Source organism: Acidovorax sp. GW821-FHT09A11 (genome assembly GCF_059418365.1).
In genome coordinates, this window is the sequence record NZ_JBWKPS010000011.1 from 56425 (window position 1) to 113735 (window position 57311).

49 protein-coding genes and 2 tRNA genes (2 of these 51 only partly in view) are annotated in these 57311 nt (G+C 67.3%); 38 read left to right on the plus strand and 13 right to left on the minus strand.

The window, feature by feature from the left end:
* Together AC07PV_RS21705 and AC07PV_RS21710 are read right to left on the minus strand one after the other, a co-directional pair.
* Positions 1-81: transfer RNA gene (locus AC07PV_RS21705), tRNA-Leu, on the minus strand; it reaches 4 nt to the left of the window's first position.
* A 187-nt stretch (positions 82-268) separates the two neighbouring features.
* A tRNA-Leu gene (locus tag AC07PV_RS21710) sits at positions 269-353 on the minus strand.
* Positions 354-372: 19 nt separating this feature from the next.
* Here AC07PV_RS21710 and rnr point away from each other — a divergent pair.
* Positions 373-2703: a ribonuclease R gene (gene rnr / locus AC07PV_RS21715; RefSeq protein WP_218297710.1), complete on the plus strand. Its 2331-nt coding sequence runs from the start codon at positions 373-375 to the stop codon at positions 2701-2703.
* Positions 2704-2802: 99 nt separating this feature from the next.
* On the opposite strand, the gene AC07PV_RS21720 is transcribed toward rnr, so the two are convergent.
* A complete protein-coding gene (locus AC07PV_RS21720; RefSeq protein WP_494631300.1) occupies positions 2803-3807 on the minus strand; it encodes an alpha/beta fold hydrolase in 1005 nt (334 codons plus the stop codon).
* A gap of 143 nt (positions 3808-3950) precedes the next feature.
* On the opposite strand from AC07PV_RS21720, the gene AC07PV_RS21725 reads away from it, so the two are divergent.
* A complete protein-coding gene (locus tag AC07PV_RS21725; protein ID WP_369642799.1) occupies positions 3951-4694 on the plus strand; it encodes a helix-turn-helix transcriptional regulator in 744 nt (247 codons plus the stop codon).
* Between the two features lie 69 nt (positions 4695-4763).
* On the opposite strand, the gene AC07PV_RS21730 is transcribed toward AC07PV_RS21725, so the two are convergent.
* Both AC07PV_RS21730 and AC07PV_RS21735 read right to left on the minus strand, forming a co-directional pair.
* Entirely contained in the window at positions 4764-6281 is a 1518-nt protein-coding gene (locus AC07PV_RS21730) for an NAD(P)H-hydrate dehydratase (protein WP_494631302.1), read from the minus strand.
* 50 nt (positions 6282-6331) lie between these two features.
* Positions 6332-7243: a MurR/RpiR family transcriptional regulator gene (locus tag AC07PV_RS21735; RefSeq protein WP_492245430.1), complete on the minus strand. Its 912-nt coding sequence runs from the start codon at positions 7241-7243 to the stop codon at positions 6332-6334.
* Between the two features lie 99 nt (positions 7244-7342).
* On the opposite strand from AC07PV_RS21735, the gene AC07PV_RS21740 reads away from it, so the two are divergent.
* From AC07PV_RS21740 to AC07PV_RS21755, 4 genes are all read left to right on the plus strand, one after another.
* Positions 7343-9310: a bifunctional 5-dehydro-2-deoxygluconokinase/5-dehydro-2-deoxyphosphogluconate aldolase gene (locus tag AC07PV_RS21740; protein ID WP_494631303.1), complete on the plus strand. Its 1968-nt coding sequence runs from the start codon at positions 7343-7345 to the stop codon at positions 9308-9310.
* On the plus strand, positions 9307-10113 hold the full coding sequence (gene iolB / locus AC07PV_RS21745) for a 5-deoxy-glucuronate isomerase (RefSeq protein ID WP_494631304.1): 807 nt from the start codon (positions 9307-9309) through the stop codon (positions 10111-10113). The genes AC07PV_RS21740 and iolB overlap by 4 nt, the downstream gene beginning before the upstream one ends.
* Before the next feature lie 127 nt (positions 10114-10240).
* Complete coding sequence (locus AC07PV_RS21750) at positions 10241-11215, plus strand: Bug family tripartite tricarboxylate transporter substrate binding protein (protein WP_494631306.1); 975 nt, start codon at positions 10241-10243, stop codon at positions 11213-11215.
* 44 nt (positions 11216-11259) lie between these two features.
* Positions 11260-12237 carry a tripartite tricarboxylate transporter substrate binding protein gene (locus tag AC07PV_RS21755; protein WP_218297702.1) on the plus strand — a complete coding sequence of 326 codons (978 nt, stop codon included), beginning with the start codon at positions 11260-11262 and terminating at the stop codon, positions 12235-12237.
* A 162-nt stretch (positions 12238-12399) separates the two neighbouring features.
* On the opposite strand, the gene AC07PV_RS21760 is transcribed toward AC07PV_RS21755, so the two are convergent.
* Entirely contained in the window at positions 12400-13344 is a 945-nt protein-coding gene (locus AC07PV_RS21760; RefSeq protein ID WP_494631308.1) for a LysR family transcriptional regulator, read from the minus strand.
* Positions 13345-13456: 112 nt separating this feature from the next.
* Between AC07PV_RS21760 and AC07PV_RS21765 the strand changes: the two genes are divergently transcribed.
* Complete coding sequence (locus AC07PV_RS21765; protein ID WP_218341586.1) at positions 13457-14980, plus strand: CoA-acylating methylmalonate-semialdehyde dehydrogenase; 1524 nt, start codon at positions 13457-13459, stop codon at positions 14978-14980.
* Positions 14981-15125: 145 nt separating this feature from the next.
* Here the strand turns inward: AC07PV_RS21765 and AC07PV_RS21770 are convergent, their stop codons facing one another.
* Together AC07PV_RS21770 and AC07PV_RS21775 are read right to left on the minus strand one after the other, a co-directional pair.
* On the minus strand, positions 15126-16358 hold the full coding sequence (locus tag AC07PV_RS21770; RefSeq protein ID WP_494631309.1) for an FAD-dependent oxidoreductase: 1233 nt from the start codon (positions 16356-16358) through the stop codon (positions 15126-15128).
* Between the two features lie 49 nt (positions 16359-16407).
* Entirely contained in the window at positions 16408-17766 is a 1359-nt protein-coding gene (locus AC07PV_RS21775; protein WP_492253499.1) for an amidase, read from the minus strand.
* 214 nt (positions 17767-17980) lie between these two features.
* Between AC07PV_RS21775 and rpsB the strand changes: the two genes are divergently transcribed.
* From rpsB to AC07PV_RS21855, 16 genes are all read left to right on the plus strand, one after another.
* Positions 17981-18733 carry a 30S ribosomal protein S2 gene (gene rpsB, locus AC07PV_RS21780; RefSeq protein WP_218297697.1) on the plus strand — a complete coding sequence of 251 codons (753 nt, stop codon included), beginning with the start codon at positions 17981-17983 and terminating at the stop codon, positions 18731-18733.
* Positions 18734-18837: 104 nt separating this feature from the next.
* Entirely contained in the window at positions 18838-19764 is a 927-nt protein-coding gene (gene tsf / locus AC07PV_RS21785) for a translation elongation factor Ts (protein WP_218297696.1), read from the plus strand.
* Positions 19765-19814: 50 nt separating this feature from the next.
* Positions 19815-20537 carry a UMP kinase gene (pyrH, locus tag AC07PV_RS21790; protein WP_056413356.1) on the plus strand — a complete coding sequence of 241 codons (723 nt, stop codon included), beginning with the start codon at positions 19815-19817 and terminating at the stop codon, positions 20535-20537.
* Between the two features lie 58 nt (positions 20538-20595).
* Positions 20596-21156 (plus strand): ribosome recycling factor, encoded by a 561-nt coding sequence (frr, locus tag AC07PV_RS21795; RefSeq protein WP_218297695.1) that lies wholly within the window; start codon positions 20596-20598, stop codon positions 21154-21156.
* A 23-nt stretch (positions 21157-21179) separates the two neighbouring features.
* The gene (uppS, locus tag AC07PV_RS21800) at positions 21180-21911 is read left to right on the plus strand and encodes a polyprenyl diphosphate synthase (RefSeq protein WP_218297694.1); all 732 of its coding nucleotides are present in this window, start codon (positions 21180-21182) and stop codon (positions 21909-21911) included.
* An 8-nt stretch (positions 21912-21919) separates the two neighbouring features.
* Complete coding sequence (locus AC07PV_RS21805; RefSeq protein WP_218297693.1) at positions 21920-22777, plus strand: phosphatidate cytidylyltransferase; 858 nt, start codon at positions 21920-21922, stop codon at positions 22775-22777.
* Positions 22777-23955, plus strand: coding sequence for a 1-deoxy-D-xylulose-5-phosphate reductoisomerase (gene ispC / locus AC07PV_RS21810; protein ID WP_218341642.1), 1179 nt, complete (start codon positions 22777-22779; stop codon positions 23953-23955). Before AC07PV_RS21805 ends, ispC begins: the two co-directional genes overlap by 1 nt.
* 26 nt (positions 23956-23981) lie before the next feature.
* On the plus strand, positions 23982-25346 hold the full coding sequence (rseP, locus tag AC07PV_RS21815; RefSeq protein ID WP_218297692.1) for an RIP metalloprotease RseP: 1365 nt from the start codon (positions 23982-23984) through the stop codon (positions 25344-25346).
* A 45-nt stretch (positions 25347-25391) separates the two neighbouring features.
* Positions 25392-27689, plus strand: a complete 2298-nt coding sequence (gene bamA, locus AC07PV_RS21820; protein WP_218297691.1) for an outer membrane protein assembly factor BamA — start codon at positions 25392-25394, stop codon at positions 27687-27689.
* Positions 27689-28207 (plus strand): OmpH/Skp family outer membrane protein, encoded by a 519-nt coding sequence (locus AC07PV_RS21825; protein ID WP_218297690.1) that lies wholly within the window; start codon positions 27689-27691, stop codon positions 28205-28207. The genes bamA and AC07PV_RS21825 overlap by 1 nt, the downstream gene beginning before the upstream one ends.
* A gap of 24 nt (positions 28208-28231) precedes the next feature.
* Positions 28232-29215, plus strand: coding sequence for a UDP-3-O-(3-hydroxymyristoyl)glucosamine N-acyltransferase (gene lpxD / locus AC07PV_RS21830; protein WP_494631312.1), 984 nt, complete (start codon positions 28232-28234; stop codon positions 29213-29215).
* A gap of 16 nt (positions 29216-29231) precedes the next feature.
* A complete protein-coding gene (gene fabZ, locus AC07PV_RS21835; RefSeq protein ID WP_010457855.1) occupies positions 29232-29672 on the plus strand; it encodes a 3-hydroxyacyl-ACP dehydratase FabZ in 441 nt (146 codons plus the stop codon).
* 20 nt (positions 29673-29692) lie between these two features.
* Positions 29693-30481, plus strand: a complete 789-nt coding sequence (lpxA, locus tag AC07PV_RS21840; RefSeq protein WP_218341591.1) for an acyl-ACP--UDP-N-acetylglucosamine O-acyltransferase — start codon at positions 29693-29695, stop codon at positions 30479-30481.
* Positions 30482-30490: 9 nt separating this feature from the next.
* On the plus strand, positions 30491-31654 hold the full coding sequence (gene lpxB, locus AC07PV_RS21845; RefSeq protein ID WP_218297687.1) for a lipid-A-disaccharide synthase: 1164 nt from the start codon (positions 30491-30493) through the stop codon (positions 31652-31654).
* Positions 31620-32246, plus strand: a complete 627-nt coding sequence (rnhB, locus tag AC07PV_RS21850; protein ID WP_218297686.1) for a ribonuclease HII — start codon at positions 31620-31622, stop codon at positions 32244-32246. The genes lpxB and rnhB overlap by 35 nt, the downstream gene beginning before the upstream one ends.
* Before the next feature lie 17 nt (positions 32247-32263).
* Complete coding sequence (locus AC07PV_RS21855; RefSeq protein WP_494631313.1) at positions 32264-33037, plus strand: TrmH family RNA methyltransferase; 774 nt, start codon at positions 32264-32266, stop codon at positions 33035-33037.
* 59 nt (positions 33038-33096) lie between these two features.
* Here the strand turns inward: AC07PV_RS21855 and AC07PV_RS21860 are convergent, their stop codons facing one another.
* A complete protein-coding gene (locus tag AC07PV_RS21860) occupies positions 33097-33912 on the minus strand; it encodes a hypothetical protein (protein ID WP_494631315.1) in 816 nt (271 codons plus the stop codon).
* Positions 33913-34198: 286 nt separating this feature from the next.
* Between AC07PV_RS21860 and carA the strand changes: the two genes are divergently transcribed.
* The 5 genes from carA (at position 34199) to AC07PV_RS21885 (ending at position 40185) form a co-directional block, all read left to right on the plus strand.
* Positions 34199-35371, plus strand: a complete 1173-nt coding sequence (gene carA / locus AC07PV_RS21865; RefSeq protein WP_218297683.1) for a glutamine-hydrolyzing carbamoyl-phosphate synthase small subunit — start codon at positions 34199-34201, stop codon at positions 35369-35371.
* 20 nt (positions 35372-35391) lie between these two features.
* The gene (locus tag AC07PV_RS21870; RefSeq protein ID WP_218297682.1) at positions 35392-35814 is read left to right on the plus strand and encodes a hypothetical protein; all 423 of its coding nucleotides are present in this window, start codon (positions 35392-35394) and stop codon (positions 35812-35814) included.
* 10 nt (positions 35815-35824) lie between these two features.
* Positions 35825-39070: a carbamoyl-phosphate synthase large subunit gene (gene carB, locus AC07PV_RS21875; protein WP_218297681.1), complete on the plus strand. Its 3246-nt coding sequence runs from the start codon at positions 35825-35827 to the stop codon at positions 39068-39070.
* A gap of 180 nt (positions 39071-39250) precedes the next feature.
* Positions 39251-39727: a transcription elongation factor GreA gene (greA, locus tag AC07PV_RS21880; protein WP_218297680.1), complete on the plus strand. Its 477-nt coding sequence runs from the start codon at positions 39251-39253 to the stop codon at positions 39725-39727.
* An 11-nt stretch (positions 39728-39738) separates the two neighbouring features.
* Complete coding sequence (locus tag AC07PV_RS21885; RefSeq protein WP_494597410.1) at positions 39739-40185, plus strand: DUF4149 domain-containing protein; 447 nt, start codon at positions 39739-39741, stop codon at positions 40183-40185.
* 46 nt (positions 40186-40231) lie between these two features.
* Here AC07PV_RS21885 and AC07PV_RS21890 read toward each other — a convergent pair whose 3' ends face one another.
* A complete protein-coding gene (locus AC07PV_RS21890; RefSeq protein ID WP_494631316.1) occupies positions 40232-41020 on the minus strand; it encodes a glycosyltransferase in 789 nt (262 codons plus the stop codon).
* Complete coding sequence (locus AC07PV_RS21895; RefSeq protein ID WP_218297678.1) at positions 41020-41493, minus strand: YhbY family RNA-binding protein; 474 nt, start codon at positions 41491-41493, stop codon at positions 41020-41022. Before AC07PV_RS21895 ends, AC07PV_RS21890 begins: the two co-directional genes overlap by 1 nt.
* A gap of 107 nt (positions 41494-41600) precedes the next feature.
* On the opposite strand from AC07PV_RS21895, the gene AC07PV_RS21900 reads away from it, so the two are divergent.
* From AC07PV_RS21900 to AC07PV_RS21925, 6 genes are all read left to right on the plus strand, one after another.
* Positions 41601-42263 carry an RlmE family RNA methyltransferase gene (locus AC07PV_RS21900; RefSeq protein WP_218297677.1) on the plus strand — a complete coding sequence of 221 codons (663 nt, stop codon included), beginning with the start codon at positions 41601-41603 and terminating at the stop codon, positions 42261-42263.
* Between the two features lie 175 nt (positions 42264-42438).
* Positions 42439-44358 carry an ATP-dependent zinc metalloprotease FtsH gene (gene ftsH / locus AC07PV_RS21905; RefSeq protein WP_218297676.1) on the plus strand — a complete coding sequence of 640 codons (1920 nt, stop codon included), beginning with the start codon at positions 42439-42441 and terminating at the stop codon, positions 44356-44358.
* A 116-nt stretch (positions 44359-44474) separates the two neighbouring features.
* Complete coding sequence (folP, locus tag AC07PV_RS21910) at positions 44475-45305, plus strand: dihydropteroate synthase (protein WP_494631317.1); 831 nt, start codon at positions 44475-44477, stop codon at positions 45303-45305.
* Between the two features lie 93 nt (positions 45306-45398).
* The gene (gene glmM / locus AC07PV_RS21915; RefSeq protein WP_218297674.1) at positions 45399-46733 is read left to right on the plus strand and encodes a phosphoglucosamine mutase; all 1335 of its coding nucleotides are present in this window, start codon (positions 45399-45401) and stop codon (positions 46731-46733) included.
* A gap of 88 nt (positions 46734-46821) precedes the next feature.
* The gene (locus AC07PV_RS21920; RefSeq protein WP_218297673.1) at positions 46822-47385 is read left to right on the plus strand and encodes a GNAT family N-acetyltransferase; all 564 of its coding nucleotides are present in this window, start codon (positions 46822-46824) and stop codon (positions 47383-47385) included.
* A gap of 26 nt (positions 47386-47411) precedes the next feature.
* Positions 47412-48449 (plus strand): amino acid ABC transporter substrate-binding protein, encoded by a 1038-nt coding sequence (locus AC07PV_RS21925; protein ID WP_218297672.1) that lies wholly within the window; start codon positions 47412-47414, stop codon positions 48447-48449.
* A gap of 237 nt (positions 48450-48686) precedes the next feature.
* Here the strand turns inward: AC07PV_RS21925 and AC07PV_RS21930 are convergent, their stop codons facing one another.
* Positions 48687-50912, minus strand: a complete 2226-nt coding sequence (locus AC07PV_RS21930) for an EAL domain-containing protein (protein ID WP_492245441.1) — start codon at positions 50910-50912, stop codon at positions 48687-48689.
* A gap of 122 nt (positions 50913-51034) precedes the next feature.
* Positions 51035-53986 carry a bifunctional diguanylate cyclase/phosphodiesterase gene (locus tag AC07PV_RS21935; protein WP_492807736.1) on the minus strand — a complete coding sequence of 984 codons (2952 nt, stop codon included), beginning with the start codon at positions 53984-53986 and terminating at the stop codon, positions 51035-51037.
* 202 nt (positions 53987-54188) lie between these two features.
* Between AC07PV_RS21935 and AC07PV_RS21940 the strand changes: the two genes are divergently transcribed.
* The 4 genes in view from AC07PV_RS21940 to ppk1 are tightly spaced (at most 39 nt apart) and all read left to right on the plus strand, a layout consistent with a single transcriptional unit that may run on beyond the window.
* Positions 54189-55025 carry a GNAT family N-acetyltransferase gene (locus tag AC07PV_RS21940; protein WP_492807734.1) on the plus strand — a complete coding sequence of 279 codons (837 nt, stop codon included), beginning with the start codon at positions 54189-54191 and terminating at the stop codon, positions 55023-55025.
* Positions 55025-55894 carry a UDP-2,3-diacylglucosamine diphosphatase gene (locus AC07PV_RS21945; protein WP_218297668.1) on the plus strand — a complete coding sequence of 290 codons (870 nt, stop codon included), beginning with the start codon at positions 55025-55027 and terminating at the stop codon, positions 55892-55894. The genes AC07PV_RS21940 and AC07PV_RS21945 overlap by 1 nt, the downstream gene beginning before the upstream one ends.
* The gene (locus tag AC07PV_RS21950; RefSeq protein ID WP_494597405.1) at positions 55891-56979 is read left to right on the plus strand and encodes a glycosyltransferase family 4 protein; all 1089 of its coding nucleotides are present in this window, start codon (positions 55891-55893) and stop codon (positions 56977-56979) included. The genes AC07PV_RS21945 and AC07PV_RS21950 overlap by 4 nt, the downstream gene beginning before the upstream one ends.
* 39 nt (positions 56980-57018) lie before the next feature.
* Positions 57019-57311 carry the start of a polyphosphate kinase 1 gene (gene ppk1, locus AC07PV_RS21955; RefSeq protein WP_494631320.1) on the plus strand. Its footprint extends 1894 nt past the window's final position, so 293 of the gene's 2187 nt are visible here — the first part of the coding sequence; it begins with the start codon at positions 57019-57021; its stop codon lies off the right edge, out of view.

A 57311-nucleotide genomic window follows, 5' to 3' on the forward strand; every position in this document is an offset into this window, starting at 1 on the left:
GCCCAGGAGAGGACTCGAACCTCCACGATGTTACTCGCTAGTACCTGAAACTAGTGCGTCTACCAATTCCGCCACCTGGGCTTTCAGATCAGCCTCGAATTATAGAACAAGTAATTGCGGCTTCTGGCGAGTGGATGAAGATTTTTTTAAATTCATTCCGCCAGCGTCCCGGGAAGCGGCGTCGGGGCATGGAGGCGGGAAATAAAAAAGCCGCTGTATTCACAGCGGCTTCGATATTTTGAAAACCTTCACAGGTTCTCGTTAAACTTGGTGCCCAGGAGAGGACTCGAACCTCCACGATGTTACTCGCTAGTACCTGAAACTAGTGCGTCTACCAATTCCGCCACCTGGGCATTTCAGGAAAGACTAAGATTGTATATCAAAAAAACCACCCCCGGCGCGCAGTCCGCGCATCTGTCGGACGAAATTGAAGGCAGCGTGCAGGGGCACCGTGACGGACACGGTTTTGTCATCCGCGACGATGGCGAAGGCGACATCTATATCCCCCCCAACGAAATGCGCGCTGTCCTGCACAAGGACCGTGTGCGCGTGCGCATCGTGCGCCAGGACCGGCGCGGCCGCCCCGAGGGCCGCGTGGTCGAGATCATCGAGCGACCGCCCCAGCCCATCATCGGCCGCCTGCTGCAGGAAAGCGGCGTGTGGCTGGTGGCGCCCGAGGACAAGCGCTACGGGCAGGATGTACTGATCCCCAAGGGTGCCACCGGCGCCGCCAAGCCCGGCCAGGTGGTCGTGGTCGAATTGACCGAGCCGCCGGCCCTGTTCGGCCAGCCCGTGGGCCGCATCACCGAAGTGCTCGGCGAGGTGGATGACCCCGGCATGGAGATCGAGATCGCGGTGCGCAAGTACGGCGTGCCGCACGAGTTCTCGGCCGAGTGCCTGGCCCAGGCCAAGGAACTGCCCGACAAGGTGCGCGCGCAGGACAAGAAGCGCCGCGTGGACCTGACCGACGTGCCCCTGGTCACCATCGACGGCGAGGACGCGCGCGATTTCGATGACGCCGTGTACTGCGAGCCCGCCAAGGTCGGTCGCGCCAAGGGCTGGCGCCTGCTGGTGGCCATCGCCGACGTGAGCCACTACGTGGAGACCGGCAGCGCCATCGACATCGATGCCTATGACCGCGCCACCAGCGTCTACTTTCCGCGCCGCGTGATCCCCATGCTGCCCGAGAAGCTCTCCAACGGCCTGTGCTCGCTCAACCCCGAGGTCGAGCGCCTGTGCATGGTCTGCGACATGCTGGTCACCGCCAAGGGCGAGGTGCATGCCTACCAGTTCTACCCGGCCGTGATGTTCAGCCATGCGCGGTTCACGTACACCGAGGTCGCGGCCATTCTGGCCAACACGCGCGGGCCCGAGGCCAGCAAGCGCAAGGACCGCGTGAAGGACCTGCTCAACCTGCATGACGTGTACCGCGCCCTGCTGGTGGCGCGCCAGCAGCGTGGCGCGGTGGACTTCGAGACCACCGAGACGCAGATCATCTGCGACGAGAACGGCCGCATCGAGAAGATCGTGCCGCGCACCCGCAACGATGCGCACAAGCTCATCGAAGAGGCCATGCTGGCCGCCAACGTGTGCAGCGCCGACTTCATCGCGCAGGGCGGCCAGCCCGGCCTGTTCCGCGTGCACGAAGGCCCCACGCCCGAGAAGCAGGAAATCCTGCGCAACTACCTCAAGGCCATGGCCGTGGGCATGACCATCGGCGACGATCCCAAGCCCGCCGAGTTCCAGGCCATCGCCGAGGCCACCAAGGACCGGCCGGACGCGCAGCAGATCCACACCATGCTGCTGCGCTCCATGCAGCAGGCCATCTACACGCCCGTCAACAGCGGCCACTTCGGCCTGGCGTTCGAGGCCTACACGCACTTCACCAGCCCCATCCGGCGCTATCCCGACCTGCTGGTGCACCGGGTCATCAAGGCCATCCTGGGCAAGACCAAATACGCGCTGCCGTCGCTGCCGACGCCGGGCGAGGCCCACGCCAAGCTGGCCAAGCGCCTGGCCGCCCGCGTGGCGGCGCCCGGCACCAAGCCGCGCAAGGACGTGAAGCCGCCGAGCCGCGATACGCAGGCCTGGGAGGCCGCGGGCCTGCACTGCAGCGCCAACGAGCGCCGTGCCGACGAGGCCAGCCGCGACGTGGAAGCCTGGCTCAAGTGCAAGTACATGCGCGAGCACCTGGGCGAGGAGTACAGCGGCGTGGTCAGCGCGGCGACGAGCTTCGGCATCTTCGTCACGCTCGACGCGATGTACGTCGAAGGCCTAGTGCACATCACCGAGCTGGGTGGCGAGTACTTCAAGTTCGACGAGGCGCGCCAGGAGCTGCGCGGCGAGCGCACCGGCATCCGCTACGCCATCGGCGCGCGGGTGCGGGTGCAGGTCAGCCGCGTGGACCTCGATGGCCGCAAGATCGACTTCCGCCTGGTGCGCGAGGGGGAGGAACTGCTCGGCCGCGCGCTCAAGGACAAGGGCGTTGCCTCCGACGGCCCCGGCGGCGCGCGCAAGGCGGGGGGCCGCCCGGCAGCCCGCAAGCGTGGCCCCGCGCCCGAGGCGTCCAGCACCGAACTCGCATCGCTCACGCGTGAGCGCGCGGCCCGCTCGCCCATCCAGGAGCTCAAGGCCTCGGTGAAAAAGGCCGCGGCCGGCAGCAAGTCCGGCAAGGGCAAGGGGCGCAAGCCGCGCCGTGGCTGACCCCCGCGGCTTCCACCCGGGGTGAACCGTCTCCCGGGTGGGAGTTTGCTATATATTTGATAGCTTCCAGCGCTTTCCAGAAGAGCGCCAGGGGTCGATTCAATGGGATTTCTCTGGCATGGAGCGGGAGGGCCGCGCCCCGGGGTGTCGCAGGAATTCCGCATACCGCAGCGCCGTGTCCCGGGGCGCTTCCATCATCGGCAGGTGGCCCACCCCGCGCAGTGCCTCCACCTGTGCTCCCGGCAGGGCCGCCTTCAGGGGCCGCATGCCGGAGGGGTGGAAGACGCGGTCACTTTCGCCCCACAGGACCAGAGTGGGGTGCTGCTCGAGGGCTGCGAGCTTTTCCTGCAGCAGATAGCGGTCCTTGAGCTGTGCATCCCAGAGCCGCGCATTCGATGCCGCGTTGCGCAGCGCGTCCTGCTGCGTGGCGTGCAGGATGGGATACGGCAGGAAAGGGCGTTTCTCGAACACCAGCGCCATCATGGCGTCGAACGCCGCGGGGTCGTGCGCCACGAGCGGGCGCTGCCCGCTGTCGATGAGGTGGTCCATGGCGCTGGGTTGAGGTGAACGGATGCCGTGTGGTGCTCCGATGAAGGCCACGCTCGCCACGCGCTCGGGGTGTGCTGCGGCGAACAGCGCCGCGATCGTGCCCCCCATGGAGTTGCCTGCCAGATGGGCCTTTTCAATGCCCAGTGCATCGAGCAGGCTGCGCAGGCGTTCGGTGTGGGCGGCGTAGTCATAGGCCTGGTCCTCGCGGCGCGTGCTTTCTCCGAACCCCGGCAGGTCTGGCGCGATCACCCGGTGGGTGGCTGTGAGCGGGCGGGCGAACTCCACCCAGTGGTCCTTCTCGGCAAAGATGCCGTGCAAGAGGACGACCGGAACGCGGGGGGAACTGGTGGCGCCCTGCGCCAGGGGCCCTGGCGTGGCGCCGCTGTCCAGGTAGTGGATCTGGTGCATCGCGGCATCGACGGTCTTTTCCTCCAGGCCCGACAGGCTGCGATTGAGCGCGAGCAAGGGCTCCGTGAACAACGAGGGGGCACCGTGGTACAGCGCCGTGGCGGCGAGCGCGAAAGCTGCCACGGCAGCAAGGACAATGCGTTTCAAGGAGGGGTCTCCAGAGGTTGTCGTGGGTGGGCCGGCGCACGCCTGTCCTGCCCGCGCGGGGGCATTGGAATGGGGGGCATGGACGGGGATGGCGAAGGCTATCGGGAACCGTGCGAGAAAACTTGTATGTTTGGGCTATGCGCATGCCAGCACGGAACACACTGACCTTGGGCGCCGACCGCGCGCTGTATCTGGGCGACCTTCCCTCCACGGGCTGGCACTGCCATGCGTCGCCGGTGCTGCTCATCGGCCTGTCGGGGCGCTTTGCCTTGCACTGGCAGCCGGGGCGGGTGGAGACGTGCCACAGCGCGCTGGTGGCCGCCGGGGTGGAACATGTGTTCGACCCCTGCGGAGAGCACGTGGCGCTGATGTATCTGGAGCCCGACTCTCCCGAGGCGCGGGGTCTGCGGGGCCCGTTCCAGCAGCACGATGGCGTGGTCCTCGACGCGGCCAGGGCCGTGGGCTCGCGCAGCGCCATGGACGCTTACCTGCGCCACTTCGATCTGCAGGCCCTGCTGCGGTGCGGGGGCGGGCATGCGGCGGCGCCCCTGGATCCGCGCGTGGCGCGCAGCCTGCTGGCCCTGCGAAGCCCCCGGGACGGGCGGTGGGCGCGCGAGGGGCTGGCGTCGTCCGTGCAGCTGTCGGCCTCGCGCTTCAACCACCTGTTCCGGGCGGAGATGGGCGTCAGCCTGCGCCGCTACCAGGTGTGGTCGCAGGTGCGGCTGGCCATGGCGAACCTCGCGGTCAGCCCCCGGCTGACGGATGCTGCGCTGCAGGGCGCGTTCTCCGATTCGGCGCATTTCAGCCGCATGTTCCGGCAGACCTTTGGCATGACCCCCTCCAGCGTGCTCAAGCCCCTGAAGGAGGTCACGCTGGTGGGCCGGTGAAGGCCTCCTTGGCGGCGGTGGGCGGCGTGCGGCCTCGGCCGTGGCGCGGACAACGCGCTGGCCGTGCCGTCAGCCGCCCGCGCGCCGCGCGAGCCCGCTGGCGGTGAGAGCCAGCCCGGCCGGCCAGGCATCTGCCGCCAGCCCGTGGCCATACACCGCCTCGCAGGCGGCGCGCAGGGCACTGGCCCCGGCGGCCATGTGCGCCGCGACCATGCCGGCAAGCACATCCCCCGTGCCCGCGGTGGCCAGCCGTGCGTTGCCCGTGGGGTTGATGGCGGGCACGCGGCCGGGGGCCGCCACCACCGTGCCCGAGCCCTTGAGCACGGCCACGCAGTTGAACTGCGAGGCCAGTTGCTGGGCCGCGTCCAGGCGGTCCGCCTGGACCTCGGCGGTGGACAGGCCCAGCAGCCGGGCGGCCTCCAGAGGGTGGGGCGTCAGCACCGTGGGCAAGCCGTGCTGGCCGCGCGCCACCACCAGCGCGTGCAGGGCGGCCTGGCTGGCGATGGTGTTGAGGGCATCGGCGTCCAGCACCAGCCGCGCCGAGCGCGTGATGACGCCCGGCAGCACATGGGCGACGGCCTGGCCGCCGCCGCAGCCGCAGACCACGGTGAGCTGTTCCAGCGCCAGGGCGTCGAAGCGGCGGAACATCAGCTCGGGTTGCTGCAGGTCCAGCTCCAGATGGCCGTCGTCGAGCAGGGCCACCAGCACGCGCCCCGCGCCGCCATGCAAGGCCGCGGACGCGGCCAGCAGGGCGGCGCCCGCCATGCCCATGCCACGCCCCGCCAGCCCCTCTCCCCCCACCACGGCCACATCGCCATAGCTGCCCTTGTGGCTGGCATGGGCGCGTGGTGCCGCCAGCGCGGGGCCACAAAGCCAGGCGCTGGGGGGCTCGTGCCCGGCCTCCGCGCCCAGCGCGTCAAACCACACCCTGCCCGTGGCGTCACGCCCCGCGCCGGTGAAGAGGCCGGGCTTGAGGGTGAGCAGGCTCAGCGTGTGCCGCGCGGCGCGCGGCGGGTGGGCCGCGTCGGGCGCGAAGCCCGCCGCGAACTGTCCCGTATCGGCGTCCAGACCGCTGGGCAGGTCCACCGCCAGCACGGGCGCGGGGCTGCGCTGCAGGGCCTCCAGGCAGCGGCGCAGCCGCTCGTCCGGTTCGCGGGCCGGGGGGCTGGCGGGGTTGGCTCCCACGCCGATGCCCAGCAGCGCGTCGATGCACAGGTCGGAGGCCGTGAGGTCTTCGGGGGCGCTGTCGGCCCACAGCACGCCCGCGTCCCGCGCGCGTTCCCACGAACGGCGGGCATCGGCGGGGGCGCGGTCCGGGTTGCCCAGCCAGGTGACCACCACGCGCCGTCCGTCGCGCTGCAGGTGCAGGGCGGCCTCCAGGCCGTCGCCGCCGTTGTTGCCGGGGCCACAGGCTATCCACACGGTGCGCGCATGGGGCGCGAGCGCCCGGGCCAGGCGGGCCACGGCCAGGCCCGCCCGCTGCATCAGCGCGTGCGGGGGCAGGGCGGCGGCGGCCTGCTGCTCCATGCGCCGCGTGGCTGCCGTGTTGAACAGAGGGTGCGGCTGCTGGGGCGTGATGGGGTGCATGGGCGGGGGCTGGCAGGTGGTGGTCGGGGTGGGTGCCGGGGGCGGCGGGCTCAGGGCTTCGCCGTGGAGCGGTGGTCGTAGGCCAGCTCCATCCGGTAGGCCAGGCCCAGGAACAGCGATTGCGCGAGGCTCAGCGTGCTGGTGAGCGAGCGGAAACCAAAGGTGGCACCGTCCTGCGCGATCAGGGTGGCGCTGGCCAGGGCCGCGAGCGGGCTCAGCTGGCTGTCGGTGATGGCAAGCAGGCGCGCGCCGCGCGCCACCGCCGCCTGCGCGAGCTCCAGGGTCTCCTGCGCGTAGGGCTCAAACGAGACGGCGACCAGCACATCGCCGGGCGCCAGCGCGCGCAGCTCGCCCTGGTGCATGAAACCCAGCCCGTGCAGCCAGTGCACCGGCTTGGCCGTGTGCTGCAGCGCGTAGGCCAGGTAGGCGCCCACCGGAAACGCGCGGCGCGATGCGGCCAGCCAGAGCGCGGGGGCCTGCAGCATCAGCTCCACCGCCGCATCGAACTGTGCGTCCGGCAGGTTGCGCTGCAGCGCCTGCAGGCTGTCGATGTTGCCGTCGATCACCTCGTGCGCGAGCTGGGCGGCCGACCGCGCGCTGCCGCCGGGCACGATCAGTTCGCGGATGCGCTCCTGGTAGTTGCGGTTGGGGGCCAGCTGCCGCACGGCTCCGGCGCGGAACAGGGCCTGCATTTCCGTGTAGCCCGAAAACCCGAAATGCTTGGCAAACCGCACCAGTGCCGACGGCTGCACGCCGCATTGCGCGGCCGTGGCCTGCACGCCATCGAGCGCCAGCTGGTCGCGTTGCTTCTCGACATAGCGCGCGATGGTCTTGAGCTGGCGGCTCAAGGGCTCGAAGCCCGCATGCACGGCCGCCAGGAACGCGTCCGCGTCGGGGTAGGGGGCGGAGGCGTTGCCGGGGGGCGTGGCAATGGGATCGGCCAGGGTGTTTCTATTTTTCATTAAATTAGAAAATATTTTCTATTTTGGGCTATCATAGGCGCAACGAACCATTATCCGGCGCGCGCTTTCCCGCCGCCGCGCCCTTGCGGAGACCCGTGCATGCTCTCTTTTCCTTCCAACCGGCCCTTTGACGTGGCCTGCCTGGGCCGGCTGGCCGTGGACCTCTATGCCCAGCAGATCGGCTGCAGCCTGGAGGCCGCGACCAGTTTCGCCAAATACCTGGGAGGCTCGTCGGCCAACATCGCCTTTGGCACTGCCCGGCTGGGGCTGCGCTCGGCCATGGTGTCGCGCGTGGGCAATGAGCAGAACGGCCGCTTCCTGCTCGACACCCTGCGGCGCGAGGGCTGCGACGTGAGCCAGGTGCAGGTGGACGACCAGCGCCTGACGGGCATGGTGCTGCTGGGCATCAAGGACCAGGACACCTTCCCCCTGCTTTTCGCCCGCGAGAACTGCGCCGACATGGCGCTGGACGCCGACGCGATCAGCGAGGAGTTCCTGGCGCGCTGCCGCAGCCTGGTGATCACAGGAACGCACCTGAGCACGCCCACCGTGCTGGCCGCGAGCCGCCGCGCGCTGGACATCGCGCAGCGCCATGGCCTGGTGCGGGTGCTGGACATCGACTACCGCCCCGTGCTGTGGGGGCTGGCCGCCAAGGGCGATGGCGAAACGCGCTACGTGGGCAGCGACGCGGTGAGCCGCCACCTGCAGGCGCAGCTCGGATCGTTCGAGCTCATCATCGGCACCGAAGAGGAGTGGCTGATCGCCGGCGGCGTGCCCGGGGACCTGATGGCCAGCCTGCGCGCAGTGCGCGGGCACACACAGGCCGTGCTGGTGGTCAAGCGGGGCCCGCTGGGCTGCAGCATCATCGAGGGGGCGGTGCCCGCCGCCCTGGACGATGCGCCCACGGTGCTGGGCGAGCGCATCGAGGTGCTCAACGTGCTGGGCGCGGGCGATGCCTTCGCGTCGGGCCTGCTGTCGGGCCTGCTGCGGGGCAAGACCCTGGTCGAGTCGGCGGCGATCGCCAATGCCTGCGGGGCCATCGTGGTGTCTCGCCACGGCTGCGCGCCCGCCATGCCCACACCGGCCGAGCTGGCCCACTGGTTCTCGGGGCACCGCCACCCCCGGCCCGACCAGGACCCGCAACTGGCCCATCTGCACCGGGTGACGGCGGCGCGGCCGCAGTGGCCCGAGCTGTTCGTGCTGGCCTACGACCACCGCGCCCAGTTTGAAGACCTGGCGCGGCAGGCCGGTGCGCAGGGCGCACGCCTGCCCGTGCTCAAGCAGCTGCTCAACGCCGTGGTGGCCGAGGTCGAGCGGGACCCCGGGTGCGGGGGGCGCATGGGCGTGCTGATCGACGGACGCATCGGCGAGGCCGCGCTGCACGGCGCCACGGGCCGGGGCTGGTGGCTGGGGCGACCGATCGAGCGGCCCGGCTCGCGCCCGCTGCGTTTCGACGGCACGCATTCGCTGGCCTCGCAGCTGGTGCACTGGCCGCGCGAGCAGGTCGTGAAATGCCTGGTGTTCTACCACCCGGACGACGCGGCCGCGCTGCGCGCCGAGCAGGACGAGTGGCTGCAGCAGGTGTGGGAGGCCACGCGCGCCAGCGGGCATGAACTGCTGCTGGAGGTGATTCCGCCCAAGGACATGCTGGCCCCGGGCGATACCGGCGAGGCCGTGCTGCGCGCCATCCGCCACTTCTACGGGATCGGCCTCAAGCCCGAGTGGTGGAAGGTCGGCGCCATGGCCGCGCGCCACTGGGAGGCGCTGGACGCCCTGGTGCGCGAGCGCGACCCGTACTGCCGTGGCGCGGTGATCCTGGGGCTGTCGCAGCCGGTGGAGCAACTCATCGCAGGCTTTGCCGAGGCGCGCGCGCCCATCGTCAAGGGCTTCATGATCGGGCGCACCGTCTGGGCCGGGCCCAGCCTGGCCTGGCTCAAGGGCGAGATCGACGACGCCGGGCTGCAGGCCCAGGTGACCGCCAATTTCCGCCGCCTCATCGCGGGCTGGCGCGACAGCCGGCCGGCGCAGGCCGCCACCGCCCCCGACGCCGCGGGAGTGCCCGCATGACACTGCTTGTCAAGGCCAACCCGTCGGGCCGGGTGGTGGTGGATGTGACGCCGGCCACGGCCGGATGGACCCACGTGGGGTTCAAGGCCCTGCGCCTGGGCGCGGGGGACGAGGAGTCGCTGGCCACCGGCGCGCGCGAGCTGTGCATCACGGTGCTCAGCGGGCAGGTGGACGTGCACGTGGGCGCACAGGCCTACCGGGCCCTGGGCAGCCGTGCCTCGGTGTTCGAGGAGGCCTCGCCCACGGCCGTGTATGTGCCGCCAGACCGGGCGGTGCGCATCGTGGCGCGGGGCGCCGCCGAGGTGGCGTTGAGCAGCGCGCCGGCGCGCGGCCTGTATCCCGAGCGGGTGATCGAACCCGCGCAGATGCAGCGCAGCGTGCGCGGGCAGGGCAGCAACACGCGCCACGTCTGCGACATCCTGCCCGAGTCGCAGCCCGCCGAAGGCCTGCTGGTCGTGGAGGTGATCACCCCGGCCGGGCATTCATCGAGCTATCCGCCGCACAAGCACGACAGCGCCGACGCGGGCCAGCCACACGCCGAAACCGTGCTCGAGGAAACCTACTACCACCAGCTCCATCCCGCGCAGGGATTCGCCTTTCAGCGCGTGTACACCGACGACCGCTCGCTGGACGAATCCATGGCCGTGGAACACCGCGACACGGTGATGGTGCCGCGCGGCTACCACCCCTGCGTGGCCCCGCACGGCTACGACCTGTACTACCTCAACACCATGGCGGGGCCCGAGCGCCGCTGGGCGTTCAGGAACGATCCAGCGCATGCCTGGATGGCCGCGTCGCGCTGATGCTATTTATTTGATAGCTGCTGGCGCAATCGCATCAAGCGCAAGAGCGCAAAAACACCAAAGATTTCCGAAAAGGTTCGCAGAAAACCTTGCCCCTGAACCGCCAACCTCTGGAGACAAACACACCATGAAACGCAACACCCTTCGCATCCTTGCCGGTGCACTGCTCGCCTGCACGCTCGGCGCCCAGGCGCAGACCGCCGCCTACCCGTCCCAGCCCGTCAAATGGGTGGTTCCCTATGCGCCCGGCGGCACCACCGACGTGATCGCGCGCAGCCTGGCCGTGCGCATGGGGCAGGACCTTGGCCAGCCCGTGGTGGTGGACAACAAGCCGGGCGCGGCCAGCATCATCGGCGCCACCTTCATCGCGCGCTCCGCGGCCGACGGCTACACCGTGGGCACGGCCGATTCGGGCACGCTGGCCTTCAACCCGGCCATGTATTCCGCGCTGAGCTACAACGCCGAGAAGGACTTCAGCTTCATCGGCGGCCTGGGCCGCATGCCCCTGGTGCTGGCCGTGCACCCCGACTTCCCGGCCCGGAACATGCAGGAGTTCCTGGCCCAGGTGCGCAAGAGCCCGGGGACCGTCTCGTCGGCCTCGTCGGGCCCGGGCTCTCCGCTGCACGTGGCGCTGGAACTGTTCAAGCAGCGCACCGGCACGGACATCCTGCATGTCCCCTACAAGGGCTCGGCCCCGGCGCTGCAGGACCTCATGGCGGGCCAGGTGCAGTCGATGTTCGTCGACCTTCCGCCCAGCCTGTCGATGATCAAGGCGGGCAAGGTGCGCGTGCTGGCCGTGGCCACGCCGCAGCGGCTGTCCATCCTGCCCGATGTGCCCACCATGGCCGAGGCCGGCGTACCCAGCTTCGAGGCCTATGCGTGGCAGGGGTTCGTGGGCCCGGCCCGGATGCCTGCGGCGGTGGTGGAGCGCCTGAACAAGGACCTGGCGGCCGCCCTGCGCCATCCCGAGACGCGCGCCAAGCTCGAAGAGATCGGCATCCAGCCGCTGTCCATGACGCCCCAGCAGTTCACCGACTTCGTGCGCAGCGAACAGAAGCTGTGGGCGGGCGTGATCCGCGCCGCCAACATCCGCCTTGATTGACCGGGCCGATACGACCCCAGATTCCCGACACGAGACACCACGCCATGACCGTTTCCCTGAACCGCCGCCATGCCTGCGCGGCCCTGGCCAGCCTGGCCGCAGGTGCCATGCTGCCCGCCGCCGCCCAGACCGCGGCCTATCCCGGCAAGCCCATTGAACTCATCGTGCCCTTCGCCGCGGGCGGCGGCACCGATGTGCTGGCCCGGGCGCTGGCCGAGGCGGCGCGCAAGCACCTGCCGCAGGACCTGATCGTTCTCAACAAGGCGGGCGCCAGCGGCGCCGTGGGCTGGACCGAGCTGGCCAATGCCCGGCCCGACGGCTACAAGCTGGCCATCATCACGGTGGAGATCACGATGATCCCCCACATGGGCATCACCAGGATCACGGCCGACAGCCTGACCCCCATCGCGCGGCTGAACGCCGACCCGGCCACGCTGGCCGTGCGCGCGGACTCCCCCCTGCGCACCATCGAGGACCTGCTGGCGGCCGCCCGCAAGAACCCGGGCGGCGTGCGCGTGGGCAATGCGGGGCCGGGCTCGCTGGGGCATCTGGCGGCCGCGGCGCTGGAGGACAAGGTGGGCGTGTCGTTCAACCATGCGCCGTACCGCGGTGCCAACCCCGCCGTGCTGGACCTGCTGGGCGGGCACATCGAGGTGGTGGCCGTCACGCCGGTGGAGGTGGCCACCTATGTGGCGGCGGGCAAGATCCGCCCGCTGGCCGTGATGTCCGAGCAGCGCATCGCCGCCGGGTGGGAGGCGGTGCCGACGCTCAAGGAACGCAAGATCGACCTGGTGATCGGGGGCTGGCGCGGTCTGGCCGCGCCCAAGGGCACTCCGCCCGAAGTGGTGGCGGTATTGCGCGCCGCCATCGCCAAGACCCTGCAGGAGCCCGCGCTGCGCGACACCATGGCCCGCCAGAACATGGGGGAGGGCTACCTGGACCAGGCGGACTTCAACGCCCTGATCGCACGGGACAACGCCACGTTCAAGCAACTGGTGGACAGGCTGGGCATCAAGGCCTGAGAAGCCGCCGAACCTGCTGGCCCGCCCTGCGGCGCCCCACGGGGCCGCTGCGGGCGGTTTTCTTTTTTTGGGTGTGCGTCCGCCGGGTCCACGGTGTCCGCCTCGCGGTGGGCATGGCCGCACGGCTTCGCCCGTCCCGGGGGCCGCGGCCCGCGCACGGCCTCATGCCCCGAAGCCGGGGGCAAAGGCCTCGCGCAGCCATTCCACGAACACCGACACCGAACGCGGCACATGGGCCGAGTAGGGACGTATCGCGTGGATCGTCTCGCTGAAGGTGCCCACGGAGCGCCAGTCGGGCAGCACCTGGACGAGCTTGCACGACTGCAGCGCGGCCTGCGCGCTGAAGTCGGGAACCAGCGCGATGCCCAGGCCCGCCAGGGCCGCGTCGCGCAGGGCCTCGCTGTTGCTGGCGGCCAGCGGCCCGGCCACGGGCACGGTCAGTCGGGGGGCGGTGCCCGGCACCACGGGCTCGAAGGTCCAGGCCGGAGCTTCCTGGGTGCGGGGGTAGTGCAGGCAGTCGTGCCCGCGCAGGTCGCCGGGCGTGCGGGGCAGACCGGCGCGGCGCAGGTAGGCGCGGCTGGCCACCAGCACGGACCGCGTGGTGCACAGCAGCCAGGCCACATGGGTGTCGGGGGCCACGGCGGTGTGGCGGATGGCCAGGTCCAGCCCTTCGAGCGTCAGCGAGCGCAGGTTGTCCGACAGGTCCAGCTCCAGCCGCACTTCGGGATAGGCGCGCACGAACGCGGGCAGCCGGGGCACCAGTTGCTGGCGTGCCAGCGCGACGGGGGCGGTCACGCGCAGGCGGCCCTGGGGCACGCCGGCGCGGTCGCGCACGCTCGCAAAGCTCTCGGCGATGCTGTCGAACGCGCCCCGCGTGTCGTCCACCAGCTGCCGCCCCGCCTCGGTCAGGCCCACGCTGCGCGTGGTACGCCGCACCAGCGGCACGCCTGCCGCGCGTTCCAGCTCCGCGATGTGCTGGCTCATGGCCGCCTTGCTCACGCCCAGGCGCGCGGCGGCGCCTGTGTAGCTGCCCTGTTCGCCCAGCACGACGAGCCAGTGCAGGTGCGACCACAGGGCTTCGGGTTTGGGATGGATTGTCGATTTCATGGCTCTATTGTTCATCAATGTGAACAATCAATTCACCGCCACGGTCTTGGCGCGGCGGGTTGTCGCTCCTAGACTGCAGGCCACTTTCCACCGTTCTTTGAAAGAGGTTTGCATGACCACCGCCACCCAGCCGGCCCCCATTGGCCACTATATCCACGGCCAGCGCACCATGGGCACCAGCACACGCAGCCAGGACGTGACCAATCCCGCCACGGGCGCCGTGACGGGCCGCGTGGCGCTGGCCCACCGCGCCGATGTGGATGCGGCCGTGGCCGCCGCGCAGGCCGCCTTTCCCGCCTGGGCGGACACGCCGCCCATCCGCCGCGCCCGCGTGCTGTTCAAGTTCCTGGAGCTGGTCAACCAGCACAAGGATGCGCTGGCCCGCGCCATCACGGCCGAGCATGGCAAGGTGTTCACCGATGCGCAGGGCGAGGTGGCGCGCGGCATCGACATCATCGAGTTCGCCTGCGGCGTTCCGCAACTGCTCAAGGGCGATTTCACCGACCAGGTGAGCACCGGCATCGACAACTGGACGCTGCGCCAGCCCCTGGGCGTGGTGGCGGGGATCACGCCTTTCAACTTTCCGGTCATGGTGCCCATGTGGATGTTTCCGGTGGCCATCGCGACCGGCAACACCTTCGTGCTCAAGCCCAGCCCCACCGATCCCACGGCCTCGCTGCTCATGGCCGACCTGTTCCGGCAGGCGGGCCTGCCCGACGGCGTCTTCAACGTGGTGCAGGGCGACAAGGAGGCGGTGGATGCGCTCATCGAGCACCCCGATGTCCGGGCGATCAGCTTTGTCGGCTCCACCCCCATCGCCAACTACATCTACGAGACCGGCGCCCGCCACGGCAAGCGTGTGCAGGCCCTGGGCGGCGCCAAGAACCACATGATCGTCATGCCCGATGCCGACATGGACCAGGCCGTGGACGCCCTCATTGGCGCGGGCTACGGATCGGCCGGTGAGCGCTGCATGGCCATCAGCGTGGCCGTGCTGGTGGGAGATGCCGCCGACAAGGTGGTGCCCAAGCTCGTCGAGCGCGCGAAGGCGCTCAAGGTGCTCGACGGCACGAACCTGGCGGCGGAAATGGGCCCCATCGTCACCCGCGCGGCCCACGAGCGCATCTCGGGCTACATCGACCTGGGCGTGAAGGAGGGCGCGCAATTGCTGGTGGATGGCCGCGGCTTTGACGCGGCGCAGGCCGGCGAGGGCTGCGAAGGCGGCTTCTGGATGGGAGGCACCCTGTTCGACCATGTCACGCCGCAGATGCGCATCTACCGGGAGGAGATCTTCGGCCCGGTGCTGGCGGTGGTGCGCGCCAAGGATTTTGGCGAGGCCGTGAAGCTGGTCAACGACCATGAGTTCGGCAACGGCGTGGCCTGCTTCACGCGCGACGGCAACGTGGCCCGCGAGTTCGGCCGCCGCATCCAGGCTGGCATGGTCGGCATCAACGTGCCGATTCCCGTGCCCATGGCCTGGCATGGCTTTGGCGGCTGGAAGCGCAGCCTGTTTGGCGACATGCACGCCTACGGCGAGGAAGGCGTGCGCTTCTACACCAAGCAAAAGAGCATCATGCAGCGCTGGCCTGAAAGCACGCCCAAGGGGGCCGAGTTCGTGATGCCGACGGCCAAGTAGGACCCGGCGCGCGGTCGCTGGAATGGGGCTTTGGCCCCATTTTTTCGTGGCCGCCGCGCGTTGCCGCGGGCCCTTTCTATCCCCGCGCCCAGCGTCCCTGGCGGGTTTGCCGGGCCTCCCGTTCCGGGGGGGACTCCAGCACGCTCTAGAAACGCTGGATGCCGAACTCCTCGAGGCCGATCTCGGGGCTGCGCTGGCCGATCAGGTCCGCCACGGCCCGGGCGCTCCCGCAGGCCAGGGCCCAGCCGCCGGCGCCGTGGCCCGTGTTGAGCCACAGCCCCGGCACCCCGCTGGGGCCCACCACGGGGGCCGCGTCGGGGAGCATGGTGCGCGCGCCGCGCCAAACCTGCAGCCCCGAGGAGAGCTGCGCCCCTCCGGGGAACCAGTCGTTGAGCGTGCGGTACAGGCGCTGCAGGGTGGGCGCATGGTGGTCCGCGTCGGCGCCCGCCAGCTCCGCGCCACCGGCAATGCGCACACGCTGCCCCAGGCGGGTGATGGAGATCTGCTGGGCCATGTCCACCACGCTGGCGCGTGGCGCGTGCGTGGACTCGCGCAAGGGCGTGCTGACCGAATAGCCGTACACGGCGGTCATCGGCAGGCGCAGCCCCAGCGGCGGCAGCAGCGCGGCCGAGGCCATGCCCGCGCACAGCACCACGGCATCGAAGCGGCGCAGCTCGGGCTCGCCGGGCACCGCAATGCCCAGGGGGCTGGTGCCGATGCGTTCGACACGGGTGTTGAACGCGAACTGCACGCCCGAACCCTGCGTGCCCTGGCGCAGCAGTTGCGCGAACAGGCGGCAGTTGCCGGCGCTGGCGTCGGGCAGGTGGATGGCGCAGGCCAGCGGGGCGTCGGGGGACAGCCCGGGCTCGATGTGGCGCGCCGTCGCGGCATCGATCTCGCGTGCCGCCACGCCGCAGTCGCGCAGCACCTGCAGGGCCGGCTGCAGCGCGGCCTGCTCCTGCTCGCTGCGCAGCAGCACCAGGCGTCCGTCACTGGATTCGAAATCCAGCTCGTGCTGGCTGGCGATGGCCTTCAGGCGCTCCTGGCTGTACCGCGCCAGTTGCTCCAGAGCCGGGGCCGGCGCGCTGTTGGCGCGTGCCGCGCGGCGCCAGCGCCACAGCCAGGCCAGATGGTCCTGGCCCAGGCCGGACGCCAGCCGCAGCGTGGCGTGGGCGCCCATGAGCCGCAGCGCCTGGCCGAAGCCGGGCAGGGCCCAGGGGCTGAGCACGTGGGAGCCCAGCAGGCCGGCCGTGGCAAAACTGGCTTCTTCGGCGGCAGCGCTGCGCTGCTCGAACACGGTGACCTCGTGGCCGTCGCTGGCCAGCTCATAGGCAGTGGTGACGCCGACAATGCCGGCGCCCACGATGGCAATCTTCATGAATTTGGGTATTTTTAGCCTCTAGAGCTTGATTATCAAGCGCTTGCAGCTATTGTTTTTGTAGTATTTTTTCGATTTGCAGGCCCGTGTTGAGCACGGTGTCATCCCGCAGGGCCCCGTGCCAGACCATCAGGCCCACCGGGAGTTCCCCCGGTACATGGCAGGGCAGGGACAGCGCGCAGCCGTCCAGTAGATTGACGGCGCTGGTATTGCGCAGCAGCAGGGTGTTGACGCGGAAGAACTCGGCGTCGCGCGCCGCATCCTGCGCGGCGTCCTGGCCGCCGGCCGGGGCCACATCCGCCAGGGCGGGGGCCACGATGGGCACGGTGGGGGACAGCAGGACGTCGTAGCCTTCCATGCACGCGTGCATGCGGGCCATCCAGTGCTGGCGGGCCTGCAGCAGGTCGATGTATTCCCATGCCATCAGCGCCGCACCCTTGTCGATGCGCGCACGCACACGGGGGTCGTAGCGCGTGCCCGCGCGCTGCAGCAGTTCGCGGTGCCAGGCGTAGGCTTCGGGCGCGGAGAAGCCATGCACCGGCTGCTCCTGCATGGGGGGCATGTCGATGGTGTCGATGGTGGCGCCCGCCGCGCGCAGCGCGGACAGGGTGCGCTCGAACGCCCGGGCCACCGTGGCGTCCATGCCGTCCAGGAAGACCGTCGAGGGGACGGCCAGGCGGTATTGCGACAGCGGTGCCAGGCTGCGCGTGACGCTCCGGGCGGCCAGCACCTCGTGCGCCACGATGGCATCGCGCACGCTGCGGGTCATGGCGCAGGCCGTGTCGAGCGTGGTGGACAGCGGGACGGCCCCGGCCGTGGGGACCAGCCGCGCGGTGTTCTTGAAGCCCACGATGCCGTTGAGCGCCGCCGGAATGCGGATCGACCCTCCCGTGTCCGACCCCAGTCCGATGAACGCAGCCCCCGTGGCCACCGACACGGCGGCGCCCGACGACGAGCCGCCGGGAACCCGTGGCGCGCCGGGCAATGCGCCCGACCGGGCATCGAAGGCCGCGGGCGTGCCGAAGTGCGGATTCACCCCCACGCCTGAAAACGCGAACTCCACCATGTTCGTGCGGCCGATGACAACGCCACCCGCGGCACGCAGGCGCGCCACCGCGGGGCTGTCGGCCGCTGCGGCGGGCGCATCCGCCAGCACCGTGGAGCCGGCGGGCGTGGGCTGGCCGGCGATGTCGAACAGGTCCTTGACTGATACCGCCAGGCCGGCCAGGGGCAGGCGGTCCAGGCTGGCTTGCACCGCATTGGTGCGTGCTTCCCCGAACAGCGTGCGCACGAAACTGTGGGTGTTCGCAGGGGATTGGGCGGCTTCGATGCAACGTTCCAGCTCTGCGGGCACGGCGGTGGTGCCGTCCCGCAGGCGGTCGCGGGTGGCGATCAGGTCAGGGAGCATGGGTGTGCTAGAATCTTTGGGTTTTGCTGGGAGCAGTAACGCGGGCAAGGGGCAGTGCAATCCGGTGTGATCGGGCATTGTCGCAATGTGCGTGTGGCGGCTTACGCAGAACCAATCGCAAACCAGCCCTGTCAAGGTGTTGCGTCTTTCGTGAGAAACCACGGCGGCGCAAGTATTGGGGCTGGATTTTAGACCCAACCTTTGGAGTATTTTTATGTCCGTTACCATGCGCGAAATGCTGGAAGCCGGTGTCCACTTCGGTCACCAGACCCGCTTCTGGAACCCCAAGATGGCCCCCTACATCTTCGGCCATCGCAACAAGATCCACATCATCAACCTGGAAAAGTCGCTGCCACTGTTCCAGGAAGCCCAAAAGTTCGCCAAGCAACTGGCTGCCAACCGCGGCACGATCCTGATGGTCGGCACGAAGCGCCAGGCCCGTGAGATCCTGTCCACCGAAGCCCTGCGCGCTGGCGTGCCCTTCGTGGACCAGCGCTGGCTGGGCGGCATGCTGACCAACTTCAAGACGGTCAAGACCTCGATCAAGCGCCTCAAGGACATGAAGGCCCAGCAAGAAGCTGGCCTCGACAGCCTGAGCAAGAAGGAGCAGCTGACGTTCTCCCGCGAGATCGAGAAGCTCGAAAAGGACATCGGCGGCATCCAGGACATGGCTGCGCTGCCCGACGCCATCTTCATCATCGACGTGGGCTTCCACAAGATCGCCGTGGCCGAAGCCAAGAAGCTCGGCATCCCGCTGATCGGTGTGGTCGATACGAACCACTCGCCTGAAGGCATCGACTACGTGATCCCTGGCAACGACGACTCGGCCAAGGCCGTGACGCTGTACGCCCGTGGCATCGCCGACGCGATCATCGAAGGCCGTGCGAACGCCGTGAACGAAGTGGTCAAGGCCGTGACGGCCGAGAGCTCCGATGAGTTCGTGGAAGTGCAAGAAGCCGCCGCCTGATACCCGGCTGCGCGATCCGTCGCGAATGAAAGCGGGGCCCCTGGTGAGCCCCCTTTTTTTTAGGCTGAATCTAATCGATTGAACTGAACACTGAAGGAATAAAGATGGCTGCAATTACCGCAAGCATGGTGGCTGAACTGCGTGGCAAGACCGACGCGCCCATGATGGAATGCAAGAAGGCCCTGACGGAAGCCGACGGCGACATGGCCAAGGCCGAAGAGCTGCTGCGCGTCAAGCTGGGCACCAAGGCGGGCAAGGCTGCATCGCGCATCACGGCCGAAGGCGTGGTGGCGAGCTACATCGACGGCACCACCGGTGCCCTGGTCGAAGTCAACAGCGAAACCGACTTCGTCTCCAAGAACGACAGCTTCATCGCCATGGCCAATGCCGCCGCGAAGCTGGTGGCCGAGCACAACCCCGCCACCGTCGAAGCCCTGGGCGCGCTGCCCTACAGCCAGGACAGCTTCGGCCCCACGCTGGAAGACGTGCGCAAGGGCCTGATCGGCAAGATCGGCGAAAACATGTCGTTCCGCCGCTTCAAGCGCTTCAGCGGCTCCAGCCTGGCAGCCTACCTGCATGGCTCGCGCATTGGCGTGGTCGTCGAGTTCGACGGCGATGCCGCTGCCGCCAAGGACGTGGCCATGCACGTGGCCGCCATGAAGCCCGTGGCCCTGACCAGCGCCGACGTGCCTGCCGACCTGATCGCCAAGGAACGCTCTGTCGCCGAAGGCAAGGCCGACGAAGCCAACAAGGAACTCGTGGCCGCCGGCAAGCCCGCGCAAAGCGCGGAAATCACCGCCAAGCGCATCGACGGCGCCGTGCAGAAGTACCTCAAGGAAGTCTCGCTGGCTGACCAGGTCTTCGTGAAGGCCGCCGACGGCAAGCAGACCGTGGCCCAGATGCTCAAGGCCGCCAACACCAATGTGAAGGGCTTCACGCTCTACGTCGTGGGTGAAGGCATCGAGAAGAAGGTCGACGACTTCGCCGCCGAAGTGGCCGCCCAGGTGGCTGCTGCCAAGGCTGCTGCCTGATCGTTTCCGCAACCCCCCAAGCCCCGCATCTATCACCGGAGAAATTTCCCATGTCCCACGCCGCACCAGCCCACAAGCGCATCCTGCTCAAGCTGTCTGGTGAGGCGCTGATGGGGGATGACGCCTTCGGCATCAACCGCGCCACCATCGTCCGCATGGTGGAGGAGATCGCCGAAGTGACGCGCCTGGGTGTCCAGGTGGCCGTGGTGATCGGTGGGGGCAACATTTTCCGTGGCGTGGCCGGCGGCTCGGTCGGCATGGACCGTGCCACCGCCGACTACATGGGCATGCTGGCCACCGTCATGAACGCGCTGGCCCTGGCGGACGCCATGGACAAGCAGGGCCTGGTGGCCCGTGTGATGTCCGCCATCGCCATCGAGCAGGTCGTCGAGCCCTACGTGCGTCCCAAGGCCCTGCAGTACCTCGAAGAGGGCAAGGTCGTGGTGTTCGCGGCCGGTACGGGCAATCCGTTCTTCACCACCGACACGGCGGCTGCCCTGCGCGGTGCCGAGATCGGCGCCGAGCTGGTGCTCAAGGCCACCAAGGTGGACGGCGTATATACTGCCGACCCCCAGAAGGACCCCACGGCCACGCGCTACACGAAGCTCAGCTTCGACGAGGCCATGTCCCGCAACCTGGGCATCATGGATGCGACCGCCTTCGCGCTGTGCCGCGACCAGAAGCTGCCGGTGCGGGTGTTCTCGATCATCAAGCATGGCGCCTTGAAGCGCGTGGTGATGGGCGAAGACGAAGGTACGCTGGTTTACGCTTGACGACGACGATGATGGCTTGCGGCCTGCACCGGATGCAGGCCGGCCCCGAGGAGAAAACATGACGATTGCCGACATCAAGAAGAATGCAGAGACCAAGATGGACCAGTCCATCGCGGCGTTCAAGAACAACCTGCAGAAGATCCGCACCGGCCGTGCCAACCCCGCCTTGCTCGACACCGTGCAGGTCGAGTATTACGGCTCCTTCGTGCCCCTGAGCCAGGTGGCCAATGTGGCGCTGATCGATTCGCGCACCATCAGCGTCCAGCCCTGGGAAAAGGGCATGGGCGCCAAGATCGAGAAGGCCATCCGCGAAAGCGATCTGGGCCTGAACCCCGCGTCCATGGGCGATCTCATCCGCGTGCCCATGCCGCCCATGAGCGAAGAGCGCCGCAAGGAAATGACCAAGCTGGCCCGCAATGAAGGCGAAAGCGCCAAGATCGCCGTGCGCAACCTGCGCCGCGATGCCAACGAGTCCGTCAAGAAGCTGGTCAAGGACAAGCTGGCGTCCGAAGACGACCAGAAGCGCGCCGAAACCGACGTGCAGAAATTCACCGACAGGCACATCGCCGAGATCGATGCGCTGGTGGCGGCCAAAGAGCAGGAAATCATGGCGGTTTAAGCCTTGAGGGCTTGAACGTTCACATGTCTGTATCTCCGGTGGTGCCGCACCACATCGCCATCGTCATGGATGGCAACGGCCGCTGGGCCACGCGCCGCTTTCTGCCGCGCCTGGCCGGCCACAAGCAGGGGGTTGATTCACTGCGCCGCTGCGCGCGCGCCTGCGTGCAGCGTGGCGTGGGGGTGTTGACCGTCTTCGCGTTCTCGTCCGAAAACTGGAACCGCCCGGCGGATGAGGTCTCTGGCCTCATGGAACTCCTGGCGATGGCGCTGGCACGCGAAGTGCCGCAGCTCAAGAAGGATGGCGTGCGCCTGTATTTCGTGGGTGAGCGTGCCGGCCTGTCGCCCAAGGTGCGCGATGGCCTGGCGCAGGCAGAAGCCGCCACGGCGCAAAACACCCGCCTCGTCCTCAACGTCTGTTTCAACTATGGCGGCCGCTGGGACATCGCCCAGGCCGCCGCATCGCTGGCAGCGCGCGGCGAGCCCATCACCGAGGCCAGCCTGCACGGTGCTATGGGCCTGGCCCATGTGCCCGATCCGGACCTGGTGATCCGCACCGGGGGGGAAATGCGGATCAGCAACTTTCTGCTGTGGCAGGCCGCATACTCCGAGTTCTTCTTCAGCGACCGGCTGTGGCCGGATTTCGACGAGTCGGCGCTGGACGAGGCGATTGCTGCCTTTGGCGGCCGCGAGCGCCGTTTTGGCAAAACCTCCGAACAGATCCTGTCCGCGCATCCCCATCCGATGCCGGGCTGAAAGGCCCCATGCTCAAACAGCGCGTCATTACAGCCCTTGTCCTGCTGGCCATTCTGCTGCCGGCGCTTTTTTATTCATCGTCCACCGTCCCGTTCACCCTGGTGGTGCTGGTGCTCATGGCGGCCGGCGCCTGGGAATGGGGCCGTTTGAGCGGTTTCGGACAGGCGGGCTCCGTGGCGGTGGGGGGCGCGTGCGTCGCCCTGTGCGCTGGGTCGTGGGCCCTGGGCTGGATTGACCGCCCGCTGGCGGGGCTCTGGGTGGCGGGGGGTGGCCTTTGGGTGCTGTCCGCGGCCTGGCTGCTCAGGGCCGGCGTGCCCGGCTGGCCTCGCATTCCGGCGGCGGTGCGCCTGGTGGCCGGGGTGCTGGCCCTCTGGCTTGCGTGGCTGGCGGTCGTGCAGGCGCGCAACGTGGGCGTCAACTTCCTGCTGTCGGTGCTGCTGCTGGTGTGGGTCGCCGACATCTTCGCGTACTTCGCGGGCCGTGCTTTTGGCCTGCGCTTCACCAAGGGCAAGCTGGCCCCTTCCATCAGTCCCGGCAAAAGCTGGGAGGGCGTGTGGGGCGGCCTTGCCGGCGTGCTGGCCATGGCATTCATCTGGGTGGCCGCCGATGCCCACTGGCAGGCGGCCGTTCCCAGCTTCTACAGCCGCATGGCGCAGCAAGGCTGGTGGCTGCTCGTGATCGCGGCCCTGTTCATGGTGGCCATGAGCGTGTCGGGTGACCTGGTGGAGTCCCTCATCAAGCGCAGCGCGGGCGTGAAGGACAGCAGCGGCCTGTTGCCCGGGCACGGTGGCGTGCTCGACCGGGTGGACGCCTTGCTGCCCACCCTGCCGCTGGCCATGATGCTCACGAGCCTGACAACGCAATGATGAAACAACGACTGACTGTCCTGGGTTCCACGGGCTCCATCGGTACCAGCACTCTCGACGTGGTGGCCCGCCATCCCGAGCGCTTCGAGGTGTTCGCGCTCAGTGCTGCGACCCAGGTGGACCTGATGCTGGCGCAGTGCGCGCAGTTCCGCCCCCGCTACGCCGTGATGGCGAGTGCCCCCCATGCGGCCCTGCTGGCTGAAAGGCTGCAGGCAAATGCCCTTCCAACGCATGTCCTTCAAGCGCAAGATGCTCTTGAAATAATAGCATCCCACCCTGACGTGGATGCCGTGATGGCGGCCATCGTGGGCGCTGCCGGCCTGGCGCCGTGCCTGGCTGCAGCGCGCGCGGGCAAGCGGCTGCTCCTGGCCAACAAGGAGGCCCTGGTGGTGGGCGGCGGGTTGTTCATGCAGACCGTGCGCGAGGGCGGCGCGACGCTGCTGCCCATCGACAGCGAGCATTCCGCGATTTTCCAGTGCCTGCCCGAAGATCCGGCGACCTGGGCCGAACGCGTCGACAGCATCCTGCTGACCGCGTCTGGCGGTCCCTTCCGCCAGCGGGATCCGTCCACGCTCTCGCAGATCACGCCCGACCAGGCCTGCGCGCACCCCAATTTCTCGATGGGCCGCAAGATCTCGGTGGATTCGGCCACCATGATGAACAAGGCGCTGGAAGTGATCGAGGCGCGCTGGCTGTTCGACCTGCACCCCGACCAGATCAAGGTGGTGATCCATCCGCAGCAGATCATCCACTCGATGGTGCAGTTCAAGGATGCATCGATCCTCGCCCAGCTCGGCACCCCCGACATGCGCGTGCCGATCGCCTGCGGCCTGGCCTGGCCGGAGCGCATCGCCAGCGGTGCCAGCCGGCTCGACTTCTCTGCCTTGACGGCGCTGGCGTTTGAAGATGCCGACGCGGCCCGTTTTCCCGGGCTGCACCTGTCCTGGCAGGCGCTCAAGGCGGCCGAAGGCACGACCGCAGTATTGAACGCCGCCAACGAGGTCGCGGTCGGGGCCTTCCTGTCGGGGCGGCTGCGTTTCGACCGTATCCATGCCGTGAATCTTGCAACTTTGGACGCGGTTTCTCCCTCCAAGCCAGATTCCCTCGAAGCCCTGCTGGACCTGGATGCCCAGGCACGCAATGCTGCCGAGCACGCCGCGGGCCGCCTGGCGGCCTGAGTTCTCACAGCACCACGGACCCGTACATGCTCCTTACCATCGTTGCCTTCATCGTGGCCCTGGGCCTTCTGATCGCCGTGCACGAATATGGCCACTACCGGGTGGCCGTGGCGTGCGGGGTCAAGGTGCTGCGCTTCTCGGTGGGCTTTGGCAAACCATTGCTGCGCTGGCAGCCCAAGGGGTCGCCCACGGAGTTCGTGCTGGGGGCTTTTCCGCTGGGGGGCTATGTGCGCATGCTGGACGAGCGGGAAGCGCCTGTGGCCGCCGAGGAGCGGCATCTGGCTTTCAATACCCAGCCGCTGCGCTCCCGCGCGGCCATCGTGGCCGCGGGGCCGCTGGCAAACCTGCTGCTGGCGGTGCTGCTGTATTCCATTGTGAACTGGAACGGGGTGGACGAGCCCAAGGCGGTGCTCGCCAGTCCGGTGGCCGGGTCCGTCGCGCAGAGTGCCGGCCTGCGGGGCGGCGAGCTGGTCGCGCAGGCAGCGCTGGGGTCGGACGAGATGGAGCCCGTGCGCTCGTTTGAAGATCTGCGCTGGCTGCTCACGCGCGGTGCGCTGGAGGGTGTGAACGTGCGCCTCGACGTGCAGCCGCAGTCGGGCGCTGTGCACCGGGAAATCCTGCTGGACATGTCGAAGATCGACAGCCGGGAGGCGGACGCCCAGCTGTTTCGCAAGATCGGCATCCTGGGGCCGTGGACACGGCCGGTGCTGGGCGAGGTCATGCCTGACGGGGCCGCAGCCCGCGCTGGATTGCGCCAGGGGGACGTGGTGCTCAGGATCGGTGCCAGCGACGTGGTGGACGGCCAGCAGCTGCGCGAGCTGATCCGCCAGTCGGTGCGGGGAAGCGAGCCATTGGCACAGTCCTGGCGCATTGATCGCTCAGGCCAGGTGCTGAGCGTGGACGTGTTGCCCGAGGCCAAGCCGGAACTGGGCGCCTCCGTCGGCCGCATCGGGGCGTATGTCGGGGCCCCCCCTGAATTCGTGACGGTGGAATATGGCGTGTTCGAGGGGGCCTGGGCCGGCGTGGTCAAGACCTGGGATGTCTCCATCCTCACGCTTCGGATGATGGGACGCATGGTGATCGGCGAGGCATCGCTCAAGAACCTCAGCGGCCCCCTGACGATCGCCGACTACGCAGGGCGCTCCGCCAGCCTGGGACTCTCGCAGTACCTTGTCTTCCTTGCGCTGATCAGCGTGAGCCTGGGCGTGCTCAACCTGCTGCCGCTGCCTGTCTTGGACGGAGGGCACCTGATGTATTATCTTTGGGAGGGTGTCACGGGCAGGGGGGTGTCGGATGCATGGATGGAGCGCCTGCAGCGTGGAGGCGTTGCGGTCCTGCTTCTCATGATGTCCATTGCCCTGTTCAACGATATCACCCGGCTCTTTGGCTAACACTTTTGCCGCGCTTGCCCTGCAACTGCGGCTCCAGCTTCATTCATGAAAAAACACATCAATCGCCTGGGCGTGCGTACCGCATCGGCCGTTGCAGCCATGATTTTTGCCGCCAATGCGGCATGGGCTCTGGAGCCTTTCAAGGTGCAGGACATCCGCGTCGAGGGCCTGCAGCGCGTGGAGCCCGGCACCGTGTTTGCCTCCATGCCGCTGCGGGTTGGTGACGACTACAACGACGAGAAGGGCGCCGCGGCCATCCGCGCTCTTTTCGGACTGGGCCTGTTCAAGGACGTGCGCCTGGAGGCGGCCGGCAACGTGCTGGTGGTGGTGGTGGAAGAGCGGCCCACCGTCGCCGACGTTGACTTCGCCGGCACGCGCGAGTTCGACAAGGACGCGCTCAAGAAGGCCATGCGCGATGTCGGACTCACCGAGGGCCGGCCTTACGACAAGGCGTTGACGGACCGCGCCGAGCAGGAGCTCAAGCGCCAGTACATCAACAAGAGCCTGTACGGCGCCGAGGTCGTCACCACCGTGACGCCGATCGAGCGCAACCGCGTCAACCTGACCTTCACCGTGGTCGAGGGCGAGCCTGCCCGCATCAAGGAAGTGCGCCTCGTCGGCAACAAGGCCTTCAGTGAATCCACGCTCAAAGGCCTGTTCGACCAGGACACCGGGGGCTGGCTCAGCTGGTACACCAAGTCGGACCGCTACTCGCGCGCCAAGCTCAATGCCGATCTGGAGACGCTGCGTTCGTACTACCTGCAGCGCGGGTATCTGGAGTTCCGGGTCGACTCCACGCAGGTCGCCATCTCGCCCGACAAGCAGGACATCTCCATCACCGTCAACGTGACGGAAGGCGAGCGCTACGTGGTCTCGGGCGTCAAGCTGGAGGGCAACTACCTGGACCGCGAAGACGAGTTCAAGTCCCTGGTCACCATCCGCGCGGGCGAGCCCTACAACGCGGACCAGGTCACGGAAACGACCAAGGCGTTTTCAGAGTATTTCTCGCGTTTTGGCTTCGCCTTCGCGCGCGTGGAAGCCGTGCCCGAAATCGATCGCGAAAACAACCGGGTCGCCTTCGTGCTGCAGGCCGAACCTTCGCGCCGCGCCTATGTGCGCCGCATCAACGTGAGCGGCAACAACCGCACGCGCGATGAAGTGATCCGCCGTGAATTCCGCCAGTACGAAGCCTCGTGGTACGACGGCGAGAAGATCCGCCTGTCGCGCGACCGCGTGGACCGCCTGGGCTTCTTCACCGAAGTCAATGTGGAAACCCAGGAAGTGCCGGGTTCCCCCGACCAGGTCGACCTCGTGATCAACGTGGCGGAAAAGCCCACGGGCTCGCTGCAGATGGGGGTGGGTTTCTCCAGCGCCGAAAAGGTGTCGCTGTCGTTCGGCATCAAGCAGGAAAACATCTTTGGTTCCGGCAACTACCTGGGCATCGATGTCAACACCAGCAAGTACCGTCGCACGCTGGTGTTCAGCACCACCAATCCATACTTCACGCCGGAAGGCATCTCGCGCACGCTGGATGTGTACTACCGCACGGACAAGCCCTACGAAGACCAGGGCGGCAACTACGAGTTGGTGACCACCGGAACGTCGGTGCGATTCGGTGTTCCGTTCAGTGAAACTGATACCGTGTTCTTTGGTGGGGGGCTGGAGCAGACCAAGATCAAGGCGGGTACGAACATTCCCGCCACCTACTTGGCCTATGCCGACCAGTTTGGCTACAGCAGCACCTCCATTCCTTTGACGATCGGTTGGTCGCGGGACGACCGCGACAGCGCTCTGGCGCCGAATTCCGGCCGCTATCAGCGCCTCAATTCAGAATGGTCGGTGGCAGGGGATGCCCGTTATGTACGGGCCAACTACCAGTATCAGCAGTACGTGCCGCTGAACAAGCGCTTCACCATCGCCTTCAACGGCGAGGTGGGCATCGGCAAGGGTATGAACGGCAGGCCGTTCCCCGTGTTCAAGAACTTCTATTCGGGGGGGCTGGGATCCGTGCGCGGCTTCGACCAGGGTACGCTGGGGCCGCGTGACGTGACGGGCGCGTCGTTGGGGGGACCCAAGAAGGTCACCTTGAACGCGGAGCTGATCGCACCCTTCCCGGGCGCGGGCAACGACCGGACACTGCGTGTATTCACTTTCTTTGATGTGGGTAATGTGTACGGAGAGAACGAAAAAGTTACTTTCAGTGACATGCGTTCCTCCGTCGGCCTGGGCCTGAGCTGGATTTCCCCGCTGGGTCCGTTGCGCCTGGCCTTTGCGCAACCGGTGCGCAAGTTCGCCGGCGATAGAATCCAGAAACTGCAATTCCAGATTGGAACGTCTTTCTAATGAAATCCTTTTCTCGCCATATCTCTCTGGCCCTGCTGCTTGGCACGCTTGCCATCGCAGCGCCTGCACAAGCGCAAGAGTTCAAAGCCGGGTTTGTCAACACCGACCGCATCTTCCGCGAGGCCAGCACCGCCAAGGCTGCACAGGCCAAGCTGGAGCAGGAATTCTCCCGCCGTGAGAAAGAACTGGTGGACATGGGCAACACCCTGAAGACCGCCACGGAGAAGTTCGAACGCGAAGCTCCCACGATGGCTGAAAGCCAGCGCACCACCCGCCAGCGCCAGCTGGTGGACCAGGACCGTGAATTCCAGCGCAAGCGCCGCGAATTCCAGGAAGACCTGAGCGCCCGCAAGAACGAGGAACTGTCCCAGGTGCTCGAACGTGCGAACAAGGTGGTCAAGCAGGTGGCAGAGGCGGAGAAGTACGACGTGATCCTGCAGGAGGCCGTCTACATCAACCCCAAGCACGACATCACCGACAAGGTGATCAAGGCGCTGAATGCCGCTGCCGGCAAGTAAGCCCCAGCGCTGGACAGGTGGCGCGTGAGCTTGCTTCTCGGGCACATAGTTGATGCGCTCGGTGGCTCGCTGGAAGGAGGTGCGGCACGGGATGCCGTCATTTCCCGCATCGCGCCCCTGGAGGTTGCAGGGCCGGGAGACCTCAGTTTCCTGAGCAACCCCCGCTACCAACAGCAACTGGCCGCCTCCCGGGCGGCCTGTGTCATTGTGGCGCCTGCCATGCGCGATGCCGCCCTGGCCCGTGGCGCCTGCATCGTGGCGGACAACCCCTACGTGTACTTCGCGCGGACCACGCAGCTTTGGCGCCGGCTCAATGCCCCCGCAGTGCAGGGCGGTGTGCACGCGAGCGCGGTGGTGGACCCGTCGGCGCAGGTCGATGCCACCGCCACCATCGGTCCCCTGTGCGTGGTGGAACGCGGTGCGCGCGTTGGCGCAGGAACCGTGCTCAAGTCCCGTGTCACGGTGGGCGAGGGCTGCCGCATCGGCGCGCGCTGCATCGTGCACCCCGGCGTGGTGATCGGCGCCGACGGCTTTGGTTTTGCGCCCGAGAACGGGCAGTGGGTCAAGATCGAGCAACTGGGGGCCGTGCACATTGGCGACGATGTCGAGATCGGCGCCAACACCTGCATCGACCGTGGTGCGCTGCTGGACACCGTCATCGAAGACGGCGTCAAGCTCGACAACCTGATCCAGATCGGGCACAACGTGCGCATCGGCAAGCACTCGGCCCTGGCGGGGTGCGTGGGCGTGGCCGGCAGCGCGACCATTGGCGCGCACTGCACCGTGGGCGGCGGCGCCATCGTGCTGGGCCATCTGGAGATGGCGGACAACGTGCACATCTCTGCCGCCACGGTGGTCACGCGCTCTTTGAGCCAGCCTGGGCAATACACGGGCATGTTTCCCATCGACGACAATGCGCGTTGGGAAAAAAACGCTGCAACACTCAAACAACTGCACAGCTTGCGAGAGCGCATCAAGGCGCTGGAGCAAGCTCTGAAAGCAGCATGAACGGAAGAACAACTCGATGATGGATATCCACGCAATTCTCAAGCAACTGCCCCACCGCTACCCGTTCCTGCTGGTGGACAAAGTGATCGAGCTTGAGAGCAACACCCGCATCAAGGCGATCAAGAACGTGACGTTCAACGAGCCTTATTTCATGGGGCACTTTCCAGGGCGCCCGGTGATGCCGGGTGTGTTGATCCTCGAGGCCCTGGCGCAGGCAGCCGGCCTGCTGGCGTTCGACGCGATGGGCAAGGTGCCTGATGAAAACAACATCTACTACTTCGTCGGCATCGATGGCGCGCGCTTCAAGCGGCCGGTGGAGCCGGGCGATCAGCTGATTCTCTCCATCACGATCGACCGCGTGCGCGGCGGCATCTGGAAGTTCAAGGGCGTGGCCAGCGTGGGCGAGGAAGTGGCCTGCGAGGCCGAACTCATGTGCACCATGCGCAGCGTGGGTTGATCCGCTCAGACTTGCAGATCGTGAGCAATATTCATCCCACGGCCATAGTCGCGCAAGGCGCCAGTCTGGATCCCACGGTCACGGTGGGGCCCTACGCGGTGATTGGTCCCGACGTGGTGATCGGGGCGGGAACCACGGTGGGGCCGCACTGCGTGATCGAAGGGCGCACCACGATCGGGGCCGACAACCGCATTTTCCAGTTCGCATCGCTGGGTGCCGTGCCGCAGGACAAGAAGTACGCGGGCGAGCCGACCGAACTCGTCATCGGCGACCGCAACGTGATCCGCGAGTTCTGCACCTTCAACCTCGGTGTGCCGGGAGCCGGCGGTATCACGCGCGTGGGCAGCGACAACTGGATCATGGCGTACACCCACATCGCGCACGACTGCCGCGTTGACAACCACACCACGCTCTCCAACAACACCACGCTGGCAGGCCATGTGCACCTTGCCGACTGGGTCACCATCGGCGGGCTCACCGGCATTCACCAGTTCGTCTCGATCGGTGCCCATGCCATGGTCGGCTTTGCCAGCGCCGTGTCGCAGGATGTGCCCCCCTTCATGCTGGCCGACGGCAATCCGCTGGCGCTGCGCGGCCTCAACATCGTCGGGCTGCGCCGCCGGGGCTTCTCGGCAGAGCGTGTGGCGGGCATCAAGCAGATGCACCGCCTGCTCTATCGCCAGGGGCTGACACTGGAGGCCGCACGCGCAGGCGTGGCCGAGTTGCCAGCCGCCCATCCGGAGGCTGCGCCCGACATCGCCATGATGCTGGGTTTCCTGGATACCTCCACGCGCGGCATCGCGCGCTGAGGGGCAATGATGAAGGCTTCCCCCCGCGTCGCCATGGTGGCGGGCGAGACCTCCGGCGACCTGCTTGCCGGCCTGCTGATCGACGGCATGCAGGCCCATTGGCCGGGCCTGCAGTCCTGCGGCATTGGTGGCCCGCAGATGCAGCGCCGGGGTTTTGCCGCCTGGTGGCCCAGCGAGAAGCTCGCCGTGCATGGGTACAGCATGGAGGTGCTGCGCCGCCTGCGCGAACTGCTGGGCATTCGCAAGCAACTGCGTGAGCGGCTGCTCAAGGAGCGTCCGGACGTGTTCATCGGCGTGGATGCGCCTGACTTCAACCTGAAGCTGGAGGCCGACCTGCGTGCCGCGGGTGTCAAGACCGTGCACTTCGTGTGCCCGTCGATCTGGGCCTGGCGCGCGGACCGTGTCGAGAAGATACGCCGCAGCGCCGACCACGTGCTGTGCATCTTTCCGTTCGAGCCCGAGCTGTTGGCGCGGCACGGCATTGCGGCGACCTATGTGGGCCACCCGCTTGCCGGCGTGATTCCCATGGTGCCGGACCGCGCCGCCGCCCGCGCCCAGCTCGGCCTGCAGGATGCCGACGAGGTGCTGGCCATTCTGCCGGGCAGCCGCTCCTCGGAGATCGCCTACATCACGCAGCCTTTCTTTGAGGCTGCAGCGCTTGTCCTGAAAGCGCGTCCAGCTATTAAATTGATAGTTCCTGCCGTCCCGGCGCTGCGGGAGCGCATCGTGCAGGCGGCACGGGCCGCGGGTCTGGGTGGGGCGGTGCAGATCGTGTCCGGCCAGTCCCATGCCGTGCTGGCCGCCTGCGACGCCACGCTGATCGCCAGCGGCACCGCGACGCTGGAGGCGGCGCTGTTCAAGCGTCCCATGGTCATCGGCTACCACATGCACCCGTTGAGCTGGTGGCTCATGCGCCGCAAGCAGCTGCAGCCCTGGGTGGGGCTGCCCAATATCCTTTGCGGAGAATTCGTGGTCCCCGAGCTGATCCAGGATGCCGCGACACCCCAGGCGCTCTGCGCGGCAACGCTGCAATGGCTGGATGCGCGCCAGCACAATCCTGAGAAAATCACGGCCCTGGAGCAGCGCTTTACGGCGCTGCACGAAAGCCTGCAACGCAATACCCCCCAACTGGCTGCCGATGCGATCCAGAAAATCCTTCACCCAGCTGCCTGAACAGGCCTGCCTGCCATGGCACCCGCCGGGTCTTGTGTCCGGCGTGGACGAGGCGGGCCGCGGCCCGCTGGCGGGGCCCGTGGTGGCGGCCGCGGTCATTCTGGATGACCTCAATCCGATCGCCGGCCTTGCCGATTCCAAGAAGCTCACGCCTGCCCGGCGCGAGAAACTCTACGACGAAATCCGTGCCAAGGCGCTGTGCTGCAGCATTGCCGAGGCCAGCGTGGAAGAGATCGACCAGCTCAACATCCTGCAGGCCACGCTGCTGGCCATGCGGCGGGCCGTGATGGGGCTGCGCCTGAAGCCCGTCATGGTGCTGGTCGATGGCAACCGCCTGCCCACGCTGGGCATCCAGGCCGAGGCCATCGTCAAGGGCGATGCGCTGGTGCCGGCCATCTCGGCCGCCTCCATCCTGGCCAAGGTGCACCGCGACCGCTGGTGCGTGCAGGTGCATGAAGAGTTTCCGCAGTACGGGTTTGCCGGCCACAAGGGCTATGGCACCGCGGTGCACATGGCCGCCTTGCGCGAGCACGGGGCCTGCGTCCATCACCGGCGTTCCTTTGCGCCCGTGGCGCAGAGCCTGCTTGCCTGACGGAACCTGCTCGCCCCATGACCTCTCCGTCCATCACCGCGATCCATTCGCGGGACAACACCTTCGTGAAGGAACTGCGCCGGCTCGCGCAGGACACCACCGCCTACCGCAAGCAGGGCAGGGTGTGGCTGGAGGGTGACCACCTCTGCCGCGCCGCCCTGGAACGGGGTCAGCGGGCATCGATCGCGGTATTTTCCGAGTCTTTTTGGCCTCAGGCGCAAGTGGAATGGGTGCAGGCAGCTATGAAAACCATAGTGCTCGCCGATGCCCTGTTTGCCGACATCAGCGGTCTGGAGTCGCCTGCCCGCATGGGCTTCATCATCGATCTGCCCGCTGCCGCCGCATTGCGCATGGACGCCGCCACCGTCGTGCTGGACCGGGTGCAGGACGCCGGCAATGTGGGTTCCATCCTGCGCAGCGCGTCGGCATTCGGATTCCGTCAGGTGGTCGCCGTCAAGGGCAGCGCCGCCCTGTGGTCCCCCAAGGTGCTGCGCGCCGGCATGGGCGCGCATTTCGCGCTGGACCTGATCGAAGGCGTGGAGCACGGCGAACTCCAGTCCCTGAAGGTGCCCATGCTGGTGACCAGTTCGCACGCCGGGGACTGGCTGCACCGGGCCGCGCTGCCCTGGCCCTGCGCATGGGTCATGGGCCATGAAGGGCAGGGCGTCTCCGCCGTGCTGGAGGAGCGGGCTGCGATGCGCATCCGCATCGCGCAGCCCGGCGGCGAGGAGTCGCTGAACGTCGCGGCGGCGGCGGCGATCTGCCTGCATGCGAGCGGCGCCGGGCGCTGAACACCTCCCTTCGCAGCCGGCTCCGGGGGGCCGCGGAAGGCCCGCCTTCTCCCGTTTTTCTAGAGGTTGCGCAGGAACTGGCGCACGAAATCGCCCTGGTTGGGCGCATCCTTCTCGGTGCTGAACAGCACCTGCTGGTTTTCCACGCGGATCTTGAGCTGTGGCGCGAACCTGCACTGCACCTGGCCCAGCCCGGACGCAGTGCTCTTGAAGGCGGGCGTGTTGCGGCACATGGAGTCCAGCTCCGATGCCACCACGCTGCAGAAGCTGCCGATGCTCAGGGTCTGCAGCTTCTCGTCATCGATCGTGCTCCAGTCGACCGTGGTCTTCACCGGCGTGCCGCAGGCCGCGGAGGCTTCCTGGTCGGCCCTGGCCAGCTCGGCCTGCGCTCCCGCGAGGCGCTTGCTGCGGTCAAAGCGGGCCAGCTTTTCCTGCACGCCCTGCTTTTGCTGGCTCTGGTAGCTCGCCTGCAGGTCCGCCAGCTTGAAGGCCTTGCTCTTTTCCTCGCTGAAGGACAGCGGCAGGCCGTCGCGCTTGCCGGGCAGGTACACCACATACTGCTCGCCGTGGCGATAGGCGTGGCTCTGCTTTTGCAGCAGGCCGTAGCTGCGGCCGTCGAGCCGGGTGGCATAGACCTCCCGCGCGGAGCCCTGTTGCTCCAGCTGGCTCAGGAACACGACCTGGTCAATGGGATCGTTGATGCCGCTCACGCGCACCAGGGCCTGTTTGCCATCCGCGCTGGGCGCCAGCACCACTTCCACCCCCTGGGGGGCCACGAAGACCTGGGGGTACCTGGCCAGTTCCAGGGCCTGGGCGGCCACGGCGGCGCACAGGCCGGCCAGGGAAAGGGCAAGAGGGCGGAGAAAAGTGCGCATCGGGAGGGTTCTCTGTGGGAGTGGCGGGAGGCGTCGGCCGAAGTCTAGGCGGACCGTTGTCACCTGAAATGCCTGGAACACTTGCTTACGTAACAAGGTTATGCAAGGCATGCATTTGTGAGTGAATGCGCCGCGATGGGTATAATCGGGAGCTTTTCTCGCAACAGCGTCGCCCGACCGCACCCAAAGCAACAACCCATCTGAGAGCAGCCACCGGCACTTGCGTACCTTTGCGTGCACGAGTGGCCTGCAGGCGCCGGGCGACCGTAACCATCCGGAGAACCCAGTGCTTTTGTCTCTACAGGGAAATTTCCCGCCCGCCATCCTGGCGCTCGCAGACGGCACGGTCTTTATCGGCAATTCGATTGGTGCCACCGGCACCACCGTCGGCGAAGTGGTGTTCAACACCGCGATCACCGGCTACCAGGAAATCCTCACCGACCCCAGCTACTGCCAGCAGATCGTCACGTTGACGTATCCGCACATCGGCAACTACGGCGTCAACGTGGAGGACATCGAAGCCGACAAGGTCCATGCCGCGGGCCTGATCATCAAGGACCTGCCCCTGCTGGCCAGCAACTTCCGCTCCACGGAAACGCTCTCGCAGTACCTCGTGCGCGAGAACACCGTGGCCATCGCCAACATCGATACCCGCAAGCTCACGCGCCTGCTGCGCAGCAAGGGTGCGCAAAACGGCGCCATCATCGGACTGGCCGCCGGGCAGCCGGTCACGCAGGCGCTCATCGACGAAGCCATCGCCAAGGCCAAGGCCGCCCCCAACATGGCCGGACTGGACCTGGCCCAGGTGGTGACCACGGCGTCGCGCTACGAGTGGACGCAGACCGAGTGGAAGCTGGGCTCGGGCTACGGCGAACTCGCGGCGCCGCAGTTCCATGTGGTGGCGTACGACTTCGGCGTGAAGAAGAACATCCTGCGCATGCTGGCCGAGCGCGGCTGCAAGGTCACCGTGGTGCCTGCCAAGACGCCCGCCGCCGATGTGCTGGCACTCAAGCCCGATGGCGTGTTCCTGTCCAACGGCCCCGGCGATCCGGAGCCCTGCGATTACGCCATTGCCGCCACCCGCACCATCGTGGACAGCGGCGTGCCCACGTTCGGCATCTGCCTGGGTCATCAGATCATGGCCCTGGCCGCCGGCGCCAAGACATTCAAGATGACCCACAGCCACCACGGGGCCAATCACCCCGTGAAGGACCTGGACACCGGCCGCGTGAGCATCACGAGCCAGAACCACGGTTTCGCGGTGGACATGGAATCGCTGCCTGCCAACCTGCGCGCCACGCACATCAGCCTGTTCGACGGCACGCTGCAAGGGCTGGTCCACAAGGACAAGCCGGCATTCTGCTTCCAGGGCCACCCTGAGGCTTCCCCCGGGCCGCACGACATCGCCTACCTTTTCGACCGATTCACCGATGCCATGCGCGCGGCGAAAGCCGGTTGAACCCGGGAAGGAATAGCGCCATGAAACTGTTCAGCTTTCCCCTCGCATCGCTGGAAAAGGCGATCCACAAGCGTGTCCTGACCCTGCCATCGCCCCACCGCGAGTGGTTCACGGAACGCTGGGCGCAAAAGCCCTACAAGAAGGCGTTCGTCGAGAACAAGGCCATGCCCCTCGTCACGCTGGTGGCCAAGGGCAAGACCCTGGACGATGCCGCCTTCGCAGAGCTGCTGCAGGAATGGGAAGTGACGTTTTATGACGCGGAAGAAGAGGTCCTGCGCCCGCTGATCCAGGGCGACGGCCTGCTGCAGCTGATGCAGAAGAACCTTCCTCCCGAACGGGCCCAGGCGCTGCTTGCCAAGTTGACCGAGCGGCGCCCGCCATCGGACGCAGCAGCCTCTGCCCCGACCCCCAGCCCCCAGGCAGCCGAACCCACGATCGACTGATCGACGCACCATGCCAAAACGCACAGACATCAAAAGCATTCTCATCATCGGCGCCGGCCCGATCATCATCGGCCAGGCCTGCGAGTTCGACTACTCCGGCGTGCAGGCCTGCAAGGCCCTGCGCGAGGAAGGCTACAAGGTCATCCTGATCAACAGCAACCCCGCGACGATCATGACCGACCCGGCCACGGCCGACGTGACCTACATCGAGCCCATCACCTGGCAGACGGTCGAGAAGATCATCGCCAAGGAGCGCCCCGACGCCATCCTGCCCACCATGGGCGGCCAGACCGCGCTCAACTGCGCGCTGGACCTGTGGCACAACGGCGTGCTCGACAAGTACAAGGTCGAGCTGATCGGCGCCACGCCCGAAGCCATCGACAAGGCCGAGGACCGCCTGAAGTTCAAGGACGCCATGACCAAGATCGGTCTGGGCTCCGCGCGCTCAGGGATCGCCCACAGCATGGACGAAGCCTGGGCCGTCCAGAAGAGCGTGGGCTTCCCCACCGTGATCCGCCCCAGCTTCACGCTCGGCGGCACGGGCGGCGGCATTGCCTACAACCCCGAAGAGTTCGAGACCATCTGCAAGCGCGGCCTGGAAGCCTCGCCCACCAACGAGCTGCTGATCGAGGAGTCGCTGCTCGGCTGGAAGGAGTACGAGATGGAAGTGGTCCGCGACAAGGCGGACAACTGCATCATCATCTGCTCCATCGAGAACCTGGACCCCATGGGCGTGCACACGGGCGACTCCATCACCGTGGCCCCCGCGCAGACGCTGACCGACAAGGAATACCAGATCATGCGCAACGCCAGCCTGGCGGTGCTGCGCGAGATCGGCGTGGACACGGGCGGCTCCAACGTGCAGTTCTCGGTGAACCCGAAGGACGGCCGCATGATCGTCATCGAGATGAACCCCCGCGTGTCGCGTTCGTCGGCCCTCGCGTCCAAGGCCACGGGCTTCCCGATCGCCAAGGTCGCCGCCAAGCTGGCCGTGGGCTACACGCTCGACGAGCTCAAGAACGAGATCACCGGCGGCGCCACGCCCGCGTCGTTCGAGCCCTCCATCGACTACGTGGTCACCAAGATCCCGCGTTTCGCGTTCGAGAAGTTCCCCACGGCCGACAGCCGCCTGACCACGCAGATGAAGTCGGTGGGCGAGGTCATGGCCATGGGTCGCACCTTCCAGGAATCCTTCCAGAAGGCCCTGCGCGGCCTGGAAGTGGGCGTGGACGGCATGAACGAGAAGACCCAGGACCGTGAGGTGCTCGAAAAGGAGCTGGGCGAGCCCGGCCCCGAGCGCATCTGGTACGTGGGCGATGCGTTCGCCATGGGCCTCTCCGTGGACGAGGTGTACGACCTCACCAAGATCGACAAGTGGTTCCTGGTGCAGATCGAAGAGATCGTGAAGATCGAACTGGAGCTGGACCAGCTGGCCGTGGACAAGGGCGATGCGGCACTGGCCAGCCTGGATGCCGGCACGCTGCGCTCGCTCAAGAAGAAGGGCTTCTCGGACCGCCGCCTGGCCAAGCTGCTCAAGACGACGGAAAAAGCCGTGCGCGAAGCCCGCCGCGCGCTGAACGTGCGCCCGGTGTACAAGCGCGTGGACACCTGCGCCGCCGAATTCGCGACCAACACTGCCTACATGTACTCGACCTACGAGGACGAGTGCGAGGCCGAGCCGACCAACAACAAGAAGATCATGGTGCTCGGTGGCGGCCCCAACCGCATCGGCCAGGGCATCGAGTTCGACTACTGCTGCGTGCACGCCGCGCTGGCCATGCGCGAGGACGGCTACGAGACCATCATGGTCAACTGCAACCCCGAAACCGTGTCCACGGACTACGACACCTCGGACCGCCTGTACTTCGAGCCCCTCACGCTCGAAGACGTGCTCGAAATCGTGGACAAGGAAAAGCCCACTGGCGTGATCGTGCAGTACGGCGGCCAGACGCCGCTCAAGCTGGCGCTGGGCCTCGAAGCCGAGGGCGTGCCCATCATCGGCACCAGCCCCGACATGATCGATGCCGCCGAGGACCGTGAGCGCTTCCAGAAGCTGCTGCACGACCTGGGGCTGCGCCAGCCCCCCAATGCCACGGCCCGCACCGAGGCCGAGGCGCTGGAAAAGGCCGCCGCCCTGGGCTACCCGCTGGTGGTGCGCCCCAGCTACGTGCTGGGCGGCCGTGCGATGGAAATCGTGCACGAGCAGCGCGACCTGGAGCGCTACATGCGCGAGGCCGTGAAGGTGAGCAACGACTCGCCCGTGCTGCTGGACCGCTTCCTGAACGATGCCATCGAGTGCGACGTGGACTGCCTGCGCGATCCCGAGGGCAAGACCTTCATCGGTGGCGTGATGGAGCACATCGAACAAGCCGGTGTGCACTCGGGCGACTCCGCCTGCTCGCTGCCGCCGTACTACCTCAAGCAGGCCACGGTCGATGAACTCAAGCGTCAGTCCGCGGCCATGGCCGAAGGCCTGAACGTGGTGGGCCTGATGAACGTGCAGTTCGCCATCCAGGAAGTGGACGGCAAGGACGTGATCTACGTGCTGGAAGTGAACCCCCGCGCCTCGCGCACCGTGCCGTTCGTCTCCAAGGCCACGGGCATCCAGCTGGCCAAGGTGGCCGCGCGCTGCATGGCCGGCCAGACGCTGGCCTCGCAGGGCATCACCAAGGAGGTGACGCCGCCCTACTTCAGCGTGAAGGAGGCCGTGTTCCCGTTCGTCAAGTTCCCCGGCGTGGACACCATCCTCGGCCCCGAGATGAAGTCCACCGGCGAGGTGATGGGCGTGGGCAAGACCTTTGGGGAAGCCTTTGTGAAGAGCCAGCTGGGCGCGGGCACCAAGCTGCCGACGTCGGGCAAGGTGTTCCTCACGGTGAAGAACAATGACAAGCCCCGTGCGGTGGACATTGCCCGCCAGCTGGTGGCGCTGGGCTTTGACCTGGTGGCGACCAAGGGCACCGCTGCGGCCATCGCCGAGGCGGGCGTCCCGGTGGTGGTGGTCAACAAGGTCACGGAAGGCCGTCCGCACATCGTGGACATGATCAAGAACAACGAGATTGTCATGGTCATCAACACGGTGGAAGAGCGCCGCAACGCGATTGCAGACTCGCGTGCGATTCGCACCTCGTCGCTGCTGGCCCGCGTGACCACCTTCACGACCATCTTCGGCGCCGAGGCGGCCGTGGAGGGCATGAAGTACCTGGACAAGCTCGACGTGTACTCGGTGCAGGAGCTGCACGCCCAGCTGGTGGCCTGACCCCCGGCAAAAGCGGCATAATCTTCGCCTGACCAGACACCGCCGCGCGGCAACGTGCGGCGGTTTCCTTTTGTAGACTTGCCATTGACGAAGTCCGGCACAGCCCGGGCGTGACGTGGTGACTGACCGGTGGAAGTGCCTTGGCGCTTTCACCGTTTTGACTTATGGAGACTCGACAGAATGGCCACCATTCCGATTACCAAGCGCGGCGCTGAAAAGCTCAAGGAAGAGTTGCACCGCCTCAAGACCGTGGAACGGCCCGCGGTGATCACGGCGATCGCCGAAGCGCGCGCGCAGGGGGACCTCAGCGAAAACGCCGACTACGACGCCGCCAAGGACCGCCAGGGCTTCATTGAGGGCCGCATCCAGGAGATCGAGGGCAAGCTCTCGGTCGCGCAGGTCATCGATCCCAGCGCCGTCGACGGCGGCGGCAAGGTGGTCTTTGGCGCCACGGTCGAGCTGGAGGATGAAGAGTCTGGCGACACCGTGAAGTACCAGATCGTGGGCGAGGACGAGGCCGACCTGAAGCAGGGCCTGATCAATATCTCCAGCCCCATCGCCCGTGCGCTCATCGGCAAGGAAGAGGGCGATACCGCCGAAGTGCTGGCGCCCGGCGGCGTTCGCCGCTATGAGGTGGTGGCGGTCAGCTACCAGTGAACAGGCGCGGCATGCTCCATCGCCTTCCTGCCCTGGTGGCCGCCCTGTGGTGGGGAAGCCTGACCACCATCGGCTTTCTGGTCGTGCCCATGCTGTTTGCCCACCTCCCGTCGCCGACGGTGGCGGGCAACATGGCGGCCAGGCTGTTTGCGGCACAGACCTGGGTGGCGGTGGCCTGCTGCCTGGTGCTGCTGCTGGTCTCCAGGCCCAGGCAGGCGGTAGCGCAGTACCCATGGGCGCAAGCTGCTATGGTTTTCATACTGGGCGGCATGCTGCTGGCACTGCTCACGCAGTTTGGCGTGGCACCGCGCATCGTGGCGCGGCAGGATCTGCGCGTGTGGCACAGCGTGGGAACAGTGATGTACGCGCTGCAATGGTGCTGTGCGTTGGCCGTGCTGTGGCAAACGCTTCGCCACGACCCTCAGGCGCCCGCCGGGGGCGGCTCCGCCGGAGCCTGAAGCGCATGCACCGCGGCGGCTCGGCCAGCGCCAGCGCCGACGCCGCCTACTCGTGCCAGTGTTCCGCCACCCAGGTGGCGGGGCGAATGTAGCGAAAGCGGCGGTTGCGCCGTCCCGCCAGCGCGTCCGGTGGATTGCACTCCCCGTGAAAGATCACGATGCGCGCACCGGGCGGCACGAACGGCGCGCGCCAGTAGTTGGTGGGCCAGGGCGGTATGCCGTGGTACTTGAAGCTCGGGCACCACGCTGCGGGCCAGTATTGCAGCTTGCCCTGCCGGTGCAGAAAGTCCGACAGGTAGGCCTGTTCGTTGCGGAACTGTGCGCGGATTTCTGCGAAGTGGGCGCGAAAGTGTGCCAGCACGTCAGGGTGCGCTCCCAGTTCGAACCGGTAGACCGATGAATTGCCCGTGACGCGCCAGGGGCGCTTGTAGTCATGGATGATCAGGAATTCGCCCGGCTGGGTAAAAAAATCGTCCAGGCTGCCGGTGATGACCACGTCCACATCCAGGAACAGGGCCGTGCCGCTGAGCCCGTGCAGGTCCTGGCTGAAGGTGGCCAGCTTGGTCCAGCCCCGCTCGGGAATGCCGGGTGGCAGATCGAGCGCGGGGATGGGCAAGCACTGCACCTCGCTGCGGATGCCGGCGCTGTCGTCGGTCAGGCAGACGAAGCGGAAGTCGCCACGCAGGTGCCGCCGAACCATCGCGTACAGCCGATTGACATATTCGGGGCCGTATTTCGTGCCCCACTTCATGCAGAGGATGTGGCGCGCGTGGGCGGCCGTGCCGGCAGGCGCTGCAGAAGCTGCAGGTACTGCAGAGACTGCGGGGGGGCTCATCAGTCTGCCTGGCGCTTCTTGATCGACTTTTGCTTGGGTTTGGCGCGCTTGATCTGGCCGCCCGAGGTCAGGCGCTGGTTGCCCAGCACGCGCAGCTGCTTGATTTCGGGACGCTGGCCGCCGCGCTTGCTGAACTTCAGCACCTTGACGTCGCGCGGGCCCGGCATCCGGTCTTCATCGACCACGCGCTCCTTGACGGGCTGAGGGCGCCAGAGCACCAGCAGTTTGCCGATGTGCTGGATGGGGGCGGCGTTGAGGTCGGCCGTGATCTGCTGGTACATCAGCTCGCGGGCCGCGCGGTCGTCATTGAAAACACGCACCTTGATCAGCCCGTGGGCATTCAGGGCGGCGTCGATCTCCTTCTTGACGGCGGGGGTCAGGCCATCGCCGCCAATCAGGACGACGGGGTCCAGGTGGTGGGCATTGGCGCGTTGTTCCCGGCGCTCGGCGGGAGTCAGTTGAATTTGAGGCATGGGCCGTATTATGTCTGCGGCCCGCCGCGGGGTGCCTTCGCGTCGCCGCGCGAAATGGGCCTTGTGTCCAATCGGCTGTGCCGATTGTCGAGAGACAATGGAGCCGTATGAAAGTCAAAACCCAGAGCAAGAAGGTCAACAAGGCATGGTTGAACGACCACGTCAACGACACCTATGTCAAATTGGCCCAGAAAGAGGGATACCGCGCGCGCGCGGCCTACAAGCTCAAGGAGATCGACGAGCAGCTGGGCCTCATCAAGCCCGGCTACACGGTGGTGGACCTGGGCTCCACGCCCGGCGCATGGAGCCAGTACCTGCGCAGGCGCATGTCGCCCTCGGGTGCGGCTGCGGGGCAGCTCAATGGCACCATCATCGCCTTGGACATCCTGCCCATGGAGCCCATCGAGGGGGTGACCTACCTCAATGGCGATTTTCGCGAGGCGCAGGTGCTCGAGCGCCTGGAGCAGGCGCTCGGCGGCCGCGCGGTGGATGTCGTGGTGTCGGACATGGCGCCCAATCTTTCGGGCATCGGATCGGCCGATGCGGCCCGCATCGCCCACCTGGTGGAGCTGGCGGTGGATTTCGCTTGCAACCATTTGAAACCGGACGGTGCGCTGGTGGTCAAGCTCTTCCACGGCGGCGGGTACAGCGATCTGGTGACGCTGTTCAAGCAGACCTTCAAGGTGGTCAAGCCCTTGAAGCCCAAGGCGTCGCGCGACAAATCTTCGGAGACCTTCCTGGTGGGAATGGGCCTCAAAAAGGCCGCCTGAAAGGTCTTGCCCCAGGTCATGAATCCGTGAAATTCGCCCGTAAAGCCCGTGCTGTTTCCATGGCGGCTAGGGGGAATAGGGATGGCTGGGTGGCTTGAAAGACCTAAAATGGGCCGCACATGCGTGCCATGACGGCAGTGTGTCCGTTTTCTGTTCCCTGCAACTGGAGCCCCGCTTGAACAATCAGTGGTTTTCAAAAATTGCCGTGTGGCTGGTTATCGCCATGGTGCTGTTCACGGTGTTCAAACAGTTTGACACCCGTGCCGGCGCCAGCGCAGGCCACGTCGGCTACTCGGAATTCCTCGAGGAAGTCCGCAGCAACCGCATCAAGAGCGCAACCATCCAGGAAGGCCAGGGCGGCACCGAGATCGTGGCCGTCACCAACGACGACCGAAAGATCCGCACCACCGCGACCTATCTGGACCGCGGCCTCGTGGGCGATCTCATCAACAACAACGTCAAGTTCGACGTCAAGCCCCGCGAAGAAGGCTCCCTGCTCATGACCCTGCTGGTCAGCTGGGGCCCCATGCTGCTGCTGATTGGCGTGTGGGTGTACTTCATGCGCCAGATGCAGGGCGGCGGCAAGGGCGGCGCCTTCAGCTTCGGCAAGAGCAAGGCGCGCATGCTCGACGAGAACAACAACCAGGTCACGTTCGCGGATGTGGCCGGTTGCGACGAGGCCAAGGAAGAAGTCAAGGAAGTCGTGGACTTCCTGAAAGACCCACAGAAGTTCCAGAAGCTGGGCGGCCGCATTCCGCGCGGCCTGCTGCTGGTGGGCCCTCCGGGCACCGGCAAGACCCTGCTGGCCAAGTCCATCGCGGGCGAAGCCAAGGTGCCGTTCTTCAGCATCTCGGGCTCCGATTTCGTGGAAATGTTCGTCGGCGTGGGCGCGGCCCGTGTGCGCGACATGTTCGACAACGCCAAGAAGAACGCCCCCTGCATCATCTTCATCGATGAAATCGACGCCGTGGGCCGCCAGCGTGGCGCGGGCCTGGGCGGTGGCAACGACGAGCGCGAGCAGACCCTGAACCAGATGTTGGTCGAGATGGACGGTTTCGAGACCAACCTGGGCGTGATCGTGGTGGCTGCCACCAACCGCCCCGACATCCTGGACGCGGCCCTGCTGCGCCCCGGCCGCTTCGACCGCCAGGTCTACGTGACGCTGCCCGACATCCGGGGCCGCGAGCAGATCCTGAACGTGCACATGCGCAAGATCCCGATCGGCCAGGACGTGGCCCCCGGCATCATCGCGCGCGGCACGCCCGGCATGAGCGGTGCCGACCTGGCGAACCTGTGCAACGAAGCCGCCCTGATGGCCGCCCGCCGCAATGCGCGCACGGTGGAGATGCAGGACTTCGAGAAGGCCAAGGACAAGATCCTCATGGGCCCCGAGCGCAAGAGCATGGTCATGCCCGAGGAAGAGCGCCGCAACACGGCCTACCACGAGTCCGGCCACGCGCTCATCGGCAAGCTGCTGCCCAAGTGCGACCCGGTGCACAAGGTCACCATCATTCCCCGTGGCCGTGCCCTGGGCGTGACGATGAGCCTGCCCGCACAGGACCGCTACAGCTATGACCGCGAATACATGCTCAACCAGATCAGCATGCTGTTCGGCGGCCGCATCGCCGAGGAAGTGTTCATGAACCAGATGACCACCGGCGCCAGCAACGACTTCGAGCGCGCCACGCACATCGCCCGCGACATGGTCACCCGCTACGGCATGACGGATGCGCTGGGCCCCATGGTCTATGCGGAAAACGAAGGCGAGGTGTTCCTGGGCCGCTCGGTCACCAAGACCACGACCATGAGCGAGCAGACCATGGAAAAGGTCGACATGGAAGTGCGCCGCATCATCGACGAGCAGTACAACCTCGCCCGCCGCCTGATCGAGGAGAACAGCGACAAGATGCACGCCATGGCCAAGGCCCTGCTCGAATGGGAAACCATCGATACCGAGCAATTGGACGACATCATGGCAGGCAAGGAGCCCCGTCCTCCGAAGGACTGGACGCCCCGCACGCCTCCCTCGGGCGGCGACAATTCCAGCGGCGGCACGCCCGCCGTGGCAACGGACACCGCGCCTTCGGCAGCCTGAGGAGCCCGTTGCAGTTCCAGCCGTTCCAACGGGGCCTTGTGCCCCGTTTTTCATGGTCTGTTTGGTCCCCTTGCTGATCCTCGCGGCGGCACCCCTATCTCTTTTCCCCACGGACCATGCTCTGGCAGACCTCCCGCTTTTCCATCGATCTTTCCGAGCCCCGCGTCATGGGGATCGTCAACGCCACGCCGGATTCGTTTTCCGATGGCGGACGCCATGGCTCCACGGCGGGGGCCCTGCGGCATTGTGAACAGCTGCTCAAGGACGGGGCGCACATTCTGGATATCGGGGGGGAGTCCACGCGGCCCGGCAGCCCCGCGGTGCCCCTGGACGAAGAACTCACGCGCGTGGTGCCCCTGGTGCGGGACGCGGTGTCCCTGGGCGCCCCGGTCTCCGTCGATACCTACAAGCCCGAGGTCATGCGGGCGGTGCTGGACCTTGGCGCCGACATCGTCAACGACATCTGGGCGCTGCGCCAGCCAGGCGCGGCGCAGGTTGTGGCATCGCACCCGCAGTGCGGCGTGTGCCTGATGCACATGCACCGTGACCCCCAGACCATGCAAGCGGCCCCCATGCAGGGGGATGTGGTCCGGCAGGTGCTATCGTTCTTGCAGCAGTCAGCGCTTGATCTGCAAGCGCTGGGGGTCAAGAATACCCGGATCGTGCTGGACCCTGGCATTGGATTCGGCAAGACGCCGGAGCAGAATTTTGCGCTGCTGGCCCATCAGCCTGCATTGTTGCGCGCGGGCTACCCCCTCCTGGCGGGCTGGTCGCGCAAGTCGTCCCTGGGGGCCGCGACGGGGCTGGCGGTGGAGCAGCGCATGGTTCCGAGCGTGGTCACGGCCGTGCTGGCCGTGGAGCGCGGGGCTTCCGTGGTGCGCGTGCACGATGTGCGAGAAACCGTGTCGGCACTGGCGGTGTGGAGCGCCATGCAGCGAGAGCGTTGAGGCCGGGCGCTGCAAGGAGGGGGCAGCATGCCGGGCGGCACGCATCCACTTATTAATAAACAACGAGAGATTCACACGAGGAGACACCAGAACATGACGCGCCAATACTTTGGAACCGACGGTATCCGTGGCACCGTCGGGCAACCTCCGATCACCCCGGATTTCGTCTTGCGCCTGGCCCATGCCGTCGGGCGCGTGCTGCGCAGGGCCGAGGACCGGCCCACGGTGCTGATCGGCAAGGACACCCGCATTTCAGGCTACATGCTGGAGAGTGCGCTGGAGTCGGGTTTCAATTCCGCCGGCGTGGACGTGGTGCTGCTGGGCCCCTTGCCGACCCCGGGTGTCGCGTACCTGACCCGTGCCCAGCGCGCGAGCCTGGGGGTCGTCATCAGTGCCAGTCACAACCCTTACCCCGACAACGGCATCAAGTTCTTCAGCGCCCAGGGCACCAAATTGCCCGACGCCTGGGAGCAGGCGGTCGAAGCCGCCCTGGCAGAGCCCCCGGTGTGGGCCGACTCGGCCAGCCTGGGCAAGGCGCGCCGGCTCGATGACGCCGCGGGCCGCTACATCGAGTTCTGCAAGAGCACGTTCCCGCAGGACCTGACCCTCAAGGGCCTCAAGATCGTGGTGGACGCGGCCCATGGCGCGGCGTACCAGGTGGCGCCCAAGGTCTTTCACGAACTCGGTGCCGAGGTGCTGTCGATTGGCTGCTCGCCCGATGGCCTCAACATCAACCACGAGGTGGGCGCCACCCACCCTGACGCGCTCGTGCGCGCCGTGCGCGCCAACCGCGCCGACTACGGCATCGCGCTTGATGGCGATGCCGACCGGCTGCAGATCGTGGATGCCACCGGGCGGCTGTACAACGGCGACGAGCTTCTGTACCTCATGGCGTCGGACCGCATGGGCCGTGACGAGCATGTGCCCGGCGTCGTCGGCACCCTGATGACCAACATGGCGGTGGAGGTGGCGCTGCAGGCCCGGGGCGTGAAGTTTGTGCGCGCCAAGGTGGGTGACCGCTATGTGCTCGAAGAGCTGGCGCGGCACCAGTGGGTGCTGGGCGGCGAGGGGTCGGGCCACCTGCTCGCGCTGGACCGCCACACCACCGGCGACGGCCTGGTGAGCGCGCTGCAGGTGCTGCAGGCCAGCGTGCGCAGCGGGCGCACGCTGGCGCAGCTGCTGGCGGACATCACGCTCTACCCCCAGGTGCTGCTCAATGTGCGCCTGGCGCCCGGGCAGGACTGGAAGTCCAACCGCCGCCTGGAGGAGACCACCCGCGCCGTGGAGCAGGAGCTGGGCGCCACGGGCCGGGTGCTGATCCGCGCGAGCGGCACCGAACCGCTGCTGCGCGTGATGGTCGAGGCGCGCGATGCGCAGCAGGCCAGCGCGTGTGCGCAGAAGCTGGCCGACGCGGCCCGTGCCGGCTGATGGTGGCGCCGCGCGCCATCGCCACTGTGGGGCGCGCCGTGCGATCGACTACGCTGCTGTCTTTGCCGCCAGCCTGGAACCGTTGCTGATGCCTTCCACCACCACCGATGCTCTCACTCCCATCACCGTCCGGCGCGTGGACTATGGCGATGCCCGCCAAGCCCGGGCGTTGGTCGAACTGCTCGACAGCTATGCGAAGGACGTGGCGGGGGGAGGCGCGCCGCTCAGCGCCGAGGTCCTGCGCGGCCTGCCCGAAGCCTTGCGGCGCAGGCCCCAGGCTTTCAGCGTGATCGCATGGGCGGCCGACGCCGCGGCGCCGCACGGCGAGGTGCCCGTGGGGCTGGTCAATTGCCTGGAGGGTTTTTCGACCTTTGCCTGCCGGCCCCTGGTCAACGTGCATGACGTGGTGGTGGCCCCCGGCTGGCGCGGCCACCGCATTGCCCAGCGCATGCTGCAGTCGGTGGAGGCGCTGGCGCGCGAGCGGGGTGCCTGCAAGCTCACGCTGGAAGTGCTTTCGGGCAACCGCAGCGCCCTGCGCGCGTACGAACGGGAAGGCTTCGCCGCCTACACGCTGGACCCCAGCATGGGACAGGCGCAGTTTCTGCAGAAGATGCTGGACGGGGCAGGGCCTGTGCCACCCGCGGTACTCTGAATCACTTTTCCGGGAGACAAGACCGTATGAAGACATCTCTGGGCCAGATCGCCGCGGTGGGCGCCACCGCATTGGCGGCGTTGCTCGCGGCGCCCGCTGCCCATGCGGGCAAGACGCTTGACGGCATCCGGGCGCGCGGGCAGGTGGTGTGCGGCGTCAACACCGGGCTGGCCGGGTTTGCGATCGCGGACTCCAGTGGCCGGTGGTCGGGCCTGGACGTCGACATCTGCCGGGCGCTTGCGGCCGCGGTGCTGGGCGACGGCCAGAAGGTCAAGTACGTGCCGCTGGACGTGCCGCAGCGCTTCACCGCGCTGCAATCCGGCGAGGTGGACGTGCTTTCGCGCAACACCACATTCTCGCTGGCGCGCGACGCATCGCTGGGCCTGCACCAGACGGCCGTGACCTACTACGACGGCCAGGGCTTCATCGTGCCGGCCAGGAGCAAGATCAAGAACCTCCGCCAGCTCAAGGGGCAGACCGTGTGCGTGCAGTCAGGCACCACGACGGAAAAGAACCTGGCCGACTATTCCCGTGCCCACGACCTCGACATCAAGCCCGTGATGTTCGAGAAGGTGGACGCGGCAACGTCGGCCTACCTGTCGGGGCGCTGCTCCGCGTTCACCACCGATGCCTCGGGCCTGGCATCCCTGCGCAGCGGCGTTCCGCAAGGCGCGGCAACGCACACCATCCTGCCCGAGCTCATCTCCAAGGAGCCTCTGGGCCCCATGGTGCGGCGGGGGGACGACGAGTGGTTCGCGGTGGTCAAGTGGGTGATCTACGGCCTCATCGAAGCCGAAGAGCAGGGCGTGACACAGGCCAACGCGGACCAGCTGAAAACCAGCAGCAGCCACCCGGCGGTGCAGCGCATGCTGGGAACCTCGGAAGACACCGGAAAGCTGCTCGGCCTGGACCGCGACTGGCTGCTGCGCGCCGTCAGGACCACCGGCAACTATGGCGAGATCTTCGAGCGCAACGTCGGGCAGAAGTCGGCGTTGGCGCTGCCGCGCGGCCTCAACAACCTGTGGAACAGGCAGGGCCTGATGTACGCCTTTCCGATCCGCTGAGCGTTGCCTGGAGGGATCTGCGCGCGCGGTGCGGACGACAGCTCGGGCATCGCGGCAGTGCAATGCAATACAGTGCATTTGCTATTATATTTATAGCTGCTCGCGCTTATCTATAAAGCGTCAGGGGCTGATTTTATTCAAAATTTCCCCGTGTGGAGGCCTGTTGCCCGGGCGGGTCTGTGAGAGCCGGTCCGGCGGGTCCGGGCCGCGGCACGATCGTGCTGCCGGCCGGCCGGCTCAATGCAGCTGCCGCCGCATGAAGGCTTCCAGCTCCGGTGCCGACAGCGGCATGCTGAAGTGGTAACCCTGCGCCTCGTCGCAGCCCTGCTCACGCAGGTAGGCCAATTGGCCTTCGGTCTCCACGCCTTCGGCCGTGGTGCGCATGCCCAGCGCCTGGGCCATGCGGATGATGGCGCTCACGATGGCGCGGTCGTTGTTGTCGTTGCCCAGGTCGCGCACGAACGACTGGTCGATCTTGAGCTTGAAGATCTGAAATCGCTTGAGCTGGCTCAGCGATGAATAGCCGGTGCCGAAGTCATCCATCGACATGCGCACGCCGCGCGCGTGCAGCTGGTCCATGGTGGCCACCGCGGCATGCGGGTCGTCCACGGCCACGCCTTCGGTCAGCTCCAGCTCCAGGCAATCCGGCGGCAGGTCGAATTCGGCCAGCATGCGGCTTACCAGTTCGGGCAACTGGGGCTGGCGGAACTGGATGGCCGAGAGGTTCACGGCCATCGTCAGGCCCGGGAACCCGCAGGCCCGCCAGGTCTTGAGCTGCGAGAGCGCGGTGCGCAGCACCCATTCGCCGATCTGCAGGATCTGCCCGCTGTCTTCTGCAATGGGAATGAATTCGGCGGGCGACACTCCACCGAGCTGCGGGTGCTGCCAGCGCAGCAGGGCTTCCACGCTGCGCACGGCCCCGGTGGTCAGGCTCATCTGCGGCTGGTAGTGCAAGTGGAACTGGTTGCGCTCCAGCGCCCGGCGCAGGGCGTTTTCGAGCTGCAGCGCGCGCACCGACTGCGCCTGCATTTCCGGGGTGAAGAACTTGAATGTGTTGCGCCCGTCGAGCTTGGCGCGGTACATGGCCACGTCGGCCGACTGCGTCAGGGTGTCGAAGTCCTTGCCGTCCTGGGGGAACAGCGCGATGCCCATGGACGGGGCCATGGTCAGTTCATGGTGGTCGATCTGGTAGTGCTGGCGCGAGGCCTCCTGCAGCTTGCCGGCCACGCGGGCCGCGCCGTGCGCATTGGCGCCGGGCAGCAGCAGGATGAACTCGTCGCCACCCAGGCGCGACACCGTGTCCTTGTCGCGCACCACGGCGCGCAGCCGCTTGGCGATCTCCACCAGCAGTGCATCGCCCACCCGGTGGCCCAGCGAGTCGTTCACGTGCTTGAAGTGATCCAGGTCCAGGAAGATCAGGGCCAGGGGCGTGTTGCCCTCCTGGGCCACGCGGATGGCCTGCTGCGCGCGCTCGGACAGCAGGGCGCGGTTGGGCAGGCCCGTGAGGGCGTCATAGTGGGCGAGCCAGTAGATGCGCTCCTGGTCGGCCTTGCGGTCGTTGATCTCGCGGTGCAGGTTGTCCACGGTCTCGCGCAGTTCGCGGGTGCGGTCCTGCACCTGCCGTTCCAGGTCCTCGTGCGTGCTGGCCAGGACGGCCTGTGCCTGCTTTCGCTCCGTGATGTCCATGGTGATCCAGATGGAGCCCTGCGATGGATCGGCGGGATCTATGGATTTGCTGCGCACCTCGCAGATCACGGGGGTGCCGTCCTTGCGGCACAGTTCCAGCTCGCCTTCGTACGAATGGCCGGCGGCCAGCTGCGGATAGCACCGGCGGCCGACTTCTTCCCACGCGGCGTCGCTGGCATACCAGCGGCGCGACGGGCTGCCCGCCAGTTCCCCCGGCTGGTAGCCCAGCATCTGCTCGAAGTGGTGGTTGCACCGGGTCAGGCGCCGGTCGCGCAGGAACACGATGCCCACCATGGCGCTGTCGAACAGCAGCTGTTTTTCGCGGACCGCGGCGCCCAGCGCGGCCTGCGCGCGCCGTTGCTCGTCGATATCGTCCAGGATCCAGATGGAGCCTTCGGTCGTGTCGTGCGGATTGATGAGCCGCCCCGTCAGGCTGCCCCAGAACAAGGAGCCGTCGCGCCGGCGCAATTGGCGCTCCACGCGGAAGGCCTGGCCCTGGGCGAGCACCGGGTAGGCGGTGCGGCCCAGATCGCGAAAGGCATCGCGCGAAGGGTAGAACGCCTCGGTGTTGAGGCCCACCAGCCCTTCGGCGCTGGCGTAGCCGAAGATCTCGGCGTACCGCTGGTTGCAGCGCACCACGCTGCGCTGGCGCAGGAAAACAATGCCCACGCCCGCACTGTCGAGCAGGGTTTGCTGTTCGCGCAGCGCGCGTTGCAGGGGGGTGTCGGTGGCAACTCCAGGACGCTGCAATTCTGGAGAGCTGTACGGCGCAGACATGGAAACCGGTACGGGCGGGAGGGCCAGGCGGCCTTGGTAATTTGTACCAAAGTGTAGCAGCGCTCCCTTACAAGCCTTTCGGCGGGGCGTCCGGCCCTTTCCCGTGCAGGGTCGGGTCGGCTTCAGTGGTCCCGCTGAGCGCGCAGGTACGCCTCGAACTCCGGCGCGGGCAGGGGGCGGCTGAAGTAGAACCCCTGGCCCTCGTCGCAGCCCTGGGCCTGCAGGAACTCGACCTGGCCGTCGGTTTCCACCCCCTCCGCCGTGGTCTGCATGCCCAGGGCCTGCGCCATGCGGATGATGGCGCTCACGATGGCCCGGTCATTGGCATCGTCTTCCAGATCGCGCACGAACGACTGGTCGATCTTGAGCTTGTAGATCTGGAACCGCTTGAGGTAGCTCAACGAGGAATATCCGGTGCCGAAGTCGTCCATGGACAGGCGCACGCCGCGGTCGTGAAGCTGGTCCATCATGGCGAGCGCGGCGGCGGGGTCGTCCACCGCGGCGCCCTCGGTCAGCTCCAGCTCCAGCCGGCGCGCGGGCAGGCCTGCCTGTTCCAGGCAGCGCGTGACCATCTCGGGTAGCTGGGGATGCCTGAACTGGACGGCGGAGACGTTCACGGACACCGCCCGCAGGGGCAGCTGCAGATCCAGCCAGCGTTTGGCGTCCTTCACCGCGGTGTGGATCACCCATTCCCCGATCGCCACGATCATGCCGCTGCTTTCGGCCACCGGAATGAACTCGGCCGGCGACACCATGCCCAGCTCGGGATGGCGCCAGCGCAGCAGTGCCTCGGCCCCCACCACCTGGCGCGCGGTGAGCGAGACCTGGGGCTGGTAGTGCAGTTCGAACTGGTTGCGCTCCAGCGCGCGGCGCAGGGCGTTCTCGATCAGCAGGGCGCGCGCCGTGCGCGCCTCGAGGTCGGCGGTGAAGAAACCGTACCGGTTGCGTCCGTTCTGCTTGGCACGGTACATGGCGGCATCGGCCCGCTGGTACAGCGTGTCGAACGAGTCGCCATCGGCGGGATACATCGCGATGCCCACCGACAAGGTGGTGGTGAGTTCGTACGGGTCCACCTGAAACGGCTGGGCGATGGCCGCGAGCAGCCGGGTTGCCATGTCGGCCGCGGAGGGTGCCGAGGTGGCGGGCAGCAGCAGCAGAAATTCATCGCCCCCCAGGCGCGAGACGGTGTCCTGAGGCCGCAGCAGGGACTGAAGGCGCTGCGCCACCGCCACGAGCAGGATGTCTCCAATGCGGTGGCCCAGCGAATCGTTGACGTTCTTGAAGTGGTCCAGGTCCAGGAACAGCATGGCCAGGGTGCCGCCTCGCGCCTGCTCGTTGGCAATGAGGTGCTGCGCGCGCTCGGCCAGCAGCGCGCGGTTGGGAAGGTTCGTGAGCGGGTCGAAATGCGCCAGGCGCTGGATGCGGTCCTGGGCCTCGCGCTGCTGCGTGATGTCGCGAAACAGCGTGATGGAGTGCGTGGCGACGCCATTGCCATCGCGCACGCTGCTGACCGACAGCCACTGGGGGTAGGTGGACCCGTCCTTGCGGCGGCCGCAGGCCTCGCCCTCCCAGTGGCCGTCCTGGGACAGCCGTGCGTACACGGCGTCGGCGCTGGCGTTGTCTGCCGGCCGGGCGACCGTGAGCAGGCGCACGGACTGCCCCACGGCCTCGGCTTCCGTGTACCCCGTGATCCGCGTGAAAGCCCGGTTGATGCGCACGATCGTATGGGCCGCGTCGGCGATCACGATGGCTTCGCTGCTCTGGTCGAACACCTGGGCGGTCAGCTGCAGTTGCTCCTGGGACCGCTTGCGCTCCGTGATGTCGCGCGACAGCAGGATGAACCGTGGCTTTGCGCCCGGGGACGTGGCCTTGCGCGCGGCGGACAGCTCAAACCACGTGGTGCCCACCCCGGGCAGGTCGAGCATGATCTGCCGCCCGGAGGACCAGCCCTGCGCCTGGGCATCGCTCAGCACGTCCAGCACCGACAGGGCTGCCAGCGCTGGCAGCACCTCGGTCACGTTGCGTCCCACCAGCGTTTCGGCGGGGCCCATGAGCAATTCGGCGCGCTGGCTGTGCACGCTGCAATAGAACCCGTCCTGGTCGAGTTCGAAGAGAGGGTCCGGGATGGCGTCGATGGTGGCGTGCAGCTGCTGCTGGGTGGCCTGGATTTCCGAGGTGCGCTGGGCCACCTGATAGGCCAGCCCGCGCTCGTGGGCCTTCAGCTCGAAAAGAAGCCGGGCCAGGTAGGTCATCATCAAGGCAAACAGCAGGCCCACCGCGCAGCGCATGAGCAGCACGGCCGGGTCGCCCCAGCCCTTGATGGGGACCAGGCTCAGGGTCCATTGCCCGTTGGGCAGGGTCAGCGACCGGCCCACCGCGTCCGCGCCCGGGGGCGGGTCGGATGCGGCAATGGTCTGTTCCTCGCCCGTGTCGGGCCGGACGCGCCACAGCCGGTAGTGGTAGCCGCGCAGCGTCAGCTGCGGCAGGCGCGCCGCGGCCAGCACTTCGGGCAGGCGGATGGTGACGTAGGTGAACCCCCAGAAGGCGCGGTGCCCCTGGGCATCGTCGAGGTAGACGGGCTGGCGCCCCACCACGCCCAGGCCGCCTTGCACCAGCTCCATGGGGCCGGCCAGGGTCAGCCGGCCCGACTCCCGGGCCCTGGCGGATTCGGGGCCCTGCCGGGGGTCGTTGAGCTGGTCGAACCCGATGGAGTTCTCGTTGCCCTGGCGCGGCACGACCTGTTTGACCACTCCCCCGGGAGAGAGGCCCATGGCCGTGATGCCCGGGTAGAAGGGCAGCATCTGCGTGCCGATCTCCTCGAACTGCGTCACCTCTCCCCGGCCCTGGCGCACCAGCGCCACCAGGGTGTTGTTGGCCGACAGGGCCAGCTCGATGGCGCGTTGCAGCGCCTGGACGTGGTCACCCGCCATGTCCGTCACCTGCGTGCGGTGCTGGGCGCGCTCCTGGCGCTCAAGGGCCCACACCACCACCCCGGCACAGGCCGCCGCCAGAACAAACACGATCAGCGAGCCCGCAAGAGGGCTTCGGGAGCGGGTGGGGGCGGATGCGTGCACGGTGCGGTTTCCTGAACCAATTATGCAGGCCCGTTGGCGTCGATGCGGGGTTCTGCGCGGCGATCCGCTGTCATGGGATTGACATGCGGCCGACATGGCGGCGTCACGCGGCAATTTCACACTCGTGCCCAGGGGAAACGGTTCCCAGCCCATGGTTGGGGCCTCCAGCCGAACCCGTCCTGACACAAGGAGATGTTGCACCATGAATGAGCTGCCCACCTTGACGCCGCCCCTGTCCGCCGAAATCGTTCCCCAGCGGCCGCTTCGCGGCACGGCTGCCATGCCCGGCGCCCTGCAGCCGGTGGCGGCGCGGGGGGCCATCGAGGTGGCATGGGCGCGGCATGAAGATGAGGTGCGCCAGGCGCAGCGGTTGCGGTTCGATGTGTTCGCGGCGGAGATGGGCGCTCGATTGACGACCCCCATCCCCGGCCACGACGTGGACCTGTTCGACGACTATTGCGAGCACCTGCTGGTGCGCGACGCCCAGAGCCAGCAAGTCATTGGGACTTACCGCGTGCTCACTCCCGCACAGGCCCGGCGCGTCGGCGGCACCTACAGCGACACCGAGTTCGACCTGACGCGGCTGCGCTCCCTGCGCCCGCGCATGGTGGAGCTGGGCCGCAGCTGCGTGCACCCCGACCACCGCCACGGCGGCGTGATCATGGCGCTGTGGAGCGCGCTGGCGGACTTCATGGTGCGCAACCAGCTCGACACGATGATCGGCTGCGCCAGCATCCCCATGCTGCACAACGGCGTCGTCAGCGGCGACGCGGCCGCGAGCATCTGGCAGCAGGTGCGCAAGACACACCTGGCTCCCATCGAATACCACGTGCTTCCCCGACTGCCGCTGCCCGTCGAGCAGCTGGACGGCTCGATCACGGTGGATCCCCCGGCGCTCATCAAGGGCTACCTGCGCTTGGGCGCGCGCGTGCTGGGCGCTCCAGCCTGGGACCCGGACTTCAACACCGCGGACCTGCCGATGCTGATGCGCCTGGCGGACCTGCACCCCCGCTATCGCAAGCATTTCCTGGGGGCCTGATGCGCACCGCGTTCGATGCCCTGGGCCCCTGGATGGAACCGTCCGTGGGCCACGAGGACATGGCCGACGACGCACATGCCTTCGCGGCGGGTCATCGCCGGTACCGCGCGGTCTTCATTTCGGATTTGCACCTGGGCACCCCGGGGTGCCAGGCGGTCGCGCTGCTGGACTTTCTCAAGCACCACCCCAGCGACCACCTCTACCTCGTGGGCGACATCGTCGACGGCTGGCAGCTGCGCCGCAAGTGGTTCTGGCCCCAGGCCCACAACGATGTCGTGCAAAAGCTCCTGCGGCGCGCGCGCAAGGGATGCCGGGTGGTCTTCGTGCCTGGCAACCATGACGAGTTTGCACGCGCCTTTGTCGGCCACTCGTTCGGCGGCATCGAAGTGCTGGCCGAGGCGGTGCACACCACGGCGGACGGCCGCAGCCTGTGGGTCACGCACGGAGACCACTTTGACGGAGTGATCCAGTGCGCCAAGTGGCTGGCCTACCTGGGGGACAACCTGTATGAGTTCACGCTGCGGCTCAACCGGCACCTCAACACCTTGCGCGCCCGCATGGGGCTGCCCTACTGGTCGCTGTCGGCCTACCTGAAGGGCAAGGTCAAGAAGGCGCTCAACTACGTGACCGACTTTGAAGTGGCCGTGGCCGCCGAGGCGCGCCGCAGGGGACATGACGGCGTGGTGTGCGGCCATATCCACCGCGCGGAGATGCGGGAGATCGGCGGAACCCTGTATTGCAATGACGGCGACTGGGTGGAAAGCCACACCGCGCTGGTCGAACACCTGGACGGCCGGCTGGAACTGCTCCAGTGGCCCGCTTCTCCCTTCGCCGACACATCGCGGACCGAGGCCGCCGTTGCCCTATGAAAATCGCCTTGCTGACGGATGCCTGGCTTCCCCAGGTCAACGGGGTCGTCACCACGCTGCTGGAGCTGGTGCGGGAGCTGGAAGCCGCCGGGCACGCGGTCCAGGTGCTGCATCCCGGCCAGTTCGCAACGCGCCCGTGCCCTGGCTATGCAGGGATCGATCTGGCCGTGCGGCCCGCGCAGCGCGTGGCAGGGATGCTGGACGCGATGGAGCCCGACGCCATCCACCTGGCCACCGAAGGACCGCTGGGCTGGGCGGGGCGCCGCTACTGCCTGCGCAAGGGCCTGGCATTCACCACGGCATTCCATACCCGTTTCCCGGAAATACTGAACGCGGCCTTGCGGGTGCCGCTTGGATGGGGGTACGCGCTGTTCCGTCATTTCCATCGCCCGTCATCGGGCGTGATGGTGCCGACGCACGGCGTCCTGCAGATGCTGGAGCACCGGGGATTTCGCAACCTGCGCCTGTGGACCCATGGCGTTGACACGCAGGCTTTCGCGTTCCACGGCGCCACCACCCCCAGCCCGCTCATGGGGGCCCTGGCCCATCCCGTGGCCTTGTACGTGGGACGGATCTCGTACGAAAAGAACATCGAGGCCTTCCTCCGGCTGGACATGCCCGGCTCCAAGGTGGTGTGTGGTGTCGGCCCGCTGGAGGCGCGCCTGAAGGCCAGGTACCCGCAGGTCCGCTGGCTGGGCATCCTGGACCGCCCGGCACTGGCACAGGTGTATGCGGCGGCGGATGTTTTTGTGTTTCCCAGCCGTTCTGAAACCTTCGGGCTGGTCATGCTCGAGGCCATGGCCTGCGGAACGCCGGTGGCCGCTTTCCCCGTGGACGGGCCGATGGAAGTGCTGGGTGCACATCCTGGCCAGCCGGCACGGGGGGGCGTGCTGCATGACGATTTGCTGACTGCAAGCCAGGAGGCGCTGGCGATTGCCCGCTCCGACGCCCGGGCGCGTGCGCTCGATTTCACATGGGCCCACGCCGCGCGGCTGTTCGAGCAGTACCTGGTTCCTGCCCGGACACAGGGCGTGGCGCGTGTGACTGTCACGGAGCCTGTCACATCTTTGTCATCTGGGCGTTAAATACTGCAGCCATCCTGCACTCGTCGCGCTTGCGTATCCATGTTGCCCTTGCCCCCCGATGACGCTGTTGCCCTGTCGTGTGACAGGCCCGATGCCACGCCGGCGCCACGCGACGGCGGCGTGGGCCACGCACCGGCAGCCGCGCCCACTGCGGCGCCGCCCCACATGTTCCTGGACAGGGACCACAGCATCCTCGCGTTCAACGAACGGGTGTTCGACTGGGCCGTGAGAACGGATGTGCCGCTGCTGGAGCGGCTGCGCTACCTGTGCATCGTGTCGTCCAACCTGGACGAGTTTTTTGAAGTGCGTGCCGCGCCGCACATCACCGCGGC

Bases quoted from the DNA above. Each gene is read 5' to 3' on its own strand.
- AC07PV_RS21725 (WP_369642799.1), top strand. From the start codon at position 3,951: ATGCCAGCACGGAACACACTGACCTTGGGCGCCGACCGCGCGCTGTAT.
- AC07PV_RS21730 (WP_494631302.1), bottom strand. From the start codon at position 6,281: ATGCACCCCATCACGCCCCAGCAGCCGCACCCTCTGTTCAACACGGCA.
- AC07PV_RS21735 (WP_492245430.1), bottom strand. From the start codon at position 7,243: ATGAAAAATAGAAACACCCTGGCCGATCCCATTGCCACGCCCCCCGGC.
- AC07PV_RS21740 (WP_494631303.1), top strand. From the start codon at position 7,343: ATGCTCTCTTTTCCTTCCAACCGGCCCTTTGACGTGGCCTGCCTGGGC.
- iolB (WP_494631304.1), top strand. From the start codon at position 9,307: ATGACACTGCTTGTCAAGGCCAACCCGTCGGGCCGGGTGGTGGTGGAT.
- AC07PV_RS21750 (WP_494631306.1), top strand. From the start codon at position 10,241: ATGAAACGCAACACCCTTCGCATCCTTGCCGGTGCACTGCTCGCCTGC.
- AC07PV_RS21755 (WP_218297702.1), top strand. From the start codon at position 11,260: ATGACCGTTTCCCTGAACCGCCGCCATGCCTGCGCGGCCCTGGCCAGC.
- AC07PV_RS21760 (WP_494631308.1), bottom strand. From the start codon at position 13,344: ATGAAATCGACAATCCATCCCAAACCCGAAGCCCTGTGGTCGCACCTG.
- AC07PV_RS21765 (WP_218341586.1), top strand. From the start codon at position 13,457: ATGACCACCGCCACCCAGCCGGCCCCCATTGGCCACTATATCCACGGC.
- AC07PV_RS21770 (WP_494631309.1), bottom strand. From the start codon at position 16,358: ATGAAGATTGCCATCGTGGGCGCCGGCATTGTCGGCGTCACCACTGCC.
- AC07PV_RS21775 (WP_492253499.1), bottom strand. From the start codon at position 17,766: ATGCTCCCTGACCTGATCGCCACCCGCGACCGCCTGCGGGACGGCACC.
- rpsB (WP_218297697.1), top strand. From the start codon at position 17,981: ATGTCCGTTACCATGCGCGAAATGCTGGAAGCCGGTGTCCACTTCGGT.
- tsf (WP_218297696.1), top strand. From the start codon at position 18,838: ATGGCTGCAATTACCGCAAGCATGGTGGCTGAACTGCGTGGCAAGACC.
- pyrH (WP_056413356.1), top strand. From the start codon at position 19,815: ATGTCCCACGCCGCACCAGCCCACAAGCGCATCCTGCTCAAGCTGTCT.
- frr (WP_218297695.1), top strand. From the start codon at position 20,596: ATGACGATTGCCGACATCAAGAAGAATGCAGAGACCAAGATGGACCAG.
- uppS (WP_218297694.1), top strand. From the start codon at position 21,180: ATGTCTGTATCTCCGGTGGTGCCGCACCACATCGCCATCGTCATGGAT.
- AC07PV_RS21805 (WP_218297693.1), top strand. From the start codon at position 21,920: ATGCTCAAACAGCGCGTCATTACAGCCCTTGTCCTGCTGGCCATTCTG.
- ispC (WP_218341642.1), top strand. From the start codon at position 22,777: ATGAAACAACGACTGACTGTCCTGGGTTCCACGGGCTCCATCGGTACC.
- rseP (WP_218297692.1), top strand. From the start codon at position 23,982: ATGCTCCTTACCATCGTTGCCTTCATCGTGGCCCTGGGCCTTCTGATC.
- bamA (WP_218297691.1), top strand. From the start codon at position 25,392: ATGAAAAAACACATCAATCGCCTGGGCGTGCGTACCGCATCGGCCGTT.
- AC07PV_RS21825 (WP_218297690.1), top strand. From the start codon at position 27,689: ATGAAATCCTTTTCTCGCCATATCTCTCTGGCCCTGCTGCTTGGCACG.
- fabZ (WP_010457855.1), top strand. From the start codon at position 29,232: ATGATGGATATCCACGCAATTCTCAAGCAACTGCCCCACCGCTACCCG.
- lpxB (WP_218297687.1), top strand. From the start codon at position 30,491: ATGAAGGCTTCCCCCCGCGTCGCCATGGTGGCGGGCGAGACCTCCGGC.
- rnhB (WP_218297686.1), top strand. From the start codon at position 31,620: ATGCGATCCAGAAAATCCTTCACCCAGCTGCCTGAACAGGCCTGCCTG.
- AC07PV_RS21855 (WP_494631313.1), top strand. From the start codon at position 32,264: ATGACCTCTCCGTCCATCACCGCGATCCATTCGCGGGACAACACCTTC.
- AC07PV_RS21860 (WP_494631315.1), bottom strand. From the start codon at position 33,912: ATGCGCACTTTTCTCCGCCCTCTTGCCCTTTCCCTGGCCGGCCTGTGC.
- AC07PV_RS21870 (WP_218297682.1), top strand. From the start codon at position 35,392: ATGAAACTGTTCAGCTTTCCCCTCGCATCGCTGGAAAAGGCGATCCAC.
- carB (WP_218297681.1), top strand. From the start codon at position 35,825: ATGCCAAAACGCACAGACATCAAAAGCATTCTCATCATCGGCGCCGGC.
- greA (WP_218297680.1), top strand. From the start codon at position 39,251: ATGGCCACCATTCCGATTACCAAGCGCGGCGCTGAAAAGCTCAAGGAA.
- AC07PV_RS21885 (WP_494597410.1), top strand. From the start codon at position 39,739: ATGCTCCATCGCCTTCCTGCCCTGGTGGCCGCCCTGTGGTGGGGAAGC.
- AC07PV_RS21890 (WP_494631316.1), bottom strand. From the start codon at position 41,020: ATGAGCCCCCCCGCAGTCTCTGCAGTACCTGCAGCTTCTGCAGCGCCT.
- AC07PV_RS21895 (WP_218297678.1), bottom strand. From the start codon at position 41,493: ATGCCTCAAATTCAACTGACTCCCGCCGAGCGCCGGGAACAACGCGCC.
- AC07PV_RS21900 (WP_218297677.1), top strand. From the start codon at position 41,601: ATGAAAGTCAAAACCCAGAGCAAGAAGGTCAACAAGGCATGGTTGAAC.
- folP (WP_494631317.1), top strand. From the start codon at position 44,475: ATGCTCTGGCAGACCTCCCGCTTTTCCATCGATCTTTCCGAGCCCCGC.
- glmM (WP_218297674.1), top strand. From the start codon at position 45,399: ATGACGCGCCAATACTTTGGAACCGACGGTATCCGTGGCACCGTCGGG.
- AC07PV_RS21920 (WP_218297673.1), top strand. From the start codon at position 46,822: ATGCCTTCCACCACCACCGATGCTCTCACTCCCATCACCGTCCGGCGC.
- AC07PV_RS21925 (WP_218297672.1), top strand. From the start codon at position 47,412: ATGAAGACATCTCTGGGCCAGATCGCCGCGGTGGGCGCCACCGCATTG.
- AC07PV_RS21930 (WP_492245441.1), bottom strand. From the start codon at position 50,912: ATGTCTGCGCCGTACAGCTCTCCAGAATTGCAGCGTCCTGGAGTTGCC.
- AC07PV_RS21940 (WP_492807734.1), top strand. From the start codon at position 54,189: ATGAATGAGCTGCCCACCTTGACGCCGCCCCTGTCCGCCGAAATCGTT.
- AC07PV_RS21945 (WP_218297668.1), top strand. From the start codon at position 55,025: ATGCGCACCGCGTTCGATGCCCTGGGCCCCTGGATGGAACCGTCCGTG.
- AC07PV_RS21950 (WP_494597405.1), top strand. From the start codon at position 55,891: ATGAAAATCGCCTTGCTGACGGATGCCTGGCTTCCCCAGGTCAACGGG.